Here is a 54,680-nt window from a genome sequence, read left to right on the forward strand (position 1 = left end):
GTCCCCTCGATCTACCGCAAGCAGACCCCCACCCTGCGCGACAAGTACAACTTCACCGACGAAGAAGTCGAGTTCTTCGACCTGCATATCGTCTCCGACGAAATCCACGGCGAGCGCGGCTACCAGATCGTGCTCGAACACGCCGACACGCCCGAGCTCCAGCAGCGCTGCCTGAAGATCTGCGAGATCGGCGCACAGATGCGCCTGCTCTATACCACCGCCCTCTATCACGACTACGTCGCGCAGGAAATCCCGCTGCCCGAACTCGAACTCGCCGCTTGAGGCCAGCAGGGTAAGGCAGGGCGGCCAGGACACGGCTGCATTGGCATCGACGGCCCCGCGCGGGGCCTGACCGGACGAAAGGCTTGTACATCATGGCAGTAGCAAAGACAGACGAATTCGCCAACCACATCAATGGCGAATGGACCAAGAGCGCCAGCGGGCGAACCTTCGACAACGTCAACCCGGCGGACACGGGCGATATCGTCGGCCGGTTCCAGGCCTCGACGGCGGACGACGCCCAGGCCGCGGTAGCCGCGGCCGCGGCGGCGTTCGAGGCGTGGAAGAAGACCCCGATCACCAAGCGCGCCAAGATCCTCAATGGCGCGGCCGATTACCTGGAAGCGCACGCCGACCAGATCGCCGAGGAACTTACGCGCGAGGAAGGCAAGGCGCTCAACCTGAGCAAGGACGAAATCCTGCGCTCGGCGCAGACCATCCGCTTCTATGCCGTGGAAGGGCAGTCGTTCTCGGGCGAGACCTATCCGCAGGACGATCCGGACATGCTGGTCTACAGCCAGCGCGAGCCACTCGGCGTGGTGACGGTGATCTCGCCGTGGAACTTCCCGGTCTCGATCCCCGCGCGCAAGATCGCGCCAGCACTGATCGCCGGTAACACGGTGGTATTCAAGCCCTCGTCGGACGCACCGCTGAGCGGCTACCGGCTGGCGCAGGCGTTTATCGAGGCCGGCCTCCCGAAGGGTGTGCTCAACTTCATCACCGGCCGCGCCGGCGACGTGGGCGCTGCCATCACCGAAGCGCCGGCAGTGCGCGCGATTTCCTTCACGGGATCCACGGCGGCGGGGCAGCATATCCATCGCTCGGTGTCGCTGAGCACGCGCACGCAGATGGAACTCGGCGGCAAGAACCCGCTGATCGTGATGGAAGACGCCGACCTGGACCGCGCGGTGGACCTCACCATCAAGGGCGGCTTCTCGCTGAGCGGCCAGGCCTGCACCGGCACCAGCCGCGTGCTGGTGATGGCATCGGTCAAGGCCGCCTATACCGAGAAGCTGCTGGCCAAGGTCAGGACGCTCAAGATCGGCAGCGGCATGACCCCGGGCATGGACGTCGGCCCGCTGGCCACGCGCAAGCAGCTCGAGACCGTGCTGGGCTATGTCGAGACCGGCAAGGCCGAGGCCACGCACCTGTGCGGCGGCGAGCGCCTGAGCGGCGGCGAATATGACAAGGGCTTCTACGTCGCGCCGGCCATCTTCACCGACGTCACCCAGCAGATGCGCATCGCCCGCGAGGAAATCTTCGGCCCGGTGATCGCCATCATCGAGGTGAGCAGCTACGCGGACGCCATCGCCAAGGCCAACGACACCGAGTACGGCCTGTCCGCCGCCATCGTGACCAGCAATCCGCGCTATGCGCACGATTTCGCCAACGACATCCAGTCGGGCACCGTCAAGATCAACCGCACCACCACCGGCAACCTGATCAATGCGCCGTTCGGCGGGCTCAAGCAGTCCAGCACCTCCACCTTCCGCGAGTCGGGCCGGGCGGGGCTGGAGTTCTATACGCAGATCAAGACCGTGTACCGCGGTTGCTGAGGCATTGCCGAGACAGCAGCGGACCAAATCCATCAAGAAAGAAAGCAGGAGCAGGACATGAGAAAAGCCATCAAGCTGGAACTGAAGGAAGCCCGTCACATGGTGGCGGCCGCGATCCGCAAGTCGGAGGAAATCGGCGTGCTGGAATCGATCTGCGTGGTCGACGACGGCGGTTACCCGCTGGCGCTCGAGCGCATGGACGGCGCCCGCATCACCGGTCCGCAGATCGCCTGGAACAAGGCCTTCACCGCCGCCGGCCACAAGCGCTCCACCCACCTGTTCAACCAGGCGCCCAACGGCCCCGCGCTGCCGGGCAATGAAGCCTTCGGCATCCAGTGGAGCTTCGAGGGCAAGTTCGCGGTGTTCGTGGGCGGCTTCCCGATCGTGGTCAACGGCGAGGTGATCGGCGGCATCGGCCTGAGCGGCGGCAACGGCGAGCAGGACACCGCATGCGGCGTGGCCGCCTTGCAGGCGCTGCAGGAACTGCTGGCCGGCGACGACCTCAAGGTGCTGGTCGAAGCCGACATCAAGAAGTAACCAAGAAGAAGGGCGCGCGTGCCGCGCGCCTTCGCCTTTCACGCATTGCCGAGTCAGCCATGTCTTACCGTATCCATCTCATCGAATCCCAGCAATCGTTCGAAGTCGGCGCCGACGAATCGGTGCTCGACGGCGCCTTGCGCGCCAACGTGCAAATGGCCCACGACTGCCGCTTCGGCGGTTGCGCCACGTGCCGCGTCAGGCTGGTGGAAGGCACGGTGGCCTATGAGGAATACCCCATGAGCCTGACGCCGGAAGAAGAGGGCGAAGGTTTCGCGCTGGCCTGCCAGGCGCGGCCCACCAGCGACCTCGTGATCAGCACCGCGCGCCCCGGCGAGCCTTGCGCAGAACCGGCGCGGCACACCGCGGTGATCCGCAGGATCGAGCCGCTGTGCGCCGACGTGGTGCACCTGACGCTGGAACTGCCGCAGGCCGAGGCCCTTGATTACCGTCCGGGCCAGTACCTGAAGATCTTCACCGGCGACGGCGTGGCGCGCAGCTTCTCGATGGCATCGGTACCCAGGGACCGCACCGTGGACCTGCACGTGCGCCGCATCCCAGGCGGCTACTTCACCGAACGCCTGCTGTCCGGCCTGCGCTCCGACGACCATCTCGACGTGGAACTGCCGCTGGGCGGCTTCTACTTCCGCAAGGACGACTATCGCCCGCTGGTGATGGTGGCCACGGGCACCGGCCTGGCGCCGATCAAGAGCATTCTCGAATCGCTGATGGACGACCCGGACTGCCCGCCCGTGTCGCTCTACTGGGGCATGCGCACCGAGGCCGATCTCTACCTGCACGAAGAGATCCAGCAATGGGGCGCGCGCCTGTACGACTTCCAGTACGTGCCGGTGTTGTCGCGTGCCGGCGAGGGCTGGAGCGGGCGCCGCGGCCACGTGCAGCACGCGGTGGCCGAGGACTTGCCCGATCTCTCGGAACACGCCATCTACCTGTGCGGCTCGCCGGACATGATCCGCGATGCGCGCGAGACCTTCATGGGCCTGGGCGCCAGCGGCGCGCACATCTACGCGGACAGCTTCACCTTCCAGCGCACCTGACATGGACCATTCCGACGGCAGCCTCGGCGCGCGCCATTCGCCGCTGTTCGCGCAGGTGACGGACACCCTGCGCCAGCGCATCGTGGGCGGCGTCTACCGGCAGGGCGACCGGCTGGTGGAGCACGCGCTGTCGGAGGAACTCGGTGTGTCGCGCGTGCCGGTGCGCGAGGCGTTGCGCGCGCTGGCGACCGAAGGGCTGGTGCGCATCGAGCCGCGCCGCGGCGCCTCGGTGGCGCGCCTGTCGGAGCATATGGCCCGCGAGATGGTGGAAGTGCGCGCCACGCTGGAGGGTCTCAATGCCAAGCTGGCCGCGCAGCGGCGCGATCCGCACCTGGTGACGGAGTTGCAGGAAGTACTGCGCCAGGGCGCCGCGGCAGCGCGCGGCGCAGAAGAAGAGCGCCTGCTGGAGCTCAATTTCCGCTTTCACGAAGTGCTGGGCACCATTGCCGCCAACAGTGTGCTGCAGGACATGATGCGCTCGCTGCGCGAGCGTACCGGGCTGGTGTTCGCGCCGGCCCACCGCCTGCGCGCGCAGCAGAACTGGGACGAGCACGCGCAGATCCTGCAGGCGGTCATCGCCGGCGATGCCGACCTCGCCGCGCTGCTGGCCACGCGCCACGTCTACAGCGCGGCGGACGCCGCCACGCCGGTCACGCCTGCCGCGTGGATCAAGGGATGAACAGCTTGTCGATATAGCACCATCGCCACGACTCGCCCGGCTCGAAGGAGCGGACTACCGGATGCTGGGTGGCGAGGAAATGGCGCGAGGCATGCTGGTTGGGCGAGTCGTCGCAGCAGCCCACGTGGCCGCAGCACAGGCAGATACGCAGGTGCACCCATTCGTCGCCGCTGCGCAGGCACTCCTCGCAGCCATTGGAGCTGGGCGTGACGGAATGGCTTAGCGCGAGGTGCGGACACACCGTTGTCATTGCGGAACTCCATCTTTGGCGCTGGCAGCGCGTTGTCACGCCCGCGCCACGCACGGCACATGCGGCCTGCAGTCGGTTCTTCATTGTAGGCGCCGCCACCGCGAAGGAAAGCGCGGCGCGCCTTCGCGCGCGGACCACGCTTCGCCTAGACTCTACGGGTGGGCGCAGCCGTGCCGCTCGCCGCGGCCCCATGCGCGTGAGGGCGCCATCGTGCGTCCGCCGTTTTCCCGACAGGAGGAGAGTGCTCATGACCTGCAAGATTCAGGTGGTCTTCTACAGCATGTACGGACACGTCTACAAAATGGCAGAGGCCGTGGCGGCCGGTGCGCGCGAGGTGGCGGGCGCGGAGGTGGCGCTGCTCCAGGTCCCGGAACTGGTGCCCGACGCCGTGCTGGAAAAGAGCGGTGCCAAGGCCGCTCGCGCAGCGTTTGCCCATGTGCCGATGGCTGACCCCGACAAGCTGGCCGATGCCGACGCGATCCTGTTCGGCACGCCGACCCGCTTCGGCAACATGTGCGCGCAGATGCGCAATTTCCTGGATCAGACCGGCGGCCTGTGGATGAGCGGCAAACTGGTGGGGAAAGTGGGGAGTGTCTTTACCAGCACGGCTACCCAGCACGGCGGACAGGAAACCACGATCACGAGCTTCCACACCACGCTGCTGCACCAGGGCATGGTGATCGTTGGCGTACCTTATGCCGAGGCGCGGCTGCTCGACATGAGCCAGATCACCGGTGGCACGCCGTACGGCGCCTCCACCCTGACCGCCGCGGATGGCTCGCGCCAGCCCAGCGAGAACGAGCTGGCCATTGCTCGCTACCAGGGGCGCCACGTCGCCGGCATCGCCGCGAAGCTGGCCGGGCAATGACCCGCCATCGGCGAAGCCGATGAGTCCGGGGCGATAGCCGCACGGCAGCCACAACGCCCGGGGGCGCATTCACTGCGCCGCCGGTGATCCCGGCTTGCTGCCCGCCAGCACCGTGGCCACGCGCGCGCGCAATCGCGGCAGCAGGTCTTGCGCGAACCGGGGATTGTGCTTGAACCAGCCCTGGTTGCGCGGCGACGGGTGGGGCAGGGGCAGGCAGTGCTGCAATTCGCGCGGCAAATCGCCCGCTCCGCGCGCCGCGAAGTTCGCCACCGTGGCGGTGACGCCATCGCGCGCGCCGGCGCCCAGGAAGCGCCGCTGTGCATATTGGCCCACCAGCAGCGTCAGCTCGATCTGCGGCAGGCACGCCAGCAGCGCATCCATCCATAGCGGAGCGCATTCCTTGCGCGGCGGCAGGTCGCCGCTGGCGCCGCGCCCCGGATAGCACATACCCATCGGGATGATGGCGAGGCGCGCCGGATCGTAGAACACGGTCTTGTCGACCCCCATCCAATCGCGCAGCCGGTCGCCGCTCGGATCGTCCCACGGGATGCCGCTGGCATGCACCCGCGTGCCCGGTGCCTGGCCGACGATCAGGATGCGCGCCGTGGGGGCAGCCTGGACCACCGGGCGCGGGCCCAGCGGAAGGTGGTCGGCGCAGACGCGGCAGGCGCGGACTCTGGACAGCAAGGTGTCGAGATCGGTTTGCGGCGCGGCGGCCGGCAAAATGGTGAGGCGAGGGGATGCCATACAGCCAGGCAGATCGGAAGCAAGAAGGATGGAAGGATAACGCTTCTCGTGGCGAGACAGCCAAACCGGGGCCGGCGAAGGGAATGGCTTGCGGCCCTCTCTCGCGGGCGCGATCACCGCATCAGAAGCGGTGGCGCATTCCGACCCCGAAGCTGTCGCCATGCGACTGGTCGCTCAGCTTGTCGTAGAAATAGGCCACATAGACATCGGTGCGCCTGGACAGGTTGTAGTCATAGGCGACGCCGGCGGTGTTGCGCCTGAAATCCGCCACGTCGTTCCTGGTCTTGTCGTAGGCATACGAGACCAGCACGCTGCCCGCGCCGAGCGGAACCGATGCGCCGACCTGGCCATTGGTGTGCTTGATGTCGCCGGTGGCGTTGCTGACATTGCTCTTGATGTACTGGCCCTGCGCGAACAGCTTGACCACCTTGAAGTCGTAGCTCACGCCGACCTGCACCGCGTTCTGCTTGTCGAAGCCGGCCAGTGCCGCGGGCGAGGTGACGTCGCCGGGGACGCTGTTGAACTTGACCTGCTGGAAGGCCACGGTGGCGCCGAAGTTGCCGTTGAAGTAGAGCACGTTGCCGCCCCACTTGTTCTTGCCGTTGCTGCCGGCCTGCTCGCCGAAGGCGTAGATCGCATTGACAGTGAGACCGCTGAAGTTCGGCGTGGAATACACCAGCGAATTGCTCCAGCCCGAGTCGCCGATGATGCCCGGGTCGTAGACGCGGCCGTTGCTGGCGGAGAAATAGGTGTGGAAGATCGACGGCGCGAAACTATAAGAGTCGACCAGCGGGTTGAACAGGATCGTGGAGAGGAAATAGGGCGTGGTGTTGCGCCCGAGCTTGAGGGTGCCGGCCGCGGTGCTCTGCAGGCCGACGAAGGCGTTGCGGGTAAACAGCGCGTCGCCGTCGAAGCGGCCTTGCTTGCCGGCGTCGGGGCGGAAGAAGCCGTTGAGGTCGAAGATCGCCTTGAGGCCGCTGCCCAGGTCCTCGGCGCCGCGCACGCCCCAGTACGAGGTCTGCATGCCGCCGCTGTTGACGCCGTAGGCACGCTCGCCGCCGCCGGCCTTGCTGCTGCCGACAAAGGCGTGGTTCAGCGCGGTGGAGGCTACGTGCAGTTGCTCGGCGGCCTTGCGGATCGAGCCGTGGCGGGCCACCGCGTCGAGGTAGAGATACAGGCGAGGCGGGTGGAGCATGGCGTGGGCGCCCGGGCGCTGGTGAGATCGATGCGCTCCCACCAGCAAGGATCGTGCGCGCTCGCATGAAGCACTATCCCGGCAGGGCGACCTCGCGGCGCCCCGTGTGCTCAGGGCACGACCGACAGGAACAGGTAGGCCGCCAGCAGCACCAGGTGCACCACGCCTTGCAGCATCGTGGTGCGTCCGGAATGCAGCGTCAGGGTGCTCACAAGCAAGGTCAGGGCCAGCAGCACGGTTTCCGTCGGCCCCAGGCCCAGCGTGAGCGGCTTGCCGACCACGATGAAGACCGCGGCCACGGTGGGGATGGTCAGCCCGATGCTGGCCAGCGCGGAGCCCAGCGCCAGGTTCATGCTGGTCTGCAGGCGGTCGGCGCGCGCGGCGCGCAGCGCTGCCAGGCCTTCCGGCAGTAGTACCAGCGCGGCGATCACGATACCCACCACCGCCGGCGGCGCGCCGGCGCCCGCTACCGCTGCTTCCACCGTCGGCGAGAGCAGCTTGGCCAGCCCGACCACCGCCACCAGGCAGACCAGCAGCATGCCGCCGCTGGCCAGTGCAATGCGCGTGGGCGGGGGCGGAGCGTGCACGCTCTCGTCCGAGTTGCCGGGCACGAGGAAGTAGTCGCGGTGACGCACGGTCTGCACGAAGACGAAGCTGCCGTAGAGCACCAGCGAGGCAATGCCCGCGAACGCCAGTTGCGATTGCGACAGCATCGGCCCTTGCACGGCGCTGGTGTAGTTGGGGAGCACCATGGTGAGCCCCGCCAGCGCGGCCAGCACGGCCAGCGCGGCGGTGGCGCCGGGGGCCTGGAAGGCCTGCTCGCGATGGCGCAGGCCGCCCACCAGCAGGCACAGGCCGACGATGCCGTTGCACACCAGCATGGCCGCGGCAAACACGGTGTCACGCGCCAGGCCGGATTTTTCCGGGCCGGATGACAGCATCACCGAGACGATCAGCGCCACCTCGATCACCGTTACCGCGATGGCCAGCACCAGCGTGCCGAACGGCTCGCCGACCTTGTGCGCCACCACCTCGGCATGGTGGACGGCGGCAAACACCGAGCCGGCCAGGGCTACGGCGGCCAGCAGCAGAAGTATTGCCTGGCCTGGCAAGGCCATGCCCGCGGCCAGGATGCCCCAGGCCGACAGCGGCAGCCAGAGGGTCCAGGCAGGCAGTTTCGTCGAAGTCAAAGTCATCCGTTCTCCCGTTCTTTCTGATGGTTCTATTGGTGGTTCTGATGGTCTTGCGATCGGTGTGCGATCGGTGCGCGACAGAAATTGTGATGAATGTGCCGCAAGTCGCTGCGCCCGATAGTGCACCCGCGGCGCGCTTCCTGGCCGTCGCCACCATTGCGTCCTATTGTGGTTCAGCCTGCGATCGCCGCGCGCCACCAGGCTGCGTGGCGCAGATAAGGCAGTCGGACGGGCGGTTCGGTTCCCGAGAATTCGAATGTATTCGATGGAATTGGCGGTGGATTTGCCGGAATTGCGGTCGTTTTGGCGAATTTTTCGATGCGTCGGGGCTTGGGGGGGACGGCGCGGCCGAGCGCCGCCCGCGCCCGATGCATGGCACGGAGGCTATGCAGTCACCCGGACGGGCCTCGCCCCGTCCCATCACCGGTCCGGCGCAGGCTGGGCCAAAGCGTTTCCACCATGGAGCACACTCATGCAAAAGTACGGATCGGCGAAATGGCAGGGCGGCATCAAGGACGGGCAGGGCAGCATCTCCGCCCAGAGCGGCGTGCTCAAGGACGCACCCTACGGCTTCAAGGCCCGCTTCGAGGGCGGTCCTGGCACCAATCCCGAGGAACTGATCGGGGCGGCCCATGCGGGGTGCTTCTCCATGGCGCTCTCCCTCATCCTCGGCGAGGCCAAGATGGTCGCCGAGAAGATCGAGACCAAGGCCACGGTCACCCTGGACAAGGACGGTGCCGGTTTCACCATTACCGCGGTGCAACTGGACGTGACCGTGCGCGTGCCGGGCGCCGACAAGGCGGCCGTGGAGGGCTGCCTGCAGGCGGCCAAGGCAGGCTGTCCGGTATCGAAGGTGCTCAAGGCGGAAATCAGCATGAACGCCACGGTGGAGACCTGAGCGTGCCAGCCGCGCGGCGCCGGGAGATTCCGCCCCGGCACGCCGGCATCAACTCTCCGGGCATGCCCTGCCTGGCTTCCTATAATGAAATTTCCCTGTCGGACCCCGTCGCGTCGGGGCTTGGCAGTGTGTGCGTTCGCCGGACGGAACGCGTCTCCTATATCCAGACCTATCAAAGATAAGGCAGACATCATGCATAGCAGTGAAGCAGTCCTGACCCAGGCCCGGGCAGCCATTGCCCACGTGCCGTTTCACAGCCATCCCATCCATCCCACCATCCACCTGCGCCTGAGCGACGGCGCGCTGATCCTCGAAGGCGAAGTCCCTGATATTGTCGACAAGTCCCGCGTGGCGACCATGGTGCGCCGCGTCGACGGCGTCCCCGAGGTGATCGACCACCTGCGCATCGCGGCCGAGGGCACGCCGGTGGGCGACGGGGAACTACGCAACTCGATCTGTGTGCGCTTGCTGCAGGCCATCGATTTCCGCAATTGCCGCATCTGCGCACATACCAAGGGCCGGATGGAGCCGGTGCGCGAAGCAGTGGGCGAATCCAGCGGCGAGATCGCCATCGAAGTCAACGACGGCGTGGTGACGTTACGGGGCCACGTGATCAGCCTGTCGCACATGCGCCTGGCCGGCGTGCTGGCATGGTGGTCGCGCGGCTGCCGCTGCGTGATCAACGAGCTGGTGGTGGCGCCGGCCGAGGACGACCGCGACGACGAAGTCACCGAGGCGCTGCGCCTGGTGCTGGAGACGGATCAGTTTGTCGATGCCGACCGCATCCGCGTGCAGACCACCAACCGGGTCGTGACGCTCGAGGGCTATGCCACCAGCGATGCTGCCCGGCGCCAGGCTGAACGCGACGCCTGGTATTTGTACGGGGTGGAGGATGTGGTCAACCGTATCGTCCTGAGCAACTAGCAACTAGCAACTAGCAACCAGCAACCAGCAACCAGCAACCAGCAACCAGCAACCAGCAACCAGCACCGGACACTGGCGGCCGGCGTAGCACTCGCGTGCTACGCCCCGCCCGTGGCGCGCGGCATGTCTTCCACGCGCCAGTAGCGCCGCTGCGCCCGCAGCGCAAAGCGTGCCCGGTAGTTCGACATCGACATCCCCGTGGCCCGCTGGAACAGCCGGCGGAACGCTGCCGCATCGCTGTAGCCGCAGGCTTCGGCCACCGCCTGCGAGCCGTGCAGCGTCACCTCGAGCAAGGTCTTGGCGCGCTCCACGCGCAGCGTATGCAGGTAGTCCAGCGGGGTCATGCCGCTGACCTGGCGGAAGTGCCGCAGCAAGGTGCGCTCGCTCACCGCGGCTGCCTCGGCCACCTGTGCCAGCCGGTAAGGCGCGTCCACGTTGGCCTGCAACCAGCGCATGGCGCGGTAGACCGGGCTGTCGGCGGTACGGCTCATCCAGCGCTGGGACACCAGCTCCGGCGTCAGCTGCTGGCGCTCGGCCTGGTACAGCAGCAGCCGCGAGCACGCCTGCGCGAGGTCGGGGTCGTGCAGGTGGCCCAGCACGCGCAGCATGAACTCCGTCTGCAGCGCCGGCGCCACGCAGCCAAACACGCGCTGGTGCACGCTCATGGGTTCGCTGGCGGAGAAATCGCAGCGCGCGTAGCGCCTGGCCATCCAGCCATGGAACGGCCACGGCGCGCCCATGCGCGCACCGTCCAGCAGGCCGAGCTCGGCGGGGAAGGCGATGCCGCACTCCCCGGCGGCAATCCATCCGCCCGCCTGCGCGTGCCGCTCCAGCAGCCGCAGCGCCGGTCCCGCGCCGCTGACGATTTCTTCGAGGTGCAGCGCATTGCGCGCATGCATGCCAGGTACCACCACCAGCGCGTTGCCATCTTCCGTCCGGCGCCGGCGCCGTGCCGGCTCGAGCCCCAGCGCCGGCAACGGCAGCGCACGGCCCGAGGGACCGACGATCGTCCAGCTCAGGCGAGGCTCCGCATCGGGGCGCTGCAGGCGGGCCACGCCGGCCGCGGTGCGCAGCACGTCGAGCGCGCCGAACAGCATGCCGGGCTTGGCTTGCGGCAGCCATAGCAGGCGCACGTGCAGCGGCGCGGCGCTGCTCACGGGGCTGGCGGTGCTGCCGGCCGGGACGGCCGAAGCGGGTGCGGGGGAGGGTGTCATGGCGGGATCGGCATTCCAAATGGCGGGATTGATCCTACCTTGCCGCGCGCGCAAGGGCTAGCATCGTCGCTCGGCCGGCAACCCGCCCGCCGCCACAACAACGATGCAAACAGGAGACTTCATGCAGCCATCCCTGCGCCGACTCACCCATGCCGCCGCCGCCGTGCTCGCGCTGGCCCTTGGCTCCGCCGGCAGCGCCCGCGCGGCCGACCAGCAACTGCTGGACGGCGCCCGCGCGGCAGAGCCCGCGGTGATCCAGTCGCTCAAGGACATGGTGTCGATCGAGTCAGGCAGCGCCAACGCCGCCGGCCTGGCGCAGATGGCCAGCTTCACCGAAGGCCGCCTCAAGGCACTGGGCGCCACCACCGAGCGCATTGCCGTCACGCGCGGTCCGGGCACCATGGTCAAGGGCACCTTCACCGGCAACGGCCGGCGCCGCATCATGCTGATCGCGCATATGGATACGGTCTACGGGCCCAATACGCTTGCTACCCAGCCGATCAGGCAAGACGGCAACCGCCTGTACGGTCCCGGCATTGCCGACGACAAGGGCGGCATCGCCGTGATCCTGCATTCGCTGGCGCTGCTCAAGGCGGCCGGCTGGCAGGACTATGCGCAGATCACCGTGCTGTTCAATCCCGACGAGGAAGTGGGATCGCCGGGCTCGGGCGACACCATCGCCAGACTGGCCGAACAGCATGACGTGGTGCTTTCCTGCGAGCCCTCGGCCGGGTCCGTGGTCATGAAGGGCCAGCCGCTGCTGCTGGCCTCGGCCGGCGTCGCCACTGCGACGCTCGACGTCAAGGGCCGCGCCGCGCATGCCGGCGCCGCGCCGGAGCTGGGCCGCAACGCGCTCTATGAACTCTCCTACCAGATGCTGCAGACGCGCGACGTGGCCAGGGACGTGCCCGGCGCCGCCCTGGTCTGGACCCGCGCCAGCGCCAACGGCCCCCTCAACCAGATCACCGAGAAGGCCGAAGCCGTGGGCGACGTGCGCCTGACGCAGCCCGGCGCGCTGGAAAAGCTGCAGACCGCGCTGCAGGCCAAGCTGGCCTCCGGCAAGCTCATCCCGGACACGGAAACCACGCTCAGCCTCACGCCGGGCCACCCGCCCTACGTGGCGGACCAGCGCAGCCGCGCGCTGGCGGCACGTGCGCAGGGTATCTACAAGGAGATCGAGCGCGAGCTGACGCTGGTGCCGCAGACCGGCGGCGGCACCGATGCGGGCTACGCCGCCCGCTCGGGCAAGCCCACGGTGCTGGAGAGCTTTGGCCTGGCGGGCTTTGGCTATCACGCGCGCGATGAATATATCGAGATCGACTCGATCGTGCCGCGTCTCTACCTGATGTCCCGCATCTTGCAGGAGATCGGCCGCAACTGATGTGATGCTGTTCGTCTGGGGCATGGTCAGCTTTGCCGTGGTGCCCGCCACCCAGGCGCGCGTGCCCGACAAGGGCACGCGCGCAATGGCCTGACGCGCGCCTGCGGCGCAGCGCGACCCTGCGCGCGCTGCCAGTCTCGCTGTACGATATGCGCAGCCGCTTGCGCCGGTCCTGGCCGGCGAGCGATCCAACGCAACGCTTGCCCACGGCCACGCATGGACTACGCGCATATCCTCCAACGCATCCACCGCGATATCGCGCCCCTGCTCGGCCAGGGCCGGGTGGCGGACTATATCCCCGAGCTGGCCAACGTATCCGCCGGGCATTTCGGCATGGCCCTGGTCTTCGCAGACGGCCGCAGCCATTGCGTGGGCGACGCCGCCGTGCCGTTTTCCATCCAGAGCATCTCCAAGCTGTTCGCCTGCACGCTGGCCTTCCAGCTGCTCGGCGAAGACCTCTGGCAGCGCGTAGGGCGCGAGCCCTCAGGCAACGCCTTCAATTCGCTGGTTCAGCTCGAGTACGAGCAAGGCCTGCCGCGCAATCCCTTCATCAACGCCGGCGCCCTGGTGGTGACGGATGTCTTGTGCAGCCGCTTCGTACAGGCCGAGACCGCACTGGTTCAGTTCCTGCGCCGCCTCAGCGGCAATCCCGCGATCGACTACGACACGCGCGTGGCGCAGTCCGAAGCCGGCCACGCCGAGCGCAACCGCGCCATGGCCTACTTCATGAAGAGCTTCGGCCGGCTCGAGATGCCGGTCGACAAGGTCATCGAGGCCTACTGCCGGCAATGCGCCATCGCCATGAGCTGCGAAGACCTCGCCCGTGCCGCGCTGTTCCTCGCCCACGGCGGGGTGGTGCCATGGAGCGGCGAGCGCATCCTCGGTGCCAGTCCCACCAAGCGGCTCTCGGCCCTGATGCTGACCTGCGGTACCTACGATGCTGCCGGCGATTTCGTCTACCGCGTCGGCCTGCCCGCCAAGAGCGGCGTCGGCGGCGGCATTGTTGCTGTCCTGCCACACCGTTGGGCTGTTTGTGTGTGGTCGCCGGGCCTGGACCACAGCGGCAACTCGCTGGCCGGGGTGCAGGCGCTGGAATGGCTGACAACGCTCAGCGGGCACTCTATCTTTTGATACGATGGCGGATAGATCCCTGCGTCGGCCCGTGGATGATGCGCAAGCGTCACCGGTCGCGCGCCGCGCCGGGATCGCCCCTATAAGAACGGAGACAGTCATGCCATATGAGATTGCCTGGAAGAAGCGTGTGTTCGAGACACACGAGGTGCAGGTGCTGGTGCGCGCCAAGACGCCCAGCGCATGGGACTACACGGTGCGCGTGTGCCGGCCCGGCACCAATATCCGGGCCGCGAGCACCCTGGTGGAATCAGCGAAACCCGCCGAGCAGTATTCCACGCCCGAGGCGGCGGAGGCCGCGGGGTTCGTGCACGGAAAGGAGATGGCAGAGCGCCTGCCTTAGCATCCGGCGGGTCAGGAACACGTGTGTTCCGCCATGCAGGTCGTCACGCTGTAGACGACCTCGCGGTCCGCGGAGCACTGCGTCGCCGGCGTGCGTCTGCGCGCGGATCGGAAAGGTTCATGCCTGGCCGCGCCGGTAGACCGCCAGCACGCCCGCCAGGGCGATCAGCGTCGCACCCGAGACGCGGTTCAGCCAGCGCATGCCGCTTTCCCGGAAGGCGTGCATCACGCGCGCCCCAAGGATGGCGTAGACCAGCATCGCCAGCAGGTTCAGCAGGGCGAGCACCGCCATGATCAGCGCGTACTGCGGCAGCAGCGGGGCGCCGGTGTCGATGAACTGCGGCAGGAAGGCGGACATGAACAGCAGGGCCTTGGGATTGGTTGCCGCCACCAGGAAGCAGCGCGTGAACAGTTCGCGGGCGGGAGCGCTTTCGCGCGCGCCGCGGATGCCAAGCTCGCCGGCGTCGGCCGGGACGGCGCCAACCCTGGCGCGCAACAGCTTCCATCCCACATAGGCCAGGTAGGCGGCGCCGATCCACTTGAGCGCGCGGAAGGCGACCTCCGAGGCGGCAATCACCGCCCCCAGGCCGGCCGCGGCGGTGGCCACCAGCAGCATGTCGGCGCAGACCGCGCCGGCCATGCCCCAGCAGGCCGCGCGCACGCCGAAGCGCGAGCCGTTGCTCAGTGCCAGCAGGACGGTGGGCCCGGGCGTGGCGATAGTGACGGCAGAGGCCAGCAGGAACAGGAGCAGCGTTGAGTGCGTCATGGCGGTTTCCGAAAGATGCCGAAGGGCGCGAATGCGAGGCGAATGCGGTGCGTATGCGGCAGGGTGCGAACTGGCGCCAGCCATTCTAGCGCCAGCGCATGCCGCTGCTATTTCTCCGCCATCCAGCGCGCCACGGCCTGCACGACCTGCGGCTCGATGCCGTTGAAGCCGTGGTAAGCCATGGCCTCGCAGGGATCGCCCACATTGTTGCCGCCGTCGAACTTGATCAGGCCGGCCTTGGGCGTCTTGGCCAGCTTGTCCATCAGGCCCTGTACGTCGGCGAACGGGCAGAGCTTGCAGCCGTCCTGCTCGTGGTGGACGACCAGCACCGGCATCTTGAGCTTGTCAAGCTCCATGGCGGGCACGGGGCGGCCGCGCTCTTCGCGCAGGATGGTGGACGTGAGCACGATGCCGTCGGGGCCGCCGCCGTCCGCCAGCCGGATAGCGATGGCAGCGACGGATTGCGTGCCGCGGCTGGTGCCGACCAGCCAGACCGGCACGTTGGCGTGGTTGCGCATCCAGGCGATCACGGCCCTGGCGTCCTGCGCGTGCTCGGCGCTCTGCCGGAAGCCGTTGAGGAAGGGCGGCACCAGGTGGTCGCTCGGCGCGTCGACCACGGCCACGGCGAGGCCGTTGTCCACGAACAGTTGCCGCGCGCGCACCAGGAAGTTGTTGGCGCCCCAGCCGAAACTGCCGCCGGGCGCGATGCGCAGGCCGCCGTGGCCGCCCGCGTAGAGGATGACTGCCGCCCTGGGCTGCGCGGGCGCGAGGTAGAGCAGGCGCTGCGTGATGCCGGGCCTGGTGGGGATGTCGACCACCTCGGGCGCGCTTTGCGCGTGCGCCGGCCGGACGGCCAGCCAAAGCGCGGCGAGCACCAAGGCGGACAGTAGCGCGGCGGCGTGCAGGCGGGCGAGTCCGGACGCTGGGCGATTCGGCATGGTTGTCTCCGTGGGTGGCAAGGCCCGGCGTTTGTTCTGGGGGGCCAGGCGCGCCGCATCAAGATAGCATCGCCGCGCGCGCCCACCAAGCCCGGCCGGCGTGGCTCACGCCACCGCGCTGATCCGGTACACGCAGCGACGCGCGTTGCTCAGCAGATGCTCCTCGCGGCTGACCGTGGCCCCCGTGCCGATGACTTCGCGGAAGATCTGGAGTTCGGCGCGGCAGAAGCCCTGGCACGCCTGCGCCGCCGCGCAGATGGGGCAGTGGTCTTCGATCAGCAGCCAGTCGTCGCCGTCGCGCTCGACCCTTGCCATATAGCCTTCGTGGCGGCGCAACCCCGCCAGCGTTTCCAGCCGTTGTTCGAGTTGCTCCTGGCCAGTTACCGCCAGCAGGTATTGCTCGCGGGTTTCGGCTTCGCGCCTGGCGATGAGCTGCTCCATGCCGGCTTCGCCGAACAGCGCCCGCACCGACCCGATCAGCTGGATGGTGAGCTGCGCATGGCTGTCGGGAAAGCGGCCGTGGCCGCTGGCGGTGAGGGCCCAGTCCTGACGCGGCCGGCCGGCGCCGGCGCCCTGTTGCTGGCGGCCTTCGATCAATCCGGCGGCCAGCAGCTTCTGCACCTGCTGCCTGGCGGCCTCGGCAGTGCCGCCGAGCGCCTGCGCGATCTGCGTGGTGGAGGCCGGCCCCTTGGTCTTGAGCAGGAACAGGATGCGATCACCCGGAGGCCCGTCATGGTTATCCAAGTTTTCTATTGCGTAATTCATGGTGGCGCCCTAATATCCAAAAACTTTCTTGGATATTAGGGTAGCCAGTGGGCTTTGTCGAGCCTGGCGCCCGCCCACCTGGCGCGAGCGCGCCTTTTCGCCACGACCTTTTCGCTGCAACCCTTCGCTACGAGGATCCAGTCCTATGCAAGCCACCAGTACAGCCGACCTGCCACGCCGGCTCACCATGCTCAATCCGATCGGCCTGTACGATCCCGGCGCCAATGGCTATTCCCACGTTGCGATGATTCCGCCGGGCGCCGGCCTCATTTGCGTGGCCGGGCAGGGCGGTGAACGGGCGGACGGCAGCTTGCCCGACAGTTTCGACGCGCAGGTGCGCCAGGCGCTGGACAACCTGCGCGTGGCGCTGGCGGCGGCGGGCGCGCAACTGCGCCAGGTGGCCAGGCTGACCGTGCTGGTGGTGGATCACAGCGAGGCGCGCCTGGCGGTGTTGTCCCGTGAGCTGGGCCGGGCCTGGGGCGAGGCGCCCAAGCCGGCCTGCACGCTGATCCCGGTGCCGCGGCTGGCGCTGGACGGCATGCTGTTCGAGATCGAGGCGCTGGCGGTGGCGCAGGCCCCGCATGCCGCCTAGCGTGAAGGCACCGGCCTGTTCAGGCAGCCAGCTTGGGCGGCTGCGGCTGGCGCGGCTGCGCGGACTGGCCGTCGCCGAAGTGCGGATGGCGCGCGAACAGGTCTGCCGCCCAGTTGACGAACACGCGCACCTTGGCCGACAGATGGCGGTTCTGCGGATACATGGCGGAGATGGGCAGGGAGTCCGTCGGCCAGTCGGCCAGCACTTCGACCAGCCGGCCGCTTTCCACGTAAGGCTGCGCCATCACGCGCGATATGCGCGCCAGGCCGTGGCCTTCGAGCGCGCAGGCCAGGTAGACGTCGGCATCGTTGGTGGAAATGGCCGATGGCAGCAGCATTTCGGTGCGCTTGTCGCCTTGCCCCATCGGCCACGGCATCTCCCGGCCGGTGCGGTTGGACAGATAGTTCACCGCCTTGTGCTGCGTCAGGTCGCTGGGCTGCGCGGGGGTGCCGTTGCGCTTGAGGTAGAGCGGCGAGCCGTAGAAGCCCAGGCGCAGCTGGCCGATGCGGCGCGCCACCATGGTTTCGTCCACGGGGTCGCCCACGCGCAGCACCACGTCGACGCCTTCCTTGAGCAGGTCGATGGGCTTGCCGTTGATGGTCAGCTCCATCTTCAGTTCGGGGTAGGCGGCAAAGAACTCGTGCAGCCTGGGTATCAGCACCATCTGGGCGAGGCCCGCGGTGGTGTCCACGGCCAGCGTGCCGCGCGGTGTGTTGTTCTGGTGGGTCAGCGACTGCTCGGCCTCTTCCACGTCGGCCAGGATCCGCACGCAGCGCTCGTAATATGCGGCGCCGTCGGTGGTGACGCTGATGCGCCGGGTGGTCCGGTGCAGCAGCTTGACGCCCAGGTGCGTCTCCAGGTTCTGGATCAGCCGGGTGAGCGTGGCCTTGGGCAGGTCCAGCGATTCGGCCGCCCGCGCAAAGCTGCCCACATCCACGACGCGGGTGAATGCCTGCATTGATACGAGACGATCCATGTTCACTCCCCGGAATAAGGAATCAGGCAGGTCCGGCAGGCCGGGCGCGCACTCGCGTGAAGTGCCGCCGGGCCTGGCACAGGGCGGATTGGGCGCTGGGCGTGGCTGCGGAAGTGCGGGAGTGGATCACAAATCGCATGACCTTGTGAAGCGAAGGGTTTCCCGCACGCAACACCCCCGATTATTCCACGACAGAAACAGTGCATTGGCAAAGCCTCGCTTTATCCCACCTTTATCAACCACCATAATTCGCTGCATCGCAATAAGCAATGGAAGCGCCGTTAACGCGGCGCACATGACCGCCATGGCGCCTACCCGATCGAAAGCCGCAGCCGCGGCGCACGCAGCCGAACTGGCCGCGGGGCGCATGACCGAGCACGCCGTCGAGAGCGGCGGCCGTACGATCATGGTGCGCCTGAGCTACCCGCCCGGTTATCCGGAGGGCAAGGGCGCGGCATTGCTGCCCTGGCTGGTTTACCTGCATGCCGGCGGCTTCGTGGAATGCAGTGTGGAGAAATCCCAGCGGCTCGCCGCATCGCTGGCGGCCACGGTGCCTGCGGTGGTGGTGACGCCGGCCTATTCGCTGGCGCCCGATTTTCCGTTCCCGGCGGCGCCGGAAGATGCGTTCAACACGGTTGACTGGGTGCTGCGCCATGCGCGCCGCCTGAAGGTGGACAAGCTGCGCTTCGCCCTGGTGGGCGAGGAGGCGGGCGGCAACCTGGCGATCGCCCTGTCGCAGATGCTGCGTGACCGGGGCCTGCCCGAGCCGTGCGCGCAATGGCTGATCCGCCCGGTGACCGACCCGTGCCTGCAGCATGCTTCGTGCGCCGGCGCGCAGGGTGGCCGCAGCGTGCCGCTGGAGATGCTGCAGCGCCTGGCCGGTTACTACCGCGACTACCTGCCGACCCCGGCCGCCAGCGTGCATCCGTACGCGGCGCCCGCACTGGCCTCGCGGCTGGCGGGCCTGCCGCCCACGCTGATCCAGGTGGCGGAAGAGGACGCGCTGCGCGCCGAGGGCGAAGCCTTCGCGTCGCGCCTGCAGACGGCCGGCGTGCCGGCCGAAGCCAGAATCATGCCCGGTGCCTGTGGCGCCGGCGTGGAACAGTCCCATGACCGTTGTCAGGTCTGGGTCAACGAAGGCGCGCATTACCTGCAAGGCTACCTTGCCGGCGATGACGATGCCTCACCAAGGACTGAACGCAACCCGGGAGCCAGCCCGCCGGGCTGACCCGAGCCAGCCACGACAAGCCGGCCTGCATGCACAGGCCCTCCGGGCGCGACCCCCTGGCGCGCTCCGGCGGAGGCGTTCGTCCTGATTTTTTTGCTTTCCAGTTGAAGAGAACCCGCTACGGAATACGGAGTGAAGAAAATGAAGCAGCAATATCGACGCACCATGATTGCCCTGGCCATCGTCGCCGTGCTCGGCGCGGGCCTGGCAACATCATTGCTCAAGCCCTGGCACGCCGGCGAGGCGCAGGCCGTGCCGGCCCCGGCGCCCACCGGCGTGGACGTGGCTGGCGCGCTGGGCAAGACCATCACGGAATGGGATGAATTCTCCGGCCGCCTGGAAGCGGTGGACCGCGTGGAAATCCGTCCGCGCGTTGGCGGCACCATCGATGCCGTGCACTTCCGCGAGGGCGCGCTGGTGAAGAAGGGCGATCCGTTGTTTACCATCGACCCGCGTCCGTACGCCGCCGAAGTGGCGCGCGCCGAAGCCGCGCTGGCGGCCGCGCAGGTGCGCGCCTCCCACGCACAGACTGAACTGGCCCGCGCCCAGCGGCTGGTGCAGGACAACGCGGTATCGCGCCGCGAGTTCGACGAGCGCGACAACGGTGCGCGCGAGGCGGTAGCCAACGTGCGTGCCGCACAGGCATCGCTGGAAGTAGCCCGGCTGAACCTGAACTACACCCGCATCGTGGCTCCGGTGAGCGGCCGCGTCTCACGCGCCGAGATCACGGTGGGCAACCTCGTGGCGCCGGGTGCATCGTCGCCGGTGCTGACCACGGTGGTATCGGTGTCGCCGGTGTATGCGAGCTTCGAGGTCGACGAGCAGACCTACCTGCGCTACACGGCGCCCGAGGCTGGCGGCGCGGCCAACACGGAAGGCGGGCAGTCGAGGCTGCCGGTGTTCCTGGGCCTGGCCGACGAAGACGGCAATCCGCACCAGGGCCGTATCCAGTCGATCGACAACCGGCTCGACACCCGCAGCGGCACCATCCGCGTGCGCGCGGTGTTCGACAACACGGATGGCCGCCTGCTGCCGGGCCTGTACGCCAAGGTCAAGCTCGGCGGCGGGGCACCGCATCCGGTGGTGCTGATCAATGACCGCGCGATCGGCACCGACCAGGGCAAGAAGTTCGTGCTGGTGGTGGACAAGGCCAACAAGCTGGCCTACCGCGAAGTCACGCTGGGGCCGTCGTTCGAGGGTCTGCGCGTGATCCGCCAGGGCCTGAAGGCCGACGAGACGATCGTGGTCAACGGGCTGCAGCGCGTGCGCCCGGGCGACACGGTGGCGCCCAAGGCGGTGGAGATGGCGTTCAAGCGCGAGCTGGACCAGCGTACCGGATCCGCCGACCGCAAGCAGGCCGCTGCCGAGAAGGCAACCGACAAGGCGGCTGAAGGCAAGCCGGTGACCTGAACGGCCGACATGAACCTGAGCTGTTGAGGGTTTGCCGCCCCCTGCCGCCTGCGGCAGAAGGGCCGGGGTAAAGGGCGGGCGCCAGCGATGCGCGCCGGCCTCGACGAAACACCGTCCCCCAAGAGAACCGAGCCATTTTTTTGCTTCCCCACGCTCCATATGGTGCCCGCGATCCGGGCCGCCAGGGGGAGCGCTTTCGCCGAGACTGAGATGAATCTCTCGAAATTCTTTATCGACCGGCCTATCTTTGCCGGCGTGTTATCGGTGCTGATCTTCCTGATCGGCGCCATCTCGATGTTCAAGCTGCCGATCTCCGAGTATCCGGAGGTGGTGCCGCCGTCCGTGGTGGTGCGCGCGCAGTTCCCGGGCGCCAACCCCAAGGTGATCGCCGAGACCGTGGCCACGCCGCTGGAAGAGCAGATCAACGGCGTCGAGGACATGCTGTACATGTCGTCGCAGGCCAACAGCGACGGCACGCTCACGCTGACCGTGACCTTCAAGCTGGGCACCGACCCGGACAAGGCGCAGCAGCTGGTGCAGAACCGCGTCTCGCAAGCCGAGCCGCGCCTGCCGGAGGACGTGCGCCGCCTGGGCATCACCACCGTGAAGAGCTCGCCCGACCTGACCATGGTGGTCCACCTGGTCTCGCCGAACGACCGCTATGACATGACCTACCTGCGCAACTATGCGCTGATCAACGTCAAGGACCGCCTGGCGCGCATCCAGGGCGTGGGCCAGGTGCAGATGTTCGGCTCGGGTGACTACTCGATGCGCGTGTGGCTGAACCCGGAGAAGATGGCCGAGCGCCAGCTGGCCGCGTCCGACGTGGTCAAGGCGATCCGCGAGCAGAACGTGCAGGTGGCGGCCGGCGTGATCGGCCAGTCGCCGTCGTTGCCTGGCACCGACCTGCAACTGTCGGTCAACGCCCAGGGCCGCCTGACCAGCGTGGAGGAGTTCGGCGACGTGGTGGTGCGCACCTCGGCCGATGGCGCGGTGACCTACCTCAAGGACATTGCCCGCATCGAGCTCGGCGCATCGGAATACGCGCTGCGCTCGCTGCTCGACAACAGGCCCGCGGTGGCGCTGCCGATCTTCCAGGCACCGGGCTCCAACGCCATCCAGATCTCGGATGACGTGCGCAAGACCATGGAGGAACTCAAGCAGAACTTCCCGGACGGCGTGGACTACAGCATCGTCTATGACCCGACGCAGTTCGTGCGCCACAGTATCGAGGCCGTCACGCACACGCTGTTCGAGGCCATCGCGCTGGTGGTGCTGGTGGTGATCCTGTTCCTGCAGACCTGGCGCGCTTCGGTGATTCCGCTGCTGGCGGTGCCGGTGTCGATCGTCGGTACCTTCGGCCTGATGCATGCGTTCGGCTTCTCGATCAACGCGCTGTCGCTGTTCGGGCTGGTGCTGGCCATCGGCATCGTGGTCGACGATGCGATCGTGGTGGTGGAGAACGTCGAGCGGAACATTGCCGAGGGGCTGTCGCCGAAGGAGGCGACCTACAAGGCCATGCGCGAAGTCAGCGGCCCGATCATCGCCATCGCGCTGACGCTGATCGCAGTGTTCGTGCCGCTGGCCTTCATGAGCGGCCTGACCGGACAGTTCTACAAGCAGTTCGCGCTGACCATCTCGATCTCGACCATCATCTCGGCCTTCAACTCGCTGACGCTGTCGCCGGCGCTGTCCGCGCTGCTGCTGCGCGGCCACGATGCGCCCAAGGACTGGCTGTCGCGCGGCATGGACCGAGTGCTGGGCGGCTTCTTCGCCCGCTTCAACCGCTTCTTCGGTGCCAGCGCTGACCGTTATGGCCGCGGCGTGAAGGGCGTGATCTCGCGCAAGAGCGCGGTGTTCGGCGTCTATGCGGTCATGCTGGCGCTGACCTGGGGCGTGTTCCAGCTGGTGCCGAAGGGCTTCGTGCCGGCCCAGGACAAGCAGTACCTGGTGAGCTTCGCCAAGCTGCCCGACGGCGCCACGCTGGACCGCACCGAGGACGTGATCCGTCGCATGTCGGAGATCGCGCTCAAGCATCCGGGCGTGGAATCGGCGGTGGCCTTCCCGGGCCTGTCGATCAACGGCTTCACCAACAGCCCGAGCGCCGGCATCGTGTTCGCCACGCTCAAGCCGTTCGAGGAGCGCAAGGGCAAGGACATGTCGGGGGCGGCCATCGCGCAGCAGCTCAACGCCAAGTACGCGTCGATCCAGGATGCCTTCATCGCCGTGTTCCCGCCGCCGCCCGTGCAGGGCCTGGGCACCATCGGCGGCTTCAAGCTGATGATCGAGGACCGTGCCGCGCTCGGCTACGACGCGCTGTTCGACGCCACCAGCGCCTTCACCAACAAGGCGCGCAAGACGCCCGAACTGGCCGGCATCTTCAGCAACTACCAGGTCAACGTGCCGCAGCTCGACGTCAAGCTCGACCGCGTCAAGGCCAAGCAGCTCGGCGTGCCGGTCACCGATGTGTTCGACACCCTGCAGACCTACCTCGGCTCGGCCTACGTGAACGACTTCAACAAGTTCGGTCGCACCTACCAGGTCAAGGTTCAGGCTGACGCGCAGTTCCGTCAGCATGCCGAGGACATCCTGCAGCTCAAGACGCGCAACGCCGCCGGCGACATGGTGCCGCTGTCGTCGCTGCTGACCGTCAAGCAAGGCTTCGGCCCGGACAGCGTGGTGCGCTACAACGGCTTTACCGCGGCCGACATGAACGGCGGCCCGGCGCCAGGCTTCTCCTCGGGCCAGGCGCAGGCCGCGGCCGAGCGCATCGCGGCCGAGACGCTGCCCAAGGGCATCAAGTTCGAATGGACCGACCTGACCTACCAGGACATCCTGGCCGGCAACGCGGGCGTCTGGATCTTCCCGCTGTGCGTGCTGCTGGTGTTCCTGGTGCTGGCCGCCCAGTACGAAAGCCTGACGCTGCCGCTGGCCGTGATCCTGATCGTGCCGATGAGCCTGCTCGCCGCCATGACAGGCGTGTGGCTGACCAAGGGTGACAACAACATCTTTACGCAGATCGGCTTCATCGTGCTGGTGGGGCTGTCGGCGAAGAACGCGATCCTGATCGTGGAGTTCGCCCGGGAACTGGAGCATGAAGGCCGCACCATCGTGGCTGCCGCCATCGAGGCCAGCCGCCTGCGCCTGCGCCCGATCCTGATGACCTCGTTCGCCTTCATCATGGGCGTGGTGCCGCTGGTGGTCTCCACCGGGGCCGGCGCGGAGATGCGTCATGCGATGGGCGTGGCGGTGTTCGCCGGCATGCTGGGCGTGACCTTCTTCGGGCTGTTCCTCACCCCCGTGTTCTATGTGGCGCTGCGCCTGCTGGCCACGCGTGGCGAGCGCCGCCGCGCGGCCAGCGCCCCGTCGGCGAGCCACCAGGCGATCGCCTCCGCTGAATAAGGATGACCGACATGAACGTATCCATGACATCGACGATGGCATCCGGCGCCTTGCCGCGCCTGGCCACGCTGGCCGTGGCGCTGATCCTGGCGGGCTGCTCGCTGGCGCCGACCTACCAGGTGCCCGAGAGCGCGACCGCGGCCACGCCGGCCTACAAGGAAGCCGCGGCCGCGCAGGCCGAAGGCAGCCAGTGGAAGGTGGCCACGCCCTCGGAGGGGGCGCCGCGCGGCGAATGGTGGAAGATCTTCGGTGACGCCGACCTCGACCGCCTGATGGCGCAGGCCACCGAGTCCAACCAGAACCTGGCCATCGCCGCGGCGCGGCTCAAGCAGGCGCGCGCCTTCACCGGCGTGGCGGAGGCCGACCAGTCCCCGCAGCTCAGCGTGGGGCTGGACCCGACCCGCACGCAGTATTCGGCGGCCTCGCAGGGGCTGCCCGACGGCACCAAGGTGCCGGCGCAGACCGTGTACAAGGCACGCGCCTTCGCCAGCTACGAGCTGGACCTGTTCGGCCGGGTGGCCGACAACGTCAAGGCGGCGCGCGCCGAGGGCGCGGCGGCCGAGGACCTGTACCGCTCGGTGCAGCTGGCGCTGCAGGCCGACGTGGCGCAGGCCTACTTCGCGCTGCGCACGCTGGACAGCGAGCGCGACCTGCTCAACGCCACCATCGCGTTGCGCGAGGATGCGCTCAAGCTGCTCAAGCGCCGCTTCGACGAAGGCGAGACCACCGACCTGGACCCGGCGCGGGCCGAGGCGGAGCTGGGCACGGCGCGCGCCGACCTGGCCGCCATCGAACGGCGCCGGGCCAACCAGGAGCACGCGCTGGCGGTGCTGACCGGGGCGCCGCCGGCGGCCTTCACGCTGGGCGCGCATCCGCTCGACGCAGCGCTGATCGCGGTGCCGGCGGGGCTGCCGTCCGAGCTGCTGGAGCGCCGCCCCGACATCGCGCAGGCCGAACGCCAGATGGCGGCGGCCAATGCGCGCATCGGCGTGGCCAAGGCGGCGTTCTACCCGAAGATCACGCTCACGGGGCTGTTCGGCTTCGAGTCCAACGACCTGTCGAACCTGTTCAAGTGGTCGTCGACGGCGTGGATGCTGGGGCCGCTGATCGGCAGCACGATCGCCGCGCCGATCATCGACGGCGGGCGCAACAAGGCCAACCTGGCGGCGGCGCGGGCGCAGCACGAGGAGGCGGTGGCGAGCTACCGGCAAAGCGTGCTGACGGCGCTGCGCGAGGTGGAGGACAGCCTGGCGGACGTGCGCTGGCTGAGCCAGCAGGCCGGTGCGCTGGACGGCGCGCTGGGCGGGGCGCGGCGCGCGGCGAAGATCTCGCGCAGCCGCTACGAGGCCGGCGCGGTGGACTACCTGACGGTGATCGACGCGGACCGCACGGTGCTGCAGTCGCAGCGCGAGGCCAACCAGGTGGCCGGCCTGCGGGCTTCGGCCACGGTGGCGCTGGTGCGCAGCCTGGGCGGCGGCTGGGGGCCGCTGCCCGATGCGGCACCGGGCACGGCGCAGCCTCCGCTCGCAGCGAACCGCTGAAGCCCCCGGGCAGCAGCAGGCCGCATACGGCATACCGTGTGCGGCACATCGACGCGGCAACCGCTCCAGGCGGTTGCCGCGTTTTGCATTGGGCCGGCCCGCCGGGACAGGGCGCAAAACCTGCCTACACTGGAAGCAACGCGGCCGCCCGCCGGGGGCAGGCCGCTTTTTCACTGCGTGGATCATGGGAACGCGTCGACTCCGAAGGCTGCGAGCCTTGCTTATCGTGCTGCTGGTCCTGGCCTGCGTGGCCGGCATCCTGCTGGTGCCGTTGCCGGTGCCGCTGCGCGACGTCACGCGCATCGTCAACACGGCCACCATCGCGCGTCCGGCCACGGTGGTGTTCGACTACGTCTCGACACCCGCCAACTGGCCGAACTGGCATCCCTCATCGCTAGCGGTGGCCGGCGCGGCAGATCATCCGCTGCTGCCTGGCGAGCATGTGACCGAAACCTTTCTCGTTGCCGGGCGGCGGGGAGAGGTCGTGTGGACGGTGGTGGAGCGCCAGCCACCCGCCGCGTGGATGATCGAGGGCAGCATCGACGGGCGTGAGGCGGGTACGGTGCGCTACACGCTCGCGCCGGTGCCGGAAGGCACGCGCTTCCAGCGCGAATTCAGCTATGCCGCGCCCAACCTGCTGTTCATGTTGACCAACCGGCTGCTGCTGCGCGCGCGCATCGAGGCGGAATCCGCGACGGCGGTGGCGCGCCTGCGCGCGGTGCTGGAGGCCGGCAAGCCAGGCGCGGCGGACTGAGCCGCGTTCCCGGCACCAGGCGAGACTGCCGCCCGGCGGTATACTGGGAGGGCAATCCAACCGGAGTCGATGGTGTCGGTACAAAACCCCGCGTCCGCAGCAGGACGCAACACAGAAACGGCGAGCGCGCCGGAGCCGGCAGCGGCGGCCTTGCCGCCCCGGCCGGTGGCCCCGGTCACGCCGGACATCAATGAATGCTGCGGCAATGGCTGCGATCCCTGCATCTTCGACCTGCATGCCGAGGCGATGGATCGCTACCGCGCCGAGCTGAAAGCATGGCAGGCCCTGGCCGGCGAGACGGCGGACGCGGGCGCCGGCGGTCCCAGCTTCTGAAGTCCCGCGTCGCTTCACCGTATCGTCACAGGAGGCCTCCGTGCTCGCTACCGACCAGCCCGTCCTGGCCGATCTCCATGATTTCGTGCAAGGCCATCCGCGCCTGCTGGTGCTGACCGGGGCCGGCATCAGCACCGATTCCGGCATCCCCGGCTACCGCGATGCGCAGGGCAACTGGCAGCGCACGCCGCCGGTGCAGGCGCAGGATTTTTTCCGCTCGCACGCCGTACGCCAGCGCTACTGGGCGCGCAGCATGCTGGGCTGGCCTGTGCTGGCCAATGCACAGCCCAACGCCGCGCACTTCGCGCTGGCGCGGCTGCAGGCGGCGGGTTACCTGCGCCAGCTTGTCACGCAGAACGTGGACGGCCTGCACCAGCGTGCCGGCAGCCACGGCGTGATCGAGCTGCACGGCCATGTGGGCACGGTGATCTGCCTGCAATGCGGCACACGCCGCGCGCGCGCCGCCTTGCAAACGCAGCTCGAAGCGGATAACCCGGCGCTGGCCGGCTTGCGCGCCCTGCCGGCATCGGACGGCGACGCTCACCTCGAGCTGGCCAGCTTCGAAGCCGTGCGCATTCCCGCCTGCGGGCACTGCGGCGGCGTGCTCAAGCCCGATGTGGTGTTCTTCGGCGAATCCGTGCCGCGCGAGCGCGTGGATGCCGCCATGCAAGCGCTGGGGCAGGCCGATGCCTTGCTGGTGATCGGCTCCTCGCTGACGGTGTTCTCGGGCTACCGCTTCTGCCTGGCGGCGCAGAAGCTGGGCAAGCCCGTGGCTGCCATCAACCTTGGCCAGACGCGGGCCGACGCGCTGCTGGCGTTGAAGGCGGATGTCGCCTGCGCCGACGCGCTGACGGACCTGACCGGGCGGCTCGGGCTGCCCTGAGGCGCCGGGCGCCGGGCACCGGGCACGCGTCAGGCCGGCGGCAGCGCCTTGCGCACGATCAGCCGGTGCACCCGCTTGCCCGAGGACTGGCTCACTTCTTCCCGGTCGAACAGCAGGGTATCGCCACTGCCCAGCGCTTCGGTCACCAGCGCCTTGTCGAAGGCGGCGAAGAAGCGGCCAGCCTGGTCGCGCTGCGAGACATGGTCGGTGACGCGCCAGCTCAGGTAGAGCGTGCCGCCAGGGCGCAGGATATCGAGCAGGTGCCGCGTGGCGCTGGCGACCATGCGCGGCTCCAGGTGCATGATCACGGTCTCGCACAGCACGTTCTGGTAGTAGCCGCGCGGCACGCCCTCGAGTTCGGGCAGGGCGGCCTGCTCGAAGGGCAAGGTGGGATAGCGCTGGCGTGCCTGGGCCAGCAAGGGCTCGCACGGATCGAAGCCGCTGGGCTCGAAGCCGTTGGCGGCCAGCCAGGCCGTATCGCGGCCCGCGCCGCAGCCGATGTCGGCGCTCGGCCCGGGTGTGAACTCGCGCAGGAGCGCGGCGTAGAGATCGGCGGGCGCTTGCTGCGCGTGCCAGTCCCTGGCGTAGTCTGCGGCGGCGGCGCTGTAGGCCTGGAGGGTGCCGGTATCGATGTTCACGATGTGCTCCTGTTGGCCGCGGCGACCTGGTCGCTCATGTCCTGCGCTCGCCTGCCGCATGTCGAGTCCAGGTTTCCGGATGCATATTACTCCCGGGTCCGCACGCGCTGCACATCCGGTTCGGCGCGCCGCCCACCCGTCGCGCGGCCGCTGCCTTTCAACACGCATGTCACGCCGGATGTCACGCCACATATCACGCCACATGGCACGCGCGGGGGCCGCTGTCCGGCCTGGCCATTACGGCGAAGGCGGGAGCGTGATCTCGATTTCCAGGCCCGGTTGCGCATTGCGTACCTGCCAGCGCGCGCCATGTGCCTGCGCCACGAGCTTGCACAGGTAAAGGCCCAGGCCGATGCCGCCGGTGGCGCGTTCGCGGGCGGCGTCCGGGCGATAGAAGGGCTCGGCCAGGTGGGATAGCTGATCGTCGGGCACGCCCGGGCCATGGTCGCGCACGCGCAGGGCGATGCTGCCGCCCGCATCCCTGGCGAGGTGCAGTTCGGGCGGCCGGGGCGCGGCGGCGCTGTGGCGCAGCGCATTGTCGAGCAGGTTGCGCAGCAGCAGGCGCATGCGGGTACGGTCCAGCGCCAGCGTGGCGGGCAGCCCGGCATCGATGGACAGCGCGATCTGCCCGGCGGCGGGCCGGTCACCGCGCATGGCTTGTGTCACTTCGAGCGCCACCTCGCGGGCCAGCGCGGCCAGGTCGGTGGGCTCCAGCAGCAGGGCGCCGTGGCCCTGGCCAAGCCGCTCGCTTTCCAGCAGGTCGGTGACAAGGTCGCGCATGCCGGCCAGGTCGCGCAGCAGCGCTTCGCGCTGGGCCCGGACCTCGGGTGTGTCGGGCAACAGCTCGGTGTTGAGCCGCGCGCGCGTGAGCGGGCTGCGCAGTTCGTGGCTGATGGCCAGCAGCAGCGCGCGCTTGGCGTCGAGCATCTGGTGGATGTCGCGCGCCATGGTATTGACGTCGTGCGCCAGCACGCCCAGCTCGTCGCGCCGGCGGATGGGAATGGGCTGGCCGAACTCGCCCGCGCCGAAGCGCCGCGCGCCGGCGCGGATATCGTCGAGCGGGCGCAGCAGGTGGCGCACGTACAGATAGGCCAGGGCAGTCAGGCCGAGCAGCACGGCCAGCGTGATCCACCCCGCGCGGTGCGGCTGGTTCTGCCAGGTGGCGGTGCTCAAGCCAAAATCGATGCGGTGGCCGTCCGCGGTCGTGCGGGAGAACAGGGGCGCATCGTCGTCCGGCCCGTGGCGCGGCCAGCGCATGGCCGCGCCGGAGCGCCAGCCGGAAGCGGGCGCGTCCTCGGATTGCCAGTTCACCCGCGGGCCGGCGATACGCACGCTCACCGGCAGGCGCGCGCTGATCGCGCGGGCGCGCTCCACGCTCGGCGGGCTGCCGATCTCGGCCGCCAGGCGGTCGACGTAGTCCGCCACCAGCGGCCGCGCGGCACTGCGCCACCCGGTGCTGAACGCCTTCTGCATGCCACCGACGAAGGTCACCGTGGTGGCAAGCGCCAGCAGCAGGAACAACAGCACCAGCCGCAGGTGCAGCCGGTGCCGCACGGCGTGGCGCGCGCGCTGGTGCCAGCGTCCGCTCATGCCGGCGCCCCCGCGTGGGCGGCAGATCCGCCTTGCGGGCGCAGGGCGAGGGAGTAGCCTGCGTTGCGCAAGGTCTTGATGCAGTCCGGCGGATCGAGCTTCTTGCGCAGGCGGCTGACCAGGATGTCCACCGCGCGCGTGTACAGCTCCGCGTCGCGCCCGCGCAGGTGGTTGAGGATGTCGTCGCGGCCGAAGACCTTGCCGGGTTCGCGGGCCAGCAGCAGCAACAGGTCGAACTCGGTGCTGGTCAGCACCACGTCCTCGCCGCCGCAGCGCACGCCGCGCGTGGCCGGGTCGATCTCGAGCCCGCCTTCGAATCGCAGCCGCGCGCCGGCGTCGGGCGAAGGCGCTGCACCGCGGCGGCGCAGTACGGTCTGCACGCGTGCCACCAGCTCGCGTGGCTCGAACGGCTTCGGCAGGTAATCGTCGGCGCCGAGCTCGAGGCCGACCACGCGGTCCATGACCTCGCCGCGCGCCGTGAGCATGACGAGCGGGATGTCGCTGTCCCGGCGGATGGTGCGGCACAAGGCAAAGCCATCCATCTCGGGCAGCATCACGTCCAGGATGGCGGCGTCGTAGCCGCCGCGCGCAAGGCGCGCGAGGCCGTCGCTGGGCCGCAGGGCCTGCTCCAGCTGAAGTTCGAAGCGGGCGAAGTAGATGGCGAGCGGCGGGCCGAGCTGCTCGTCGTCGTCAATCAGGAGGATGCGGGGCATGGCCGGCATGGGGTCTCGGTCGGGTTCCAGTTCATGCCCCGTGCTCCTCAGTGGCCGCGCCAGCCACCGCGGCGCTTCTGCAGGAACTCGCGCACCTGTTGCTGCTGGGTGGCATTGAGGCTGTCGTAGAAGTCTGCCATGGCGGCGATGACCTCGGGGCTCTTTGTGTTGATGGCGGCGGTCTTTTCGCTGACCAGCGTCTGTGCGCGGGCGCGGTCGAACCTATCGCCGGCGACCAGAGCCTGCACCTCGGCGCGCGGATCGGCGGCATTGCCCGTCAGCGCGGCGCGCTGCTCCCTGAGCTTGTCGGCCAGCACGGCAAGGCGCTGCTTCTGCTCGGCATTCAGGTCCAGCTTCTTGCTGACGCGCTCGATCATTTTCTCGCGCATCTGGGCCACTTCCTCGGGGCTCATCCGGCCACCGGGCCCGCCATGGTGATAGCTGCCGCATGCGCTCAGGCCGCCCAGGGCGATGCCGGCGCCGAACATGCCGAACAGGGTGCGTTTGATCCAGGGTCTCATGACAGTTTCCTTTGGGAAGGGGTGGAACATGGCTGTCATGGTGCCGCCCGCGCGGCATGCGCGGGTGTCGGCGCGGTTTCGCTTTGTTTCGTTTTGTTTCAGGCACCGCGGGATACGTTGCTGCTTCTTGGGCGAAGCGGGAGATCAGCAATGCGTTGTCGTCATGCGAATGCACGCAAGCCAGGGAGCCGCCCCGGCGGCCGGGCTCAGGGAATCCCTCTACAGCGCTGGTGCGGAATTTGCATAAGAATCCGTGCTGCAATAACTGTGAAATTTCAGTGAAAGCGAAGGAATCCATTGAATGAGCAATATGCCAATGGCCGCACCCGGCGTTGCTGGCGGGTGGCCGGATTGACGCGGCCAGCGCTCGCCCGGCGCACGGACCGCGGAGGAAGCCGCGCGCCATGAATACCCGCTTTATCGAAGCCTTCATGTGGGTGGCCAGGCTCGGCAGCTTTCGCGCGGCGGCCGAGAAGCTGCACATCACGCAGGCCGCCATGTCCAACCGCATTGCCTCGCTGGAGCAGGAGATCGGCGCGCGCGTGTTCGAGCGCGAGGCGCGCGACCTGCGGCTCACCCCGGTCGGCCTGCGGCTGCTGGGCTACGGTGAGCGGCTGCTGGAGTTGCAGCGGGAGATCATGGTGCTGGGGCGCTCGGGCGATGCGCCGCTGGGGCTGGTACGCATCGGCGCCATCGAAAGCGTGGTGCACACCTGGCTGGTCGATTTCCTGCGCCACTTGCAGACGCACTATCCGGGCATCGAGGTGCAGCTCACCTCGGAAACCACGCAAGGCCTGCACAACACCTTGCGCGCGGGCGGCATCGATATCGCCTTGCAGACCGATCCGGCGGTGGGCGAGGGCATCACCAGCACGCCATGCCTGCCGATGGCGATCGGCTGGGTGGGCCCGCCCGGCCCCGCACTGCCGGACGAAGGCAGGCTGAGCGCGCTGCTGCAGCACCCGACCATCACCATGAGCCCCGGCTCGCAGCCGCACGTGGCGCTCAAGGAGTTGTACCGCAAGGCCGGGCTGCCGGTGGGCAAGGTGCATTGCGTCAGCTCCATCGCGGCCATCGTGCGGCTGGTCAAGGGCGGTTTCGGCAATGCGCTGATGCCGCTGGCGCCGGTGCGCGAGGAAGTGGAGCGCGGCGAACTGCGCGTGATCCCCTGCGATGTGCCGTTGCCGCACCAGCGGCTGGTGGTCAGCCATCTCGACCACGCGGCGTCGGAGGCAATCCGCCTGGTGGCGGAGCTGGCCTGCCGCGAATCGGACCGCTACGTGCTCTCGCTGCCTGCACCATTTTCGCCGGCATGAGGCCGCGGCGCGCGCCGTGCTGGTGCGCGTGCGTGGCGGGGTCGAACAGAAAAACTGATCGGAAATGCGAAGAAAAACCCGTTTGTCGCGCGGGCCGCTGGCGCCGATCATCCTCTCACCGCCCGCAAGCAGCGCGGGCAGACGGAGAGTGGAATGAGCGAGATCAGCGAGATCAGCGAGATGAGCGAGATGCACCAGATGCACGAGATGAGCGACAAGTCTGCGAGCCAGGGCCCGACGGGCATGGCGCCGCAGGGCATGCTGTTTGTCGCCGCCAACGTGGATGCGGCCGACGAGGCCGATTTCAACCAGTGGTATGACCGCGAGCACGTCGAGGAGCGTGCCCGCATCGAGGGATTCATCTCTGCCGCGCGCTACGAGGCCGTCCAGGGTGGCCCGAAATATCTCGGCCTGTACCGCACCGAGTCGCTGGCGGCCTTCACGTCCGAAGCGTACAAGGCGGCATTCAGGCGCCAGACGCCGTGGTCGGTCGCCAACCTCGGGCGCATGCGCCAGCCCATGCGCCGCGTAAGCGAGGTCACCGCCGCGGTGGGGCAGGGCAGCGGCAGCTGGCTCGCCGTGCTGCCGCTGGCGCATCCCGAAGACCCGCTGGCGCTGGTCGACCAGGCGGCCGAGGTGGGCGGCGAGCTCTCTGCGCGGCCCGGCTTCGTACAGTCCTACCTGCTGATGCCCGACGCCGCGCTGAGCCAGCCCTTGCCGCGCGAGAGCGTGGAAGACCGGCAACTGCTCCCCATTCTCGTGATCGAGAGCAGCAGCGAAGCCGCCGGCGCGGCCGCCCTGCACGACGCGGCGCAGCAGCTGGGCGTGCCCGCCGCCAATGCCGCGCGCTACGTGCTCAGGTGGAAGCTCTTCGCGCAGGAGGTGGCATGATGCAGAGCGCCGACACCATCCCCGTCACGCAAGCGCCGGCCGCGGCCCAGGCCACCGCCGGCAAGCCCGGCATGGGCCGCCTGGCCGCGGCCAGCACGATCGGAACCACCCTGGAATGGTATGACTTCACCGTCTACAACCTGATGGCCGCGCTGGTCTTCAACGCAATCTTCTTTCCGTCGTTCGATCCGCTCACTGGCACCATCCTGGCCTTCTCCACGTATGCCGTGGGCTATGTCTCGCGCCCGCTCGGCGGCGTGCTGTTCGGCCACCTGGGCGACAAGCTCGGGCGCCGCTTCGTGCTGGTTGCCACGCTGATCTTGATGGGCGTGGCCACGGGCCTGATGGGCGTGCTGCCGACCTACCAGTCGCTGGGCATCTGGAGCCCGCTGCTGCTGGTGGCCCTGCGCTTCGTGCAGGGCGCGGCCATCGGCGGCGAATGGGCCGGCGCGGTGCTGCTGTCGATGGAGCACGGCGCGCAGCACCAGCGCGGGCGCAATGCCTCGTTCACGCAGGTCGGGCCGTCGTGCGGCACGTTGCTGGGCACCGGCTTCATCGCGCTGGTTTCGCTCTGGCTGAGCCCGGAAGACTTCCAGGCGTGGGGCTGGCGCATTCCCTTCCTGTCCAGCGTGCTGCTGGTCGTGTTCGGGCTGTGGCTGCGCCGCGGCGTGGAAGAAACGCCGCTGTTCAAGGAGATGGAAGCGCGCAAGAGCACCGCGAAGACGCCGATCAAGGAGGTATTCGTCGACCACTGGCGGCGCCTGTTGGTGGCCGGCGGCGCGCGCATCGGCTCCGACGTGCTCTATGCGCTGGTGGTGGTGTTCACGCTGACCTACGTGACCAGCGTGCTGCACCTGTCGCGCCCGCTGGCGCTGACCGCCACCATGATCGGCGCGGCCTGCAATGCGATCGCGGTGCCGCTGTTCGGCAGCCTGTCCGACCGGCTTGGCCGGCGCCCGGTGTATATCGCCGGGGCCTTGCTGGCGGCGGTGTGGGCCTTTGTGTTCTTCCGGCTGATGGACAGCGCGCAGCCCTTGCAGATCTGCGCGGCGGTGGTGGTCGGCCTGGTCATCCACGCCATGATGTACGGCCCGCAGGCGGCCTTTGTGACGGAGCAGTTTCCCACGCGGGTGCGCTACGCCGGGTCGTCGCTGGCCTACACGCTGGCGGGCATCCTCGGTGGCGGCTTTGCGCCGCTGATCATCGCCAGCCTGTACAAGTCGTATGGCTCGACGATCGCGATCTCGCTCTATGTCTGCCTTGCGCTGGCCGTCACGCTGGCAGCCCTGCTGGTGGCACGCGAGACGGCGCGCAAGCCGCTGGAGGGCTAGCCTAGCTGCCCATGGCGAAGACCGGCTCGCGGCGGCCCTGCAGCAGCGCCTGGCGGAACGACAGCACATGTGCCGCCACCGCGCTGGCCGCCGCCGCGCCGTCGCCGTCGCGCAGCGCTTGCAGGATGGCGCGATGCTCTTCGCCGACCTCGCCCAGGTGCCCCTCGGAGGACAGGGAGATGGCCCAGAAGCGTTGCGAACGCGCGTGCAGCACTTTCAGGATCTCGATCAGGATGGGGTTGCCAGAGCGGTGCGCCACTTCCTCATGGAACAGGCGGTCCAGGTTGGTGACCAGCGGCAGGTCGCGCCGCGCCACGGCTTCGTCGAGCTCGCGCAAGATGCCCTCCAGCACGAGCAATCCGTCAGCGGTGATGCGCTCGGCGGCCAGCCGCGCGCACAGGGTTTCGTTGGCCATGCGAACGTCGATCAGGTGCAGCGCGTCGTCGATGGAAAGCGGCGCCACCACCACGCCCTTGCGTGGCAGGATCTGCACCAGGCCTTCGTTGGCCAGCCGGTGCAGCGCCTGGTTGATGGGGGTGCGGCCGATATCCAGATCTTCCACCAGTGTGGAAATATTGAGATGCTCGCCGGGGCGGTAGACCAGCGTGGTCAGCCGTTCGCGCAGGCCGCTGTAGGCCCGTTCGTTCTCTGACAAGGTCTCGGTCCGGGCGCGCGGCGAGCGCGACGCGCCGGCGCTGCGGCGATCCACTGATGGCAAAACGCTTCCCCCTGCTGTATTTCGGTGTTTGGCAAGGGCGTAATCGTACTACCAATCGGCGGCGGCCCCGGCGCGGGCCTAGCGCCCGCGCAGCGGGTCCAGCAATCCCGTGAGGCCGTTGTGGTCCAGTTCGTGCATCAGCGCGAGCAACTGGCCGATCTCGCCGGTGGGGAAGCCTTCGCGCGCGAACCAGTTCAGGTAGTTGCCCGGCAGGTCCGCGATCACGCGGCCCTTGTACTTGCCATAGGGCATGGTGCGGGTAAGCAGGAGCGGCAGGAGTTCGGGGTTCATGGGACGGGCATCGGAAGACGGCGGCAGGGCGATGGTAACAGCGCGCGCAGGCCAGGATGCCGATGGCCGGATTGCCGCGGGCGGGCGTGCCGGGGTACGATCCCCACCTTAAGTCCGGCAGGCGGCACTCGACGAGCAGGATCCGGCGAGCCGGATTCGACAAGCCGGATTCGACAAGCCGGATCAGAAATGGACAGTCAACGATGGCAAAGCATGCTGCGGGCGCCGGGCTGAAGGGCATCGCCCTGTTCGAAGCCGCCAAGGGGGCGCTGGTGATCCTGGCCGGGCTGGGGCTGGTTGCGCTCCTGCACCGGGACGCGCAGGCGCTGGCCGAGGCCATCGTGGCGCGCCTGCACCTGAATCCGGGCAGCCGCTATCCGACCATCTTCCTGTCGCTGATGGACCATCCCAGCGATGCGCGCCTGTGGGCGATCGGCGGTTCGGCCGCGATGTATGCCGCCATGCGTTTCACCGAGGCCTTCGGCCTGTGGCACCAGCGCGTATGGGCAAGCTGGCTTGGGGTGTGGTCCGGCGGGATCTATATCCCGGTGGAGATGTACGAGGCGATCGCCCATCCGTCGCCGATCCATATCGGCCTGGCCATTGCCAACGCGCTGATCGTGGCCTACCTGGCCGTTGGCATCAGGCGCGAGCCGGCGGGCGCGCGCTAGCGGCGCCTGGCGAGCCAAGCCGCGCCTGCCAGCGCCATGGCCAGCCAATGCTCCATGGCGCCGCCGCCGCCACCGCCGTCGGCGGGCCGGGCGGATCCGCCTGCCGGCGTGCCGGTTTCGCCGCTCTCCCCCGCGGGCTCCACGCCGCCCGGCAAGGTGGCGTCGCCACGCATCGCCAGGTCGACCAGCACCGGATCGTGATCGGACGAGCGATAGGCATCGGCCGCGTAGAAGGCCTGCTGCTGTGCCGTGCTCTTGCTGGCCAGCGGATAGGCCAGCGCGACGGGCTCGTCGGCATTGACATGCCAGTGATGGACGGCACGGATGCGGCTGGCCGCCGCGTCGTCGGCGAGGGCATGGTCGAGGTAGCCGGCCTCGCCGCCGAACACGAAGCTGTAGGCCGGGCCGGACGCGAAGCGCGCGATCATGTCGGCATAGCCGCGCTGTGCCAGCATCCGGATGGGGTCCTCGCGCGCATAGCTGTTGAGATCGCCGATCAGCAGCTTGCCGTGGTCGGCCACGGCGGTGGGCGCGGTGGCGAGCCAGTTGGCCAGGCGCATGGCCGCGGCGACGCGGGTGGTGTTCCAGCAGGCCTGTCCATCGTCCTGGTCCGCGTCGGCGCCGCGCGCGTCGGTGCAGCGCTTGGACTTGAAATGGTTCACCACCACCGTGAGCTGGCGGGCCTGCGCATGCAGGCGGAATGTGGCGGCCAGCGGTTGCCGGTTCCTCTCGCCGAACCAGAGCGTGGCCGGCATGCCCGCGACCTGCACCGTGCGGCTGTTGTAGAGCAGGCCGACCGCGATGGCGTCGCCGCCGAGGCTGACCCCGCCCGGATCGACGAAACGCCATTCGGGCCCCAGCATGGCCGCCAGCCGGCGGATGGCGCTGGTCTCGTCGTAGCCGTTGTTCTCGATTTCGACCAGGCCGATCACGTCGGCATCCAGGCCGCGCAGCGCGGCCAGCAGCTTGGCTTCCTGGCGCGCGAACTCCGCCGGCGTGCGGGCACCCCGGTTGGCGGGATCATCGAAGCCGCCGCCCTTGCCGTCGCCGTTGAAGTAGTTCTGCAGATTGAAGGCCGCCACGCGCAGGTCGCTGCCGGCGGCGCGCAGCGGTGCGCCGGCCCGCGGGTTGGCAGGCAGGAAACGCGGCGGCGGCGCCGCGGGCACGGGCTGCACGCGCCAGCCGCCGAAGCGCATTTCCAGCACGCCCTGCACGCCGGCCACGCTATCGCCGGCGCGCAGGGTATTGGCGGCGCTCAGGCCGGGCGCGGGGTGCATCACCGTGGCCGGGTTCTGCCGGCTCGAGCCGTCGTCCAGCGTCAGCCGGTTCAGGGCATTGGCGGCGGCCTGCGCCCTGGCGCCGGCGCCAGGCAAGGCTACGTTGGTGGGAATCTGCAGGCGCCCGTAGCTCAGCGCCACGCTGCCGTAACGGCCCAGTTCGTAGGTGTCGCTGACGGTCAGCGTCTGCGGCAGGCGGACCAGCATGCTTTCATGGGCGGCCAGCGCGCCCGCATGTTCCACGGGCAGCGTGACGACCGCCGGCGTCACCGCCAGGCCGCGCGCGCACACCGTGGCGGTGCCGGACAGCCTCAGCTGCATCTGGCCGGAGCGATCTTCCACGGTGCCGTTCAGGCGCACCAGGTCGCCGGCGCGCATGCCGGCGCGCGGCGCATAGACGAACATGCCCTCCGAGATGCCGGGGCGGTGCTGGCGCCGGGCATCGGCCTGCTGCACGAAAAAGCCGGCGAAGCCGTCGGCGCCCGTGTAGTCGGCCGTGACCACGGCTTCCAGCACGACCCTGCGGCCGATGGATGGCGCGCCCGCGGCGCGCAATTCCGCGATCGGCGTGGCGGCCATGCCGCACTGAGCGGCGCGCGCCGCGGCATGGGCCGGCGGGGCGGCCGGGGGCAACAGCAGGCAGAGCCATGCGAGGCAGGCAGGCGCCGGGCGGTAGACGGTGAGGGAAGGGAAGACGCAGAGGGGGCGGGAGGACCTGGATGGCTTCAGACGCATGGTATCGGCTGGGTTGGTGGGCGCCATATGAGCGGCATGCCCGGAATGCCCGCGCGGCCCGGAGCAGCGATGGCAACAGCCGCAAGCGTAGGTGGCCCGGCCTGGCCTCGCGTTGCGAGAAATCTCATAGTGGCGGCATGGCAGGCGCCTGCGCGGCTGCGGACTCTGCGAAAATGCCGTCTGTCCGCCGCCCAAGCACCCAATTTGCGAGATCCCGTGACCGTCAGTGCCGTCGTGTTCGATTTTGGTGGTGTCCTGTTCGACTGGAGCCCCGAGTACCTCTATCGCGAGCTGATTCCCGATGCGGCGCAGCGTGCCAGCTTCCTGTCCGAAGTCTGCTCGCCCGCCTGGAATATCCGCCAGGACGCCGGCCGTCCGCTGCAAGAGGCCACCGAGCAACTGGTGGCCGAGCATCCCGCGCAGGCCAGCCTGATCCGTGCGTTCTACGGCCGCTGGCCGCAGATGCTGCGCGGCGTGCTGGGCGATGGCGTGGATCTGCTGCGCCGCCTGCATGCGGCACAGGTGCCGCTGTTCGGCCTGACCAACTGGTCCAGCGAAACCTACCCGCATGCGCGGCGCATGGGCGATTTCCTGGATGTGTTCCGCGATATCCTGGTATCCGGCGAGGTCGGCGTGGCCAAGCCCGACCCGGCCATCTACCGGCTCATGCATGCGCGCATCGGCACGCACTTGCCGGGCATTGCGCCGCAGGAGATGCTGTTCATCGACGACAATGCGGCCAATGTGGCCGCCGCGGCCGCCCTGGGCTGGCAGACCGTGCATCATGTGAGCGCAGGCGAGACCGGGCGAGCCTTGCGGGCGGCGGGCCTGCGCTTCTAGCGCGGCACGGGCGTTCGCTTCCTCGTCGCTACCTGCGCGTGGTTCGCTTCTTGCAGGCAGCGATTCATCCACATGCGCCAATGGAGCCAGGAGACCGCCGACATGGCATCGACAACGGAACGCCCCAAGCATTTCTCCATGATCCGCGAAATGCAGCTCGCGGACCTGTTCACGCTGGGCAATGCGGCCTGCGGCATGGCATCGGTCTTCTTCGCCATGTTCTACGTGGCCACGCGCTCGCCCGATCATTTCTATGCGGCCGCGGCGCTTGCCCCGGCGGCCTTTGTCTTCGACGTGCTCGACGGGCGCATTGCGCGCTGGCGGCACCAGCACTCGGCCCTGGGGCGCGAGCTGGATTCGCTGGCGGACATCATTTCCTTCGGCGTCGGCCCGGCCACGCTGGCGTTCGCCGCAGGCATGCGCGGCGGCTGGGACATGGCTGCGCTGATCTACTTCGTGTGCTGCGGCGTGAGTCGCCTGGCGCGCTTCAACGTGACCGCGGAGACCTTGTCCGAGGGCGCCGACAAGGTGGCGTATTTCGAGGGCACGCCGATCCCCACCAGTGTGCTGCTGACCGGCGTGCTGGCCCTGTGCGCGTGGCAGGGGCGGCTGGGCGACGCGCTGTTCGGCGGTGTCTGGCGCCTGGGGCCGGCGGACCTGCACCCGCTGGCCTTGCTGTTCGTGCTGTCCGGCTCGCTGATGATCAGCAAGACCCTGCGCATTCCGAAGCTCTAGGCTGCGGCGCGGCCGCAGGAATTGCAGGGCCGGGCAGGTTTTTCACACAGGCGGGCGCCACTGCTCGCCGATGGCCCGGCCGCCCATGGCCGGGTCGCTGACCGAGGGCTGGCCGGTTTCCAGCCGCCCCGCGCAGCGCCGCGCGAAGCCCGGCAGGTCCGCCGCCGACACCGTGAAGTCATACCAGCCTCCCGACGCCCGGGCGGGCCAGGCCAGTTCGCGCCGGCTGCGCGCGGGCACCTCGACGCGGCGCGTGTCTGGCTGGTAGGCGTTGGCGGTCACCGTGAAGGTGCGCGGCTGCGCGCTGTCGTTGCGCAAGCCAAGGCGCACGCCGCGCGCGGCGATGTCGTAACCCAGTTCGATTTCCGCGCCGGCCGGCGCCTGCGTGCCGGTGAAATGCCGGTGCCAGCCATTGGGCCCGAGCACCCAGAGGTCGTAGCGCCCTGCGTCGGCGCCCGTGTCCCAGGTGCCCGCCAGCCGCTTGCCGGCTTCCACCGTATAGCGGCGCGGCACGCGTTCCAGGTGCAGGCGGTCGTAGACGTGGAACACCGCGCCCGCATGCCCCGTGTTGATGAAATCGATCCGCAGCGAGGCGCCGGCAGGATCTGCCGCGGCCTGGGCGAGCAACTCGTAGGGCAGCGCGCGCGAGGGGCGCGTGCCGCTTGCCTGCGCGGGCAGTTCGGGCAGCAGCGGAATCGCCGGGGTACGCGTGCCCGGCAGCGCCCGCGCGCGCGCGGCCAGCGCGGCGGTGGCGGGCAGCGCGGGCAGCGCTTGCGCGTGGTTCGGCCTGGCGAAATCGAACAGCGAGGTCAGGTCCCCGCAGACCGCTCGCCGCCAAGGCGAGATGTTCGGCTCGCGCACGCCGAAGCGGGCCTCGATAAAGCGGATCACCGAGGTGTGGTCGAACACCTCGGAGTTGACCCAGCCGCCCTTGCTCCACGGCGAGATGGCGATCATCGGCACGCGCATGCTCAGTCCATAGGGGCGGTGCCGCAGGCGCGGGAAGTCGTCCGCCGCCACGCCCGTGACGAGGTGGTGGTACTCGCCGCCGGTATCGGCCGTGGAGGCGCCGGCATAGGCGGCCTTGGCGGGATCGGCGTCCCAGGCCAGGCAGGACGGCACGGCCGGCGGCGGCATATGGTCGAAGAAGCCGTCGTTCTCGTCGTACATCAGCAGCAGCACGGTCTTGCTCCACACCGCGGGGTCGGCCGTGAGCGCATCCAGCACGGCCGAGACATAGGCCGCGCCCTGCGCCGGGCTGGATGGGGAAGGGTGTTCGGAGCCCGCCCGCGTGGGACAGATCCATGTGACCTGCGGCAACTTGCCGTCCAGCACATCCTGGCGCAACTGGTCCAGGCTGCGCGTGCCGAGCGCCTTGTCCCTGAGCGCCGGTTGCGCGCCTGGCAGGCCGTGGTAGGCGTCGCGGTAGGCCCGGAACCCTGCGTTGGCGTTGAGCGAATAGTTGTCGGCCATGTCCTGGTAGATCCGCCAGCTGATGCCGGCGGCTTCCAGCCGCTCGGGATAGGTGGTCCAGGCATAGCCGCCGTCGGGCTTGCCGCCGCCGAGCTTGTTGTAGGTATTGTCGATGGCGGGGCCGTGGCCCTTGCCGTCCGGGCCGTTGGTGCCGCTCCACAGGAAGCAGCGGTTGGTGTTGGTGCCGCCGAGGAAGGACGCGTGGTAGGCGTCGGCCACCGTAAAGGCATTGGCCAGCGCGTACTGGAAGGGCAGGTCGGCGTCGCTGAAGTAGCCCATCGCGTGCCGCTTCTTGAACGTGGGCCACTGCTGCATGCGGCCTTCGCCCCAGGCGTCCTGCGTGTTGGACCAGGTATGCGGCGTGCCGGCGACGCGCATCAGCTCGAACACCTGCTCAGTGTCCAGGTGGAACGGGGCCAGCGTGGCGGGCGCGGCGGGGTCGGTCTCGTCGCGCTGGTACCAGACGGTCTTGCCGTTGGCCACCGGCACCGGGAAGCGGTCGGCGAAGCCGCGCACGCCTTGCATCGCGCCGAAATAGTGGTCGAACGCGCGGTTCTCCTGCATCAGCACCACGATGTGCTCCACGTCCTGCAGCGTGCCGGTGGGGCTGCTGGCCGGGATGGCGAGGGCGCGGCGGATGGCGGGGGGCAGCAGGGACAGCGCGCTGGCGCCGGCAAGGGTACCGGCCGCCGAGCGCAGGAATTGGCGTCGGTCTGGCATTGGGGGGGGCATTGGTAGCGGGTGCGCCGGGCGGCGCGCCCGCCATCTTAACGCCGCCGGAGCCTTCCCGGGGCGCCGCGCTATTAGCGCAGCGCCAGCCAGATCGCCTTGGGTTCGGTGAAATTGTCGATGGCCGCGTCGCCGTGCTCGCGCCCCAGCCCCGAATCGCCGGCGCCGCCCCAGGGCAGGCGCACGTCGGTATGGCCATAGGTGTTGATCCACACCGTGCCGGCGCGCAGTTCGGCGGCCACCTGGTGGACGCGGCCGATGTCCGCGCTCCATACCCCCGCGGCAAGGCTGAAGGCGGTGCCGTTGGCGATGCGCACGGCGTCGGCTTCGTCTTCGAAGCGGATCACGCTGGCCACCGGGCCGAAGATCTCTTCCTGCGAGATGCGCATCTCATGCTCGACATTGGCGAACACGGTAGGCGCCACGAAGTAGCCCTTGTCGCCCAGCCGCGCGCCGCCGGTGACGGCGGTGGCGCCCTCGCGCTTGCCGATCTCCACGTAGTCGAGCACGGTCTTCATCTGCGCGGCGGAAACCACCGGGCCCATGGCGGTGTCGGGCGCGGCCGGGTCGCCCACGCGGATCGAGCCGGCGCGCGCGGCGAGCTTCTCCACCACTTCGTCGTAGATCTCGCGCTGGGCCAGGATGCGCGAGCCCGCCGAGCAGACCTGGCCGGCGTTGAAGAAGATGCCGGAGGCGGCGGCGCGCACCGCGGCGTCCACATTGGCGTCGGCGAAGATCAGGTTGGCGGACTTGCCGCCCAGTTCCAGCGTGACGCGCTTGAAGTTGGCGGCAGCGCCCTGCATGATGCCGCGCCCGACGCCGGGCGAGCCGGTGAAGGTCACCTTGTCGATGCCCGGATGCGCCACCAGCGCATTGCCCACCACGCTGCCCTTGCCGGGCACGATATTCAGCACGCCGGGCGGCAGGCCGGCTTCGAGCGCCAGTTCACCCACGCGCAGCGCGGTCAGCGGCGTGATCTCGGCGGGCTTGACGATCAGCGTGCAGCCGCAGGCCAGCGCCGGGGCGATCTTCCACATGCCGATCATCAGCGGGAAATTCCAGGGCACGATGGCCGCCACCACGCCGACCGGCTCGCGCACGGTGTAGGTCAGCGCGCCGGGGCGCGTCGGTACCACCTGGCCATTGATCTTGTCGGCCCAGCCGGCGTAGTAGCGCACGGTATCGATGACCGCGGGCATGTCCTGGCGGCGCACGGCAGCCAGGGGCTTGCCGGCGTCCAGGCTTTCCAGCGCGATGAGTTCTTCCTGGTGCCGCTCGAGCAAGTCCGCGAAGCGGTACAGGATGCGCCCACGCTCGGCCGCGCGCAGGCCGTTCCAGACCTTCAGCGCGGCGCGCGCGGCGGCCACGGCGAGGTCGACGTCGGCGGCGCTGCCCTGCGCCACCAGCGCGATCGGGGCTTCCGTGGCCGGGTTGAGGTCGGTGGAATACTCGCCGCTGCCCGGCGGCAGACGCTTGCCGTCGATCAGCAAGTCGTGTCTTGGCAGTTCGTGCTGCGTGCTCATGGCTGCTCCTCGCGTGGGTCGGTGGAACCTGGCGGCACTTGGGCGCAGCGATACGGCTTGCCGGGCGCCCGTGCCTGCTGTCACGCAATGCAGTGTGGGCGGGCGTCGGCCCTAAGTCCAATTAATAGGACGGATTGATTAATACGAAAATCGCATGAATGGGGGGCCGACGATGGGGTCGGCCGCGGCGCAGGGCCGCGCCGCTCAGCCGTGCATCCGCATCCCGGCCGCGCGGGGAATCTCCGGACGCCAGCCGGACTCGCTCAACAGCGCTGTCATGGCGGTATGCAGGTGCTGCGCCACCACCGGCTTGTGCAGCAGCGCGGCGCCGCCGGCATGCACGTTGCGCAGCCGGTCCGGCGCGGTGTCGCCGGTGATGATCACGGTCGGGATGGCGCGCCCGAGGCGCTCGCGGATGGCTTCCATGGCCTCCTGCCCGGTGCGCTCGCCGCGCAGGCGGTAGTCTGCCAGCAGCAGGTCCGGCGTGAAATCCGCCAGCGCGGCCAGCGCCTCGCTCTCGGATTCCACCGCCACGCAGACCGATTGCCAGCTCTGCAGCAGCGCGGTCATCGCGGTGCGGATCTCCGGATCATCGTCGAGCACCAGCACGCGCAGCCCATGCAGGCTGGGCCGGCTCGGCATGGTGCCCGGCGTGCCCGCGGAGGCATCGGCTGGCTGCGCGGCCTGGGACGTGAGCGGCAGCGCAAAGCGGAACACCGAGCCGCGGCCCGGGCGGGAGTTCAGCAGCACGCGGGTCGAGATGGTGCGCGCCAGGCCTTCCACGATCGCCAGGCCCAGCCCCAGCCCCTTGCGCTGGTCGCGCTCCGGGTTGCCGAGCTGGTGGAATTCCCTGAAGATCGCGCGGCGCTGCGTGATGGGAATGCCCACGCCGGTATCCCAGACCTCCAGCACGGCACAGCCGCGGCGCTGCCGGCATGCCACCAGCACGCCGCCCTGGTTGGTGTAGCGGATGGCATTGGCGATCAGGTTGCGCAGGATCAGCTCGACCAGGTTGGGGTCGGCGAACACCGTGGTGGTGGTGTCGCGGGTACGGTAGAACAGGCCGCGCGCGTCGGCCTGTGGCGCAAACTCGTTCTCCAGCTTGTACAGCATGGGCTGCAGGCGGAACGCGCGTGGCTGCGGCGTGATCACGCCGGCATCCACCTTGGAGAAGTCCAGCAGGGTGTTGAGCATCTCGCGCGCGGCGCCGGCCGCGGCTTCGATATGCGCCAGCAGCTGACGCTGCTTGTCGCTCAGCTCTGAGCGGCCCAGCGTGACCACGAACAGCCCGAGCGCGTGCAGCGGCTGGCGCAGGTCATGGCCGGCCGACGCCAGGAACACGGATTTGGCGCGATTGGCTTCCTCGGCCTCGTGCTGGGCGGATTCGGCGCGCGCGGTCTGCTCGCGCAGCCGCGCGATCAGCTCCACGTTGGCGAAGCGCAGCGCAATGGCATGGCGCGCCACGCGCGCGTAGTTGCGCGCAAAGACCATCAGCACCGCCAGGTAGAGCGGCGCGCCGAGGAACATCGCCAGGTAGGCGCTGTCACCGGTGGCGATGAAGACAGCCCATACCGGCACGATGGCCGGCACGAAGAAACCCACCGCCACCGGCAGGCACGGCGAGAACACCGCCAGCGCCGCCGCGCTCATGCCGGCGATCAGCGACAGGATGCAGATCACCGTGGCCGGCGAGTGGACGTCCATGTAGAGCCATGCCGCCAGGCCCCACAGCCCGCCGATCACGGTCAGCAGGGCCGTCATGCCGCGCGCATAGAGCCCGGCCCGGGCCTCGCTCAGGCGCTCGGCGATGGCGCGGCGCCCGAAGTGGCCCAGCGCGCACGCCGCCGCCAGCGCGACGGCCCATGGAAAGGCGCCGGGATGCCCGCCGCCGATGCTCAGGCCAAGGGCGAGGATAAATCCGGCCAGCGCGCAGCCCAGCATGGCGATGCCGAAGCTCTGGTCGATCAGTTCCATCTCCGCGGCCAGCAGGCGCGGTTCGTCATAGCGGGGAACGAGCAGGACCATGGCTTACCTGCCGTTCTGGACCAGGCCGCGGCGCTGCGCCTCCAGCACCGCCTCGACGCGGCTGACCACCCCCAGGTGGTCGAGAATGGCCGCCACGTGGACGCGCACCGTGTTCTCCGAGAGGCCCAGGTGATGGGCAATGACCTTGTTGGAACGGCCCAGGCTGAGCTGTTCCAGTACCTCGAGCTGGCGCGGTGTGAGCGAACTGGGCTGGTAGGCGCCGGACCCGGCGGTGCCGCCGCCGGGGTCGCTGCGAGGGTTGCCGCCCGGCTCGGCGGCCGGAGCGGGGCCGAACCAGGTATCGCCGCGCAGGACGCTGGCAATGGCCTGTTCGATCTCCTCGCTGTCGGCCGATTTCGGCAGGAAGCCCGCGATCTCCCTGCGCGCGGCGAGGGGGATGGTTTCCAGCCCGGAGGTGCCGGACACGATCAGGATGCGCGCCGCGGGAAAGTGCCGGCGCAACACCTTCACGCCCTCGATGCCATTGAGACCGGGCATCTGGATATCGAGCAGGATGATATCCACAGCCGCGCCGCGATGCTCCTGCACGGCGCCCATGACCGAGCCCGCCTCGATGATGCCGGCCACGCTGGGGCTGTCCGCCAGCACCAGGCGCAGGCCGGTGCGGAACAGGGTGTGGTCGTCGATCAGCAGCAGATGGGCGTTGAGCATTGAGGCTGTGGGGGCACGGCGGCCGTGGCAGGCAAGGTGATGCAAAGGGTAGCAGGCGGCCCGATAAGCCGGCGTCCGGGCGCGCAAGACTGCCAGGACAATACCGAATGTCGCAGGCGAATTGGACTCGATTCTCGCAGTGCTGTCCATTACCCCTCGTTGGTGGGGAAACGCAATTCGATCGCGCCGGCCGGATTGCCCCGCAACCCGCGCCGGGCCTGGGACAGCGGGCAGCCGGGGCGGCCTGGCCGCGCGCGGCCCTAGTCCGTAAAGATTATTTCGCCACCGGGCCCCGGCTGTCACCATGAGTGCGTGGGTGATTTCCGCGACTTGCCCCTACCACTTTTCTCGCCCACAACCAGCCGGCTGTGGGCTTTTTTTCGTCCGCCGGGCCGGCCGGGCCAGCGAGATGCAAAGCACGGCATGCCCGGCCGTTCAGCCGCCTGGTCGACCAGTCGATCAGTCGATCAGCTTGCCGGCCGCATCGAAGAATGGATGGCTGGCGCCGAAATCGCCGATCACCGCGGCGTGGCTGACCAGGCCGTGGGCCGGATGCCACCAGTGCAGCAGGTAGCCCGGCGGCTCCATGCGAAAGCGCGACGCCGCGCGCGGGTCGATATCGAGCGCGACCTGATGCGCCGGTCCCGGCGCCGTCATGGCCACCGTGCCGCCGAAGCGGTGCGTGATATGCCGGTGCAGGTGGCCGCACAGCACGCGCTCCACCTGCGCATGGCGGCGTACCACGGGCTCGAGCAGGCCGGCGCCTTCCAGCCCCTGCTGGTCCATGTGCCCGATGCCGGTATGGAAGGGCGGATGATGCAGCATCAGCAGCGTGGGCCGCCCGGGGGCCGCCGCCAGGGTCGCGTCGAGCCAGGGCAGCGCGGCGGGATCGACGCGCCCGCCCGGCTTGCCCGGCACCGTGCAGTCGAACGCCACCAGCCGCAGTGGCCCGGCATCCACGCAGTAGTGGACGGGCGCGTCGCCGTCGCCGTTGGCGAACAGGTAATCGTGGTCGGCGAACACGCGGCGCAGCGTGGCGCGGTGGTCGTGGTTGCCTGGCAGCAGCCGCACCGGCAGCGGCAGCCCGGCCAGGATGCCGCGCAGGAAGCGGTACTCCTGCTCGGTGCCGAAATCCACCAGGTCGCCGGTGATGACCACCGCGTCGGGCCGTTGCGGCGCGGCCAGCAGGGTGTCGATGCAGCGCTGCAGGGCGCCCGCGGTATCCACCATGCGATAGGAGAGCTTGCCGCCCGCCTTGATGTGCAGGTCGGTGATATGGGCGAGCAGGTAGCTGCCTGCGGTGTCGTCGTTCGGGGTGTTCATGCGGGGAGGGCTTGCGAAAGCGTGATCAGGTGGCCGGTATCGAGGCGCAGGCCGACGCGGTCGCCCGCCAGCCAGCCGTCGCGGCGGGTGGTGTCGACGACCAGCGGGGCTGGCGCGCCGACGTCGACCAGCAGGCGCGTGTAGTTGCCCAGGAACAGCGCGGTCACGACCGCGCCGCCCAGGTGCGCGTCGCCGGGCTGGGCCAGCGCCACGTCTTCGGGGCGGAACAGCAGCTCGGCCTGCCCGGCGCCGGAGGCGGGCGCGCCGGCGGTGCAGGGAACCAGCCCGCCCGGCACGCGCCAGGCACCGCCTTCGCGCTGGGCCGGCAGGCGGTTCATGGTGCCGATGAAGTCCGCCACGAAGGCATTGGCCGGCGCGCGGTAGATCTGCTGCGGGGTGCCGGCCTGGGCGATGCGGCCGCGGTCCATCACGATGATGCGGTCGCCCAGCGCCATGGCTTCGGCCTGGTCGTGGGTGACATAGACCGCGGTGATATGCAGGCTGCGCAGCAGCTGGTTGATGTCGGCGCGCAGCGCGTCGCGCAACTTGGCATCGAGCGCGGTCAGCGGCTCGTCGAGCAGCAGCACGCGCGGCTGCACGGCGATGGCGCGCGCCAGTGCCACGCGCTGGCGCTGGCCGCCGGAGAGCTGGTCGACGCGGCGCTCGGCAAAGGGCCCGAGATGCATCATCGCCAGCATTTCGTCCACCCGGCGGCGGCGCGCGGCGGCGTCCACGCGGCGCACGCGCAGGCCGTAGGCGATGTTCTCCGCCACGGTCATGTTGGGGAACAGGGCGTAGCTCTGGAACACCATGCCCACGCCGCGCTGCTCGATCGGCAGCGTCGTCACGTCGTTGTCGCCGAACATGACCACGCCGCCGGCATCGGGAAATTCCAGCCCGGCGATGATGCGCAGCGTGGTGGTCTTGCCGCAGCCCGAAGGCCCGAGCAGGACCAGGGTCTCGCCCGCGCCGATATCGAGGTCGAGCGGCTCCAGCGCCAGCGTGCCGTCGGCAAAGGTCTTGCCGCAGTGGCGCAGCGTGATGGGAGTGGGTTCATGCATGGCGGGCCTCGGAAGCGGGGAGCGGATCGGTGCCGGCAAGGCCGTTGGCCACGGCATCGCCGGCGGGCAGGCGGTGCTTGCGGGCGCGCGCGCCGAGCGCGCTCACGCCTTGCATCAGCACCAGCAGCGGAATGATCATGAAGAAGAACACGATGGTGTAGGCCGAGCCGATCTCCAGCCGCATGGAAGCGTAGCTGTCGGCCAGCCCCACCGGCAGGGTCTGGGTGGTGGGCGTGTGCAGCATCCAGGTCAGGTTGAACTCGCCCACCGACAGCGTGACCACCATCAGCGCGCCGGCCAGGATGCCCTGGCGGCAATTGGGCAGCACCACGGTGAAGAAGCGCTGCAGCCGGGTCGCCCCCAGGCTGGCGGCAGCGTCTTCGAGCGTGCGGATATCGATGGCCGACATGATGGCCAGCACCGAGCGCACCATGAACGGCAGCGTGAACAGCACATGCCCCACCAGTATGAACACCCAGCTGGTGCGGAACGCCTGCCAGCCGCCGTACAGCAGGATCAGGCCGAGCGCCGTGGCCAGCCCGGGCACGGCCACCGGCAGCATCAGCAACTCCTCGATCAGGCGCGTCACGCGCCCGCGCCGCAGCGCCATGTAGTAGGCCGCGGGCACGCCCAGCACCAGCGTGCAGGCCAGGCAGGCCAGCGCGATGCCGAGCGACAGGAAAATGGTGTTGCGGTAGAGCGACCACACCTCCACCAGCCAGCGCGTGGTCAGGCCGCTGGCCACGCCGATGAAGATATTGTTGGTCAGCCCGGCCAGCACCGACAGCACCACCGGCACCACCATGAACAGGCAGACCAGCAGCGCCAGGGCAAGCTGCAGCCAGTAGGCGCCGCCGCGTCGTCGTGAATGCATCATGTGCGCGCTCCTCAGGCAGTGGCGGCGACGGCGTCGCCGGAGAACCAGCGCGCCAGCGCCAGCAGGGCCCATGTCACCGTGCCCAGCAGCACGGACAACGCCGCGGCCATGCCGAAGTTGGCGTAGTTGGTGAACTCGTTGTAGATGGTCAGCGGCAGCACGTCGAGCTGCGTGGCCAGCGTGAAGGCGGTGCCGAACGCGCCCATGCTGGTGGCGAAGCAGATCGCTCCGCTCGAGATCATGGCCGGCATCAGCGCGGGCAGCATGACGTCGCGCACCACGCGCCAGCGTCCCGCGCCCAGCGAGCGCGCGGCTTCTTCCAGCGAAGCGTCGAGCTTGGCCACGGCGGCCATCACGGTCAGGATCACGCGCGGGATGGAGAAATACAGATAACCGACGAACAGCCCCATCAGGCCGTAGGCAAAAGTCCAGCGTTCGCCCGCCAGCCAGTCGCCCGCCATCGCCAGCAGCCCGTTGCGCCCGCCCAGCATGATCACCATGAAGCCGATCACCACGCCCGGGAAGGCCAGCGGGAAGGTCAGCATGGCCACCAGCAGGCTCTTGCCCGGCACCGCGTTGCGTTCAAGGAAGGTGCCGGTGATGCCGGCGATGACCAGCGTGGCCAGCGTGACCGCGGCCGACAGCAGCACCGTGACCAGCAGGCTGTGCAGGTAGCGCTGGCTGGTGAGCACGGTCCAGTAGACGCTGGCGCCTGCGTCACCGCTGACGCTGACCGCGATCAGCCTTGCCATCGGCAGGCAGAAGAAGGCGAGGAAGACGATCAGCGCGGGCAGGGCGAAGAGGAGAAGAGGAAGCGGCTTCTTCATGATGAGGTTCTCGCCGATGGAAGCATGGTTGAAGCGGGTTTGATGCAGGGTTGGCGCGGGGGTCGTGCGAGATTCGTGCGGAAGGCCGGGCGTGCACGGCAGCGCGGCCCGGGGCGGGTCGGCAGACTCGCCCCCGGCCACGCTTCAGATCACCGGACTTCCTTCAGGTAGGTCTCGCTGAACCCCTTCTGCGCATCCGCCATCCTGGCGAAATCCACGGGCTTGGCGCGTGCATAGTCGGCCGCCGGCAGGAACTTGGCCTGCACTTCCTTCGGGATGCCGGCGCTGCGCACGGGGCGCAGGTAGGCATTGGCCCACAGCGCCTGGCCCGCGTCGGACAGCACGAAGTCCAGCACCTTGCGGCCTTCGGCATCGTGCGGCGCCTTGTTCACCAGGCTCATCACGTAGGGCACCACCACCGTGCCTTCCTTCGGAATCACGAAGGCCACGTTGGCGCTGTCCTTGTAGCGGGCGCGATAGGCGTTGAAATCGTAGTCCAGCAGGATGGGGATCTCGCCGGACAGCACGCGCGCGTAGGCGGTCTGCTTGGGCACGATGGGCTGGTTCTTCTGCAGGTCGCGGAAGTACTTGAAGGCGGGCCCGAAGTTTTCCATCGTGCCACCCATGGCCTGGTTCACGGCGACCGCGCCGACATAGCCGACGAAGGCGCTGGCGGGGTCGAGGTAGCCGATCAGCCCCTTGTATTCGGGCTTGAGCAGGTCGGCCCAGGATTGCGGTACGGGCTTGCCGCGCAGGGCATCCACGTTGACCATGAAGCCAAGCGTGCCGGAATGGATGGCGAACCAGTTGCCTTGCGGATCCTTGAGGCCGTCGGGGATGTCGTTCCAGTGCGCGGGCTTGTAGGCGGCGGTGACGCCGTCCTTCTTGGCCTGGATGCCGAAGGTCACGCCGTAGTACACCACGTCGGCCACCGGGCTGGCTTTCTCCGCCACCAGCTGCGCGAGCGACTGTCCGGAATTCTTGTTGTCATGCGGGACCGTGACGCCGGTCTTTTCCTTGATGGCGCGGATCTGCGCGGCCCAGTCGGCCCATTCGGGCGGGCAGTTGTAGCAGATCGCGGTTTGCGCGGCCACGCCCTGGCTGAAGGCGGCGGCGCCGAGCGCGACGGCGATCCAGCGTAGCGGTTTGTGCCAGGAACGGCTTGCTTGCATGGTGAACTCCTTGGTTACGGACTGGGGCTGGGGCTGGGGGGAAAGGCTGGGTCTCATGGCGGCGGGACAGCCGCCTCACGCCGGCGCGGCGACCGTGCCGCCCAGGCGCAGGGCATGCGGCAGCAGCGTGATGCGTTCGTTACCGGCTTCGCGCGCCGCGCCGGCGGGATCGAAGCGCACGAGCAGGCCGGCCACGGCGCGCGCGCCGATCTCGGCATTGGGCTGCACCACGGAGGCCAGCGGCGGCTCCACCAGCGCGCCGAGCGCGATGCCGTCGTAGCCCAGCACCGAGATATCGCGCGGCACGCGCAGGCCGATGCGCTTGAGATCGGAGATCACGCCGATGGCCAGCAGGTCGTTGGTGCAGAAGAAGGCGGTGGGCGCATCCGGGCCCGTGGCCAGTGCGCTGATCTGCCCGGCGTTGCTGGCGGTATGGGACGGCAGGCACAGCGGCGGGGCGGGCTCCAGGCCATGCGCGCGCATGGCGTCGCGATAGCCGTCGAAGCGCTGGCGGGCGCGGTCGGACGCGACGAAGGCGCCGGAGACGACGCGGATGCGGCGGTGCCCGGCGGCGATTAGGGCTTCCACGCCTTCGCGTGCGCTGCCGCGGTTGTCCACCGAGACCGAGTAGCGCCGGCCGCGCGGCGCGGCCTGGTTGTAGGCCAGCACATAGGGCACGCCTTCGGCGTCGAGCTGGTCCAGCACGGCGCTGCGCGCGGCATCGGCCACCGTCAGCACCATGCCGTCCACGCGATGGCGCAGCAGGTACTCGATGCGTTCGCGCTCGCGCGCCGGATCGTAGGCGCTGGTCACCAGCATCAGCGAATAGCCCGCGGCGAGCGCGGCGTCCTCGATGCCGCGCCAGCAGTCGGCGAACACGGCGTTTTCCAGCGTGGGCAGCATCACGCCGATCATGCGGCTTTGCTGCGCGCGCAGCTTGCTGCCGAGCAGGTTGGGGCGGAAACTCAGCCGCAGCGCGGCGTCCATCACGCGCTGCACGGTGCCCGCGCGCACCAGGTCCGGGCTGTTGAAGGCGCGGGAGGCCGTGGCCAGCGACACGCCGGCCGCCTGCGCCACATCCAGGAGGGTGGCGGCGTCTTGCGGGGTGGCGTGGCTGCGGTCCTGGCTACGGTTCACGTTGATGGGTCCGGTCTGGTTCTGGCGGCGGCCGAAGACCCCTTCCAGAAGATGGGCTGCAGAAATGAAAACGTTTTCATTCAAGGCGCAAAAAAATCGGGCAGCAAGCCTTTGTGATGCTGCGGCGCATGAGGAAATCCTGCGTCCGCAAGGCGATAACCCGGTACAGCAGCGGATTGTGGAGATGGTGCGTGACAGCACGATGACAAGTTGCCAGGACGCCTGCCGGAGTTGCGGGGGGCAATCCTTGCCACGCCCTGCGGCGGCGATCGCCGCGGGGCCAGAAAGCACTTGAAAGGCGGGCGCAATCTTATTAACATGTTAATTACAGGTGGCGGCCCCAGTACACGCTGCCGTCATCGATCCGCCCGCCGCGCAAGGCAGGCGCGGACGCAACCAGAGAGGAGCACGATGCGAGAAGGCAGAATCGCCAGAATCGCCGCCGGCGGCCTGCCGGTGCGCGCCATGCCGGTGGACGGCGCCATGCAGTTGCCGCACGACGGCGTGCGGACCCTGCGCGAAGGCGAATTCATGTGGCAGCCCGCCGTCACCGGCACCGTCTACGGCACGCTGCTCAACTTCAGGGGCGCGCTGGCGGCCCTGGGCGACAGCGTCAACGCCGCGCCGTACCAGGCGCCGCCGTCGGCACCCATTCTCTACATCAAGCCAGCCAACACGCTGGCCGCCCACGGCAGCGAAGTCATGCTGCCGCCTGGGCAGGACACGCTGGAAATCGGCGCGGCGCTGGGCATCGTGATCGGCCGGCGCGCCACGCGCGTGGATCCGGCCCGCGCGGCGGACTATATCGCCGGCTATACGGTGGTATCGGACGTCAGCGTGCCGCACGCCAGCTATTACCGCCCGGCAGTGCGCCACAAATGCCGCGATGGCTACTGCCCCGTCGGCCCGTGGGTGACGGCGCGCGAGCAGGCCGGCAATCCGGACGCGCGTGCCATGGTGGTGCGCATCAACGGCGAGGAACGCCAGCGCAACAGTACCGTCAACCTGCTACGCCCCGTGGCGCGGCTGCTGGCGGACGTCACCGCCTTCATGTCGCTGGAGCCGGGCGACGTGCTGCTCGCGGGCGTGCCCGAAGGCGCGCCGCTGGCGCGGGCCGGCGATGCGGTGGAGATCGAGATCGAGGGGGTGGGCTGCCTGCGCCACCGTGTCGTGGCCGCACGGGGAGAGGGCGCATGAGAACCGCACGCGTGGCCTGCGATGGACTGGTGCACGGCGCGCAGCCGGCCGGCGACGGACTGCTGCGGCTGGACGACGGGCGCATCGTGCGCGAAGACACGGTGGTCTGGCTGCCTCCCGTGGCGCCGCGCACCACCTTCGCGCTCGGGCTGAACTATGCCGATCATGCGCGCGAGCTGGCCTTCAAGGCGCCGGACGAGCCGCTGGTCTTCCTCAAGGGGCCGGGCACCTTTATCGGCCACCGCGGCCGCACGGTGCGGCCCGAAGGCGTGAAGTACATGCACTACGAGTGCGAGCTGGCGGTGGTCATCGGCCGCACCGCGCGCGGCGTCAGGGCCGCGCAGGCCTACGACCATGTGCGCGGCTACACCGTGGCCAACGACTACGCCATCCGCGACTACCTGGAGAACTACTACCGCCCCAACCTGCGGGTGAAGAACCGCGACACCTGTACGCCGCTCGGGCCCTGGCTGGTGGACCGCGACGACGTGCCGGACCCGATGAACCTGGCGTTGCGCACCACCGTCAACGGCAAGCTGACCCAGGACGGCAATACC

Annotated in this window: 54 protein-coding genes (1 of these 54 running past the window's edge); 28 read left to right on the forward strand and 26 right to left on the reverse strand. The window is 69.1% G+C overall.

From position 1 onward, the window contains the following. The 5 genes from AB4Z48_RS25040 to AB4Z48_RS25060 form a co-directional block, all read left to right on the forward strand. A partial coding sequence (locus AB4Z48_RS25040; RefSeq protein ID WP_441618936.1) for an iron-containing redox enzyme family protein occupies positions 1–282 on the forward strand: 282 nt, incomplete at its 5' end. 92 nt (positions 283–374) lie between these two features. After that, positions 375–1,835, forward strand: coding sequence for an aldehyde dehydrogenase family protein (locus tag AB4Z48_RS25045; RefSeq protein ID WP_441618938.1), 1,461 nt, complete (start codon positions 375–377; stop codon positions 1,833–1,835). Between the two features lie 57 nt (positions 1,836–1,892). Further along, complete coding sequence (locus AB4Z48_RS25050; RefSeq protein WP_441618940.1) at positions 1,893–2,372, forward strand: GlcG/HbpS family heme-binding protein; 480 nt, start codon at positions 1,893–1,895, stop codon at positions 2,370–2,372. 59 nt (positions 2,373–2,431) lie between these two features. Then, positions 2,432–3,430 carry a 2Fe-2S iron-sulfur cluster-binding protein gene (locus AB4Z48_RS25055; protein WP_441618942.1) on the forward strand — a complete coding sequence of 333 codons (999 nt, stop codon included), beginning with the start codon at positions 2,432–2,434 and terminating at the stop codon, positions 3,428–3,430. Position 3,431: 1 nt separating this feature from the next. Then, entirely contained in the window at positions 3,432–4,109 is a 678-nt protein-coding gene (locus AB4Z48_RS25060; RefSeq protein ID WP_441618944.1) for a GntR family transcriptional regulator, read from the forward strand. On the opposite strand, the gene AB4Z48_RS25065 is transcribed toward AB4Z48_RS25060, so the two are convergent. After that, positions 4,099–4,359 (reverse strand): UBP-type zinc finger domain-containing protein, encoded by a 261-nt coding sequence (locus AB4Z48_RS25065; RefSeq protein ID WP_441618946.1) that lies wholly within the window; start codon positions 4,357–4,359, stop codon positions 4,099–4,101. The two genes, AB4Z48_RS25060 and AB4Z48_RS25065, sit on opposite strands and share 11 nt — an antisense overlap. 247 nt (positions 4,360–4,606) lie before the next feature. Between AB4Z48_RS25065 and wrbA the strand changes: the two genes are divergently transcribed. After that, positions 4,607–5,227, forward strand: a complete 621-nt coding sequence (gene wrbA / locus AB4Z48_RS25070) for an NAD(P)H:quinone oxidoreductase (protein WP_441618948.1) — start codon at positions 4,607–4,609, stop codon at positions 5,225–5,227. 69 nt (positions 5,228–5,296) lie between these two features. Here the strand turns inward: wrbA and AB4Z48_RS25075 are convergent, their stop codons facing one another. The 3 genes from AB4Z48_RS25075 to AB4Z48_RS25085 form a co-directional block, all read right to left on the reverse strand. Next, positions 5,297–5,974 (reverse strand): uracil-DNA glycosylase family protein, encoded by a 678-nt coding sequence (locus AB4Z48_RS25075; protein ID WP_441618950.1) that lies wholly within the window; start codon positions 5,972–5,974, stop codon positions 5,297–5,299. Positions 5,975–6,095: 121 nt separating this feature from the next. Then, the gene (locus tag AB4Z48_RS25080; protein WP_441618952.1) at positions 6,096–7,169 is read right to left on the reverse strand and encodes a porin; all 1,074 of its coding nucleotides are present in this window, start codon (positions 7,167–7,169) and stop codon (positions 6,096–6,098) included. A gap of 110 nt (positions 7,170–7,279) precedes the next feature. Further along, positions 7,280–8,365: a calcium:proton antiporter gene (locus AB4Z48_RS25085; RefSeq protein ID WP_441618954.1), complete on the reverse strand. Its 1,086-nt coding sequence runs from the start codon at positions 8,363–8,365 to the stop codon at positions 7,280–7,282. A 469-nt stretch (positions 8,366–8,834) separates the two neighbouring features. Between AB4Z48_RS25085 and AB4Z48_RS25090 the strand changes: the two genes are divergently transcribed. Further along, entirely contained in the window at positions 8,835–9,260 is a 426-nt protein-coding gene (locus AB4Z48_RS25090) for an OsmC family protein (protein WP_441618956.1), read from the forward strand. Between the two features lie 192 nt (positions 9,261–9,452). Beyond that, positions 9,453–10,184 (forward strand): BON domain-containing protein, encoded by a 732-nt coding sequence (locus tag AB4Z48_RS25095; protein WP_441618958.1) that lies wholly within the window; start codon positions 9,453–9,455, stop codon positions 10,182–10,184. A gap of 98 nt (positions 10,185–10,282) precedes the next feature. On the opposite strand, the gene AB4Z48_RS25100 is transcribed toward AB4Z48_RS25095, so the two are convergent. Continuing rightward, positions 10,283–11,398: a GlxA family transcriptional regulator gene (locus AB4Z48_RS25100; protein WP_441618960.1), complete on the reverse strand. Its 1,116-nt coding sequence runs from the start codon at positions 11,396–11,398 to the stop codon at positions 10,283–10,285. 121 nt (positions 11,399–11,519) lie between these two features. Here AB4Z48_RS25100 and AB4Z48_RS25105 point away from each other — a divergent pair, with 121 nt between their 5' ends. The 3 genes from AB4Z48_RS25105 to AB4Z48_RS25115 all read left to right on the forward strand — a co-directional run bounded on the left by AB4Z48_RS25105 (position 11,520) and on the right by AB4Z48_RS25115 (position 14,253). Next, on the forward strand, positions 11,520–12,779 hold the full coding sequence (locus AB4Z48_RS25105) for a glutamate carboxypeptidase (RefSeq protein WP_441618962.1): 1,260 nt from the start codon (positions 11,520–11,522) through the stop codon (positions 12,777–12,779). A gap of 216 nt (positions 12,780–12,995) precedes the next feature. Beyond that, positions 12,996–13,910: a glutaminase gene (locus AB4Z48_RS25110; RefSeq protein WP_441618964.1), complete on the forward strand. Its 915-nt coding sequence runs from the start codon at positions 12,996–12,998 to the stop codon at positions 13,908–13,910. Positions 13,911–14,010: 100 nt separating this feature from the next. Continuing rightward, positions 14,011–14,253, forward strand: coding sequence for a hypothetical protein (locus AB4Z48_RS25115; protein WP_441618966.1), 243 nt, complete (start codon positions 14,011–14,013; stop codon positions 14,251–14,253). Positions 14,254–14,370: 117 nt separating this feature from the next. On the opposite strand, the gene AB4Z48_RS25120 is transcribed toward AB4Z48_RS25115, so the two are convergent. From AB4Z48_RS25120 to AB4Z48_RS25130, 3 genes are all read right to left on the reverse strand, one after another. Continuing rightward, positions 14,371–15,018 carry a LysE family translocator gene (locus AB4Z48_RS25120; protein WP_441618968.1) on the reverse strand — a complete coding sequence of 216 codons (648 nt, stop codon included), beginning with the start codon at positions 15,016–15,018 and terminating at the stop codon, positions 14,371–14,373. Positions 15,019–15,125: 107 nt separating this feature from the next. Continuing rightward, positions 15,126–15,956, reverse strand: a complete 831-nt coding sequence (locus AB4Z48_RS25125; RefSeq protein WP_441618970.1) for an alpha/beta hydrolase family protein — start codon at positions 15,954–15,956, stop codon at positions 15,126–15,128. Positions 15,957–16,061: 105 nt separating this feature from the next. Continuing rightward, on the reverse strand, positions 16,062–16,721 hold the full coding sequence (locus AB4Z48_RS25130) for a helix-turn-helix transcriptional regulator (protein WP_441618972.1): 660 nt from the start codon (positions 16,719–16,721) through the stop codon (positions 16,062–16,064). Between the two features lie 145 nt (positions 16,722–16,866). Between AB4Z48_RS25130 and AB4Z48_RS25135 the strand changes: the two genes are divergently transcribed. Then, a complete protein-coding gene (locus tag AB4Z48_RS25135) occupies positions 16,867–17,313 on the forward strand; it encodes a RidA family protein (RefSeq protein ID WP_441618974.1) in 447 nt (148 codons plus the stop codon). Positions 17,314–17,332: 19 nt separating this feature from the next. Here AB4Z48_RS25135 and AB4Z48_RS25140 read toward each other — a convergent pair whose 3' ends face one another. After that, positions 17,333–18,289: a LysR family transcriptional regulator gene (locus AB4Z48_RS25140; protein ID WP_441618976.1), complete on the reverse strand. Its 957-nt coding sequence runs from the start codon at positions 18,287–18,289 to the stop codon at positions 17,333–17,335. A 304-nt stretch (positions 18,290–18,593) separates the two neighbouring features. Between AB4Z48_RS25140 and AB4Z48_RS25145 the strand changes: the two genes are divergently transcribed. The 7 genes from AB4Z48_RS25145 (at position 18,594) to AB4Z48_RS25175 (ending at position 27,840) form a co-directional block, all read left to right on the forward strand. Then, positions 18,594–19,517 carry an alpha/beta hydrolase gene (locus tag AB4Z48_RS25145; protein WP_441618978.1) on the forward strand — a complete coding sequence of 308 codons (924 nt, stop codon included), beginning with the start codon at positions 18,594–18,596 and terminating at the stop codon, positions 19,515–19,517. Between the two features lie 141 nt (positions 19,518–19,658). After that, positions 19,659–20,927 (forward strand): efflux RND transporter periplasmic adaptor subunit, encoded by a 1,269-nt coding sequence (locus tag AB4Z48_RS25150; RefSeq protein ID WP_441618980.1) that lies wholly within the window; start codon positions 19,659–19,661, stop codon positions 20,925–20,927. A 210-nt stretch (positions 20,928–21,137) separates the two neighbouring features. Continuing rightward, the gene (locus tag AB4Z48_RS25155) at positions 21,138–24,329 is read left to right on the forward strand and encodes an efflux RND transporter permease subunit (RefSeq protein WP_441618982.1); all 3,192 of its coding nucleotides are present in this window, start codon (positions 21,138–21,140) and stop codon (positions 24,327–24,329) included. An 11-nt stretch (positions 24,330–24,340) separates the two neighbouring features. Then, positions 24,341–25,870 carry an efflux transporter outer membrane subunit gene (locus tag AB4Z48_RS25160; RefSeq protein WP_441618984.1) on the forward strand — a complete coding sequence of 510 codons (1,530 nt, stop codon included), beginning with the start codon at positions 24,341–24,343 and terminating at the stop codon, positions 25,868–25,870. Positions 25,871–26,078: 208 nt separating this feature from the next. Then, a complete protein-coding gene (locus AB4Z48_RS25165; RefSeq protein WP_441619268.1) occupies positions 26,079–26,624 on the forward strand; it encodes an SRPBCC family protein in 546 nt (181 codons plus the stop codon). Positions 26,625–26,693: 69 nt separating this feature from the next. Then, positions 26,694–26,957, forward strand: a complete 264-nt coding sequence (locus tag AB4Z48_RS25170; protein ID WP_441618986.1) for an oxidoreductase-like domain-containing protein — start codon at positions 26,694–26,696, stop codon at positions 26,955–26,957. 40 nt (positions 26,958–26,997) lie between these two features. Beyond that, positions 26,998–27,840, forward strand: coding sequence for an NAD-dependent protein deacetylase (locus AB4Z48_RS25175; RefSeq protein WP_441618987.1), 843 nt, complete (start codon positions 26,998–27,000; stop codon positions 27,838–27,840). A gap of 29 nt (positions 27,841–27,869) precedes the next feature. Here AB4Z48_RS25175 and AB4Z48_RS25180 read toward each other — a convergent pair whose 3' ends face one another. The 4 genes from AB4Z48_RS25180 to AB4Z48_RS25195 form a co-directional block, all read right to left on the reverse strand. Beyond that, positions 27,870–28,472 carry a class I SAM-dependent methyltransferase gene (locus tag AB4Z48_RS25180; protein WP_441619270.1) on the reverse strand — a complete coding sequence of 201 codons (603 nt, stop codon included), beginning with the start codon at positions 28,470–28,472 and terminating at the stop codon, positions 27,870–27,872. Between the two features lie 243 nt (positions 28,473–28,715). Beyond that, positions 28,716–30,068 (reverse strand): HAMP domain-containing sensor histidine kinase, encoded by a 1,353-nt coding sequence (locus AB4Z48_RS25185; RefSeq protein WP_441618989.1) that lies wholly within the window; start codon positions 30,066–30,068, stop codon positions 28,716–28,718. Then, a complete protein-coding gene (locus AB4Z48_RS25190; RefSeq protein WP_441618991.1) occupies positions 30,065–30,781 on the reverse strand; it encodes a response regulator transcription factor in 717 nt (238 codons plus the stop codon). The genes AB4Z48_RS25185 and AB4Z48_RS25190 overlap by 4 nt, the downstream gene beginning before the upstream one ends. Positions 30,782–30,828: 47 nt before the next feature. Beyond that, positions 30,829–31,302 (reverse strand): Spy/CpxP family protein refolding chaperone, encoded by a 474-nt coding sequence (locus tag AB4Z48_RS25195; protein WP_441618993.1) that lies wholly within the window; start codon positions 31,300–31,302, stop codon positions 30,829–30,831. A 404-nt stretch (positions 31,303–31,706) separates the two neighbouring features. On the opposite strand from AB4Z48_RS25195, the gene AB4Z48_RS25200 reads away from it, so the two are divergent. The 3 genes from AB4Z48_RS25200 (at position 31,707) to AB4Z48_RS25210 (ending at position 34,840) form a co-directional block, all read left to right on the forward strand. After that, positions 31,707–32,618 (forward strand): LysR family transcriptional regulator, encoded by a 912-nt coding sequence (locus AB4Z48_RS25200; protein WP_441618995.1) that lies wholly within the window; start codon positions 31,707–31,709, stop codon positions 32,616–32,618. A gap of 153 nt (positions 32,619–32,771) precedes the next feature. Further along, positions 32,772–33,509 (forward strand): hypothetical protein, encoded by a 738-nt coding sequence (locus AB4Z48_RS25205; RefSeq protein ID WP_441618996.1) that lies wholly within the window; start codon positions 32,772–32,774, stop codon positions 33,507–33,509. Beyond that, entirely contained in the window at positions 33,506–34,840 is a 1,335-nt protein-coding gene (locus AB4Z48_RS25210; protein WP_441618998.1) for an MFS transporter, read from the forward strand. The genes AB4Z48_RS25205 and AB4Z48_RS25210 overlap by 4 nt, the downstream gene beginning before the upstream one ends. 1 nt (position 34,841) lies before the next feature. Here AB4Z48_RS25210 and AB4Z48_RS25215 read toward each other — a convergent pair whose 3' ends face one another. Beyond that, complete coding sequence (locus AB4Z48_RS25215) at positions 34,842–35,495, reverse strand: GntR family transcriptional regulator (protein ID WP_441619000.1); 654 nt, start codon at positions 35,493–35,495, stop codon at positions 34,842–34,844. A gap of 141 nt (positions 35,496–35,636) precedes the next feature. After that, positions 35,637–35,849, reverse strand: a complete 213-nt coding sequence (locus AB4Z48_RS25220; protein ID WP_441619002.1) for a DUF3820 family protein — start codon at positions 35,847–35,849, stop codon at positions 35,637–35,639. A gap of 203 nt (positions 35,850–36,052) precedes the next feature. Between AB4Z48_RS25220 and AB4Z48_RS25225 the strand changes: the two genes are divergently transcribed. After that, positions 36,053–36,520, forward strand: a complete 468-nt coding sequence (locus AB4Z48_RS25225; protein WP_441619004.1) for a DUF2127 domain-containing protein — start codon at positions 36,053–36,055, stop codon at positions 36,518–36,520. On the opposite strand, the gene AB4Z48_RS25230 is transcribed toward AB4Z48_RS25225, so the two are convergent. Continuing rightward, positions 36,517–38,532, reverse strand: coding sequence for an ExeM/NucH family extracellular endonuclease (locus AB4Z48_RS25230; protein ID WP_441619006.1), 2,016 nt, complete (start codon positions 38,530–38,532; stop codon positions 36,517–36,519). The genes AB4Z48_RS25225 and AB4Z48_RS25230 overlap by 4 nt on opposite strands. A gap of 216 nt (positions 38,533–38,748) precedes the next feature. Between AB4Z48_RS25230 and AB4Z48_RS25235 the strand changes: the two genes are divergently transcribed. Continuing rightward, a complete protein-coding gene (locus tag AB4Z48_RS25235) occupies positions 38,749–39,372 on the forward strand; it encodes an HAD family hydrolase (RefSeq protein ID WP_441619008.1) in 624 nt (207 codons plus the stop codon). A 102-nt stretch (positions 39,373–39,474) separates the two neighbouring features. Beyond that, the gene (locus tag AB4Z48_RS25240) at positions 39,475–40,107 is read left to right on the forward strand and encodes a CDP-alcohol phosphatidyltransferase family protein (RefSeq protein WP_441619010.1); all 633 of its coding nucleotides are present in this window, start codon (positions 39,475–39,477) and stop codon (positions 40,105–40,107) included. A 42-nt stretch (positions 40,108–40,149) separates the two neighbouring features. Here AB4Z48_RS25240 and AB4Z48_RS25245 read toward each other — a convergent pair whose 3' ends face one another. The 10 genes from AB4Z48_RS25245 to AB4Z48_RS25290 form a co-directional block, all read right to left on the reverse strand. Then, positions 40,150–42,300, reverse strand: coding sequence for a phosphocholine-specific phospholipase C (locus tag AB4Z48_RS25245; RefSeq protein WP_441619012.1), 2,151 nt, complete (start codon positions 42,298–42,300; stop codon positions 40,150–40,152). 83 nt (positions 42,301–42,383) lie between these two features. Beyond that, positions 42,384–43,832: an aldehyde dehydrogenase family protein gene (locus tag AB4Z48_RS25250; protein WP_441619014.1), complete on the reverse strand. Its 1,449-nt coding sequence runs from the start codon at positions 43,830–43,832 to the stop codon at positions 42,384–42,386. A 204-nt stretch (positions 43,833–44,036) separates the two neighbouring features. After that, a complete protein-coding gene (locus AB4Z48_RS25255; RefSeq protein ID WP_441619016.1) occupies positions 44,037–45,857 on the reverse strand; it encodes an ATP-binding response regulator in 1,821 nt (606 codons plus the stop codon). Positions 45,858–45,860: 3 nt separating this feature from the next. Next, the gene (locus AB4Z48_RS25260; RefSeq protein ID WP_441619018.1) at positions 45,861–46,529 is read right to left on the reverse strand and encodes a response regulator; all 669 of its coding nucleotides are present in this window, start codon (positions 46,527–46,529) and stop codon (positions 45,861–45,863) included. Between the two features lie 459 nt (positions 46,530–46,988). After that, positions 46,989–47,852 carry a phosphodiesterase gene (locus tag AB4Z48_RS25265; RefSeq protein WP_441619020.1) on the reverse strand — a complete coding sequence of 288 codons (864 nt, stop codon included), beginning with the start codon at positions 47,850–47,852 and terminating at the stop codon, positions 46,989–46,991. Then, positions 47,849–48,913 (reverse strand): ABC transporter ATP-binding protein, encoded by a 1,065-nt coding sequence (locus AB4Z48_RS25270; protein WP_441619022.1) that lies wholly within the window; start codon positions 48,911–48,913, stop codon positions 47,849–47,851. Before AB4Z48_RS25270 ends, AB4Z48_RS25265 begins: the two co-directional genes overlap by 4 nt. After that, a complete protein-coding gene (locus AB4Z48_RS25275) occupies positions 48,906–49,787 on the reverse strand; it encodes an ABC transporter permease (RefSeq protein ID WP_441619272.1) in 882 nt (293 codons plus the stop codon). The genes AB4Z48_RS25270 and AB4Z48_RS25275 overlap by 8 nt, the downstream gene beginning before the upstream one ends. Before the next feature lie 14 nt (positions 49,788–49,801). Further along, entirely contained in the window at positions 49,802–50,617 is an 816-nt protein-coding gene (locus AB4Z48_RS25280; RefSeq protein WP_441619024.1) for an ABC transporter permease, read from the reverse strand. A 149-nt stretch (positions 50,618–50,766) separates the two neighbouring features. Next, positions 50,767–51,789, reverse strand: a complete 1,023-nt coding sequence (locus AB4Z48_RS25285; RefSeq protein ID WP_441619025.1) for an ABC transporter substrate-binding protein — start codon at positions 51,787–51,789, stop codon at positions 50,767–50,769. Positions 51,790–51,864: 75 nt separating this feature from the next. Continuing rightward, entirely contained in the window at positions 51,865–52,926 is a 1,062-nt protein-coding gene (locus tag AB4Z48_RS25290) for a substrate-binding domain-containing protein (protein WP_441619026.1), read from the reverse strand. 64 nt (positions 52,927–52,990) lie between these two features. Between AB4Z48_RS25290 and AB4Z48_RS25295 the strand changes: the two genes are divergently transcribed. The 3 genes from AB4Z48_RS25295 to AB4Z48_RS25305 form a co-directional block, all read left to right on the forward strand. Continuing rightward, on the forward strand, positions 52,991–53,221 hold the full coding sequence (locus AB4Z48_RS25295; protein ID WP_441619028.1) for a hypothetical protein: 231 nt from the start codon (positions 52,991–52,993) through the stop codon (positions 53,219–53,221). Between the two features lie 236 nt (positions 53,222–53,457). Continuing rightward, positions 53,458–54,123 carry a fumarylacetoacetate hydrolase family protein gene (locus AB4Z48_RS25300; RefSeq protein ID WP_441619274.1) on the forward strand — a complete coding sequence of 222 codons (666 nt, stop codon included), beginning with the start codon at positions 53,458–53,460 and terminating at the stop codon, positions 54,121–54,123. Continuing rightward, on the forward strand, positions 54,120–54,680 hold the 5' portion of the coding sequence (locus tag AB4Z48_RS25305; RefSeq protein ID WP_441619030.1) for a fumarylacetoacetate hydrolase family protein. The gene runs 201 nt beyond the window's last position; 561 of the gene's 762 nt are visible here — the first part of the coding sequence; its start codon is at positions 54,120–54,122; its stop codon lies beyond the right edge, outside the window. Before AB4Z48_RS25300 ends, AB4Z48_RS25305 begins: the two co-directional genes overlap by 4 nt.

The organism is Cupriavidus sp. 2TAF22, assembly GCF_052115045.1.
In the GTDB taxonomy this organism is placed as follows: domain Bacteria; phylum Pseudomonadota; class Gammaproteobacteria; order Burkholderiales; family Burkholderiaceae; genus Cupriavidus.

Excerpts from the sequence above, each read along its gene's own strand:
- AB4Z48_RS25045 (WP_441618938.1), top strand. The coding sequence starts at position 375 with ATGGCAGTAGCAAAGACAGACGAATTCGCCAACCACATCAATGGCGAA.
- AB4Z48_RS25050 (WP_441618940.1), top strand. The coding sequence starts at position 1,893 with ATGAGAAAAGCCATCAAGCTGGAACTGAAGGAAGCCCGTCACATGGTG.
- AB4Z48_RS25055 (WP_441618942.1), top strand. The coding sequence starts at position 2,432 with ATGTCTTACCGTATCCATCTCATCGAATCCCAGCAATCGTTCGAAGTC.
- AB4Z48_RS25060 (WP_441618944.1), top strand. The coding sequence starts at position 3,432 with ATGGACCATTCCGACGGCAGCCTCGGCGCGCGCCATTCGCCGCTGTTC.
- AB4Z48_RS25065 (WP_441618946.1), bottom strand. The coding sequence starts at position 4,359 with ATGACAACGGTGTGTCCGCACCTCGCGCTAAGCCATTCCGTCACGCCC.
- wrbA (WP_441618948.1), top strand. The coding sequence starts at position 4,607 with ATGACCTGCAAGATTCAGGTGGTCTTCTACAGCATGTACGGACACGTC.
- AB4Z48_RS25075 (WP_441618950.1), bottom strand. The coding sequence starts at position 5,974 with ATGGCATCCCCTCGCCTCACCATTTTGCCGGCCGCCGCGCCGCAAACC.
- AB4Z48_RS25080 (WP_441618952.1), bottom strand. The coding sequence starts at position 7,169 with ATGCTCCACCCGCCTCGCCTGTATCTCTACCTCGACGCGGTGGCCCGC.
- AB4Z48_RS25085 (WP_441618954.1), bottom strand. The coding sequence starts at position 8,365 with ATGACTTTGACTTCGACGAAACTGCCTGCCTGGACCCTCTGGCTGCCG.
- AB4Z48_RS25090 (WP_441618956.1), top strand. The coding sequence starts at position 8,835 with ATGCAAAAGTACGGATCGGCGAAATGGCAGGGCGGCATCAAGGACGGG.
- AB4Z48_RS25095 (WP_441618958.1), top strand. The coding sequence starts at position 9,453 with ATGCATAGCAGTGAAGCAGTCCTGACCCAGGCCCGGGCAGCCATTGCC.
- AB4Z48_RS25100 (WP_441618960.1), bottom strand. The coding sequence starts at position 11,398 with ATGACACCCTCCCCCGCACCCGCTTCGGCCGTCCCGGCCGGCAGCACC.
- AB4Z48_RS25105 (WP_441618962.1), top strand. The coding sequence starts at position 11,520 with ATGCAGCCATCCCTGCGCCGACTCACCCATGCCGCCGCCGCCGTGCTC.
- AB4Z48_RS25110 (WP_441618964.1), top strand. The coding sequence starts at position 12,996 with ATGGACTACGCGCATATCCTCCAACGCATCCACCGCGATATCGCGCCC.
- AB4Z48_RS25115 (WP_441618966.1), top strand. The coding sequence starts at position 14,011 with ATGCCATATGAGATTGCCTGGAAGAAGCGTGTGTTCGAGACACACGAG.
- AB4Z48_RS25120 (WP_441618968.1), bottom strand. The coding sequence starts at position 15,018 with ATGACGCACTCAACGCTGCTCCTGTTCCTGCTGGCCTCTGCCGTCACT.
- AB4Z48_RS25125 (WP_441618970.1), bottom strand. The coding sequence starts at position 15,956 with ATGCCGAATCGCCCAGCGTCCGGACTCGCCCGCCTGCACGCCGCCGCG.
- AB4Z48_RS25130 (WP_441618972.1), bottom strand. The coding sequence starts at position 16,721 with ATGAATTACGCAATAGAAAACTTGGATAACCATGACGGGCCTCCGGGT.
- AB4Z48_RS25135 (WP_441618974.1), top strand. The coding sequence starts at position 16,867 with ATGCAAGCCACCAGTACAGCCGACCTGCCACGCCGGCTCACCATGCTC.
- AB4Z48_RS25140 (WP_441618976.1), bottom strand. The coding sequence starts at position 18,289 with ATGGATCGTCTCGTATCAATGCAGGCATTCACCCGCGTCGTGGATGTG.
- AB4Z48_RS25145 (WP_441618978.1), top strand. The coding sequence starts at position 18,594 with ATGGCGCCTACCCGATCGAAAGCCGCAGCCGCGGCGCACGCAGCCGAA.
- AB4Z48_RS25150 (WP_441618980.1), top strand. The coding sequence starts at position 19,659 with ATGAAGCAGCAATATCGACGCACCATGATTGCCCTGGCCATCGTCGCC.
- AB4Z48_RS25155 (WP_441618982.1), top strand. The coding sequence starts at position 21,138 with ATGAATCTCTCGAAATTCTTTATCGACCGGCCTATCTTTGCCGGCGTG.
- AB4Z48_RS25160 (WP_441618984.1), top strand. The coding sequence starts at position 24,341 with ATGAACGTATCCATGACATCGACGATGGCATCCGGCGCCTTGCCGCGC.
- AB4Z48_RS25170 (WP_441618986.1), top strand. The coding sequence starts at position 26,694 with ATGGTGTCGGTACAAAACCCCGCGTCCGCAGCAGGACGCAACACAGAA.
- AB4Z48_RS25185 (WP_441618989.1), bottom strand. The coding sequence starts at position 30,068 with ATGAGCGGACGCTGGCACCAGCGCGCGCGCCACGCCGTGCGGCACCGG.
- AB4Z48_RS25190 (WP_441618991.1), bottom strand. The coding sequence starts at position 30,781 with ATGCCCCGCATCCTCCTGATTGACGACGACGAGCAGCTCGGCCCGCCG.
- AB4Z48_RS25195 (WP_441618993.1), bottom strand. The coding sequence starts at position 31,302 with ATGAGACCCTGGATCAAACGCACCCTGTTCGGCATGTTCGGCGCCGGC.
- AB4Z48_RS25200 (WP_441618995.1), top strand. The coding sequence starts at position 31,707 with ATGAATACCCGCTTTATCGAAGCCTTCATGTGGGTGGCCAGGCTCGGC.
- AB4Z48_RS25205 (WP_441618996.1), top strand. The coding sequence starts at position 32,772 with ATGAGCGAGATCAGCGAGATCAGCGAGATGAGCGAGATGCACCAGATG.
- AB4Z48_RS25210 (WP_441618998.1), top strand. The coding sequence starts at position 33,506 with ATGATGCAGAGCGCCGACACCATCCCCGTCACGCAAGCGCCGGCCGCG.
- AB4Z48_RS25220 (WP_441619002.1), bottom strand. The coding sequence starts at position 35,849 with ATGAACCCCGAACTCCTGCCGCTCCTGCTTACCCGCACCATGCCCTAT.
- AB4Z48_RS25225 (WP_441619004.1), top strand. The coding sequence starts at position 36,053 with ATGGCAAAGCATGCTGCGGGCGCCGGGCTGAAGGGCATCGCCCTGTTC.
- AB4Z48_RS25230 (WP_441619006.1), bottom strand. The coding sequence starts at position 38,532 with ATGCGTCTGAAGCCATCCAGGTCCTCCCGCCCCCTCTGCGTCTTCCCT.
- AB4Z48_RS25240 (WP_441619010.1), top strand. The coding sequence starts at position 39,475 with ATGGCATCGACAACGGAACGCCCCAAGCATTTCTCCATGATCCGCGAA.
- AB4Z48_RS25245 (WP_441619012.1), bottom strand. The coding sequence starts at position 42,300 with ATGCCAGACCGACGCCAATTCCTGCGCTCGGCGGCCGGTACCCTTGCC.
- AB4Z48_RS25250 (WP_441619014.1), bottom strand. The coding sequence starts at position 43,832 with ATGAGCACGCAGCACGAACTGCCAAGACACGACTTGCTGATCGACGGC.
- AB4Z48_RS25255 (WP_441619016.1), bottom strand. The coding sequence starts at position 45,857 with ATGGTCCTGCTCGTTCCCCGCTATGACGAACCGCGCCTGCTGGCCGCG.
- AB4Z48_RS25260 (WP_441619018.1), bottom strand. The coding sequence starts at position 46,529 with ATGCTCAACGCCCATCTGCTGCTGATCGACGACCACACCCTGTTCCGC.
- AB4Z48_RS25265 (WP_441619020.1), bottom strand. The coding sequence starts at position 47,852 with ATGAACACCCCGAACGACGACACCGCAGGCAGCTACCTGCTCGCCCAT.
- AB4Z48_RS25270 (WP_441619022.1), bottom strand. The coding sequence starts at position 48,913 with ATGCATGAACCCACTCCCATCACGCTGCGCCACTGCGGCAAGACCTTT.
- AB4Z48_RS25275 (WP_441619272.1), bottom strand. The coding sequence starts at position 49,787 with ATGCATTCACGACGACGCGGCGGCGCCTACTGGCTGCAGCTTGCCCTG.
- AB4Z48_RS25280 (WP_441619024.1), bottom strand. The coding sequence starts at position 50,617 with ATGAAGAAGCCGCTTCCTCTTCTCCTCTTCGCCCTGCCCGCGCTGATC.
- AB4Z48_RS25285 (WP_441619025.1), bottom strand. The coding sequence starts at position 51,789 with ATGCAAGCAAGCCGTTCCTGGCACAAACCGCTACGCTGGATCGCCGTC.
- AB4Z48_RS25295 (WP_441619028.1), top strand. The coding sequence starts at position 52,991 with ATGAAAACGTTTTCATTCAAGGCGCAAAAAAATCGGGCAGCAAGCCTT.
- AB4Z48_RS25300 (WP_441619274.1), top strand. The coding sequence starts at position 53,458 with ATGTGGCAGCCCGCCGTCACCGGCACCGTCTACGGCACGCTGCTCAAC.